This is a genomic window from Pseudomonas sp. KK18, assembly GCF_037094675.1.
Taxonomy (GTDB): Bacteria; Pseudomonadota; Gammaproteobacteria; order Pseudomonadales; family Pseudomonadaceae; genus Aquipseudomonas.
On sequence record NZ_CP146605.1, the window covers coordinates 5,990,287 to 6,047,957 of the forward strand.

The following is a 57,671-nucleotide window of genomic DNA, read 5'->3' on the forward strand; positions in this document are numbered from 1 at the left end:
GTGATGTTATATTGTAACGATAACTATCAAAGGGTATCGAATCCCTTACCGTTTTCAGCCTTCTCTTTTTGCCGTTTGCCAAGGAACGACCGATGTCCCTCTCTTCTCTCTGGCGCCTCACCCCGCTGGCCGCCGCCCTGTTGATCACCTCCCAGGTCAATGCCCTGGAACTGCAACCCCAAGTCATCACCGGCAACCCGCTGGGCAGCGAAACCCTCGCCTCGCCCACCACCGTGCTGGAAGGCGATGACCTGACCCTGCAACAAAAAGGCAGCCTGGGTGAAACCCTGAACAAGCAGCCCGGTGTGTCGTCGTCGTACTTCGGCCCGGGGGCCAGCCGGCCGATCATTCGTGGCCAGGATGGTGACCGCATTCGCCTCCTGCGCAACGGAGTCGGCGCGCTGGATGCCTCGTCGTTGTCCTATGACCACGCCGTGCCGCTGGACCCGGTCAACGTCGACCGCATCGAAATCGTGCGTGGCCCGGCCGCCCTGCTCTATGGCGGCAGCGCCATCGGCGGCGTGGTCAATACCTTCGACAACCGCATCCCCACCGAAGCCATCGAAGGCATTCACGGGGCCGGTGAATTGCGCTACGGCGGCGCCGACACCACCCGCAGCAGCGCCGGCAAACTGGAAGCCGGCAACGGCACCTTCGCCTTGCACCTGGACGCCAGCGCGCGGGAATTCAACGACCTGAAAATCCCCGGTTTTGCCCGCAGCCGTCATGCACCGCCAAGCGACGACGGTGAAGGCAAGAACGGTCGCCTCGGCAACAGCGACGGACGCCAGGACGGTGGTGCAGTCGGCGGTTCCTACACTTGGGACGACGGTTACGCCGGGCTGTCCTACAGCAACTACGACAGCAACTACGGCTCCCCGGCCGAGCAGGACGTGCGCATCCGCATGAAGCAGGATCACTACGCCTTTGCGTCCGAAATCCGCAACCTGCAAGGCCCGTTCACCTCGGTCAAACTCGACGCCGGCTATACCGACTACAAGCACATGGAAATCGAAGGCGGCGAGACCGGCACCACCTTCAAGAACAAGGGCTATGAAGCCCGGGTGGAAGCGCGACACTTGCCGATCGGGCCGTTCAACGGCGTGGTGGGCGCCCAAGTCAGTCGTAATGAATTCTCGGCCCTGGGTGAAGAAGCCTTCGTGCCGCAGACCGATACCAACGCCGGCGCGCTGTTTATCCTCGAAGAAATGCAGGCCACCGAGCGCCTCAAGCTGAGCCTCGGCGGGCGCCTGGAACACACCAACGTCGACCCGGACGGCAAAGGCAACGCACGCTTCGCCAATGCCGACAAATCCGCCGACTTCACCGCCGGCAGCCTGTCGTCCGGCGCGGTGTACACCCTCACGCCGATCTGGTCCCTGGCCGCCACCCTCGGCTACACCGAACGTGCCCCGACCTTCTACGAGCTGTATGCCAACGGCGCTCACGTCGCCACCGGCACCTATGAACTGGGCGACGCCAACCTGTCGAAAGAAAAAGCCGTGTCCAGCGACCTGGCGCTGCGCTTCGACAACGGCACCCACAAGGGCAGCTTCGGCGTGTTCTACAGCCACTTCTCCAACTACATCGGCCTGCTGGGCAGCGGTCGCACCTTGAATGACGAAGGCGAGGAAGACGCCGGCGGCATCCCTGAGTACAAATATTCCGGTGTGCGTGCGCGTTTCGCAGGCTTTGAAGCCCAGGATCACATCAAGCTGGGGGAAGGTGCCTACGGCAAGTTTGCGCTGGAACTGTCGGGCGACTACACCCGTGCAACCAACCTGGACACGGGTGAAGCGTTGCCCCGCATTGCGCCGTTGCGTTTGAACAGCGGCCTCTTGTGGGAACTGGATCGCTGGCAGGCGCGGATCGACGTTGAACACGCGGCGGGCCAGGGCCGGGTGCCGGATAACGAAAGCGGCACCGACGGCTACACCACCTTGGGCGCCAGCGCCGGCTACCGTTTCAACGTGGGCGGCAGCCAGTGGCTGGCGTTCGTCAACGGCGAGAACCTGACAAACCAGACCGTGCGCTATGCCAGCTCGATCCTGCGGGACATCGCCCCTGCGCCGGGGCGGAGTGTGCAGGTTGGGTTGCGCACCACCTTCTAACTGACTGCACTCGGTTAAAACTGTGGGAGCGGGCTTGCTCGCGAAAGCGCAGTGTCAGTCAATACATGGGTGACTGACTCACCGTCTTCGCGAGCAAGCCCGCTCCCACATTGACTGTGCCCACTTCGAATAGGTGGTGGGGTTAGTACCGCGCATCCACGGGCTTACCCCCCTTCGGCCAGTCCTTCACCTTGTCCGGGAAATCCGGACGAGGTTGTTGGGAGAAGTACGCTGCCACATCCACCGCCTCCTGATCCGACAACCCGCCCTGCCCCAACGGGAATTTCTCGTGGAAACCGATCGGCATGTTGCGTTTGACGAACGCCGCCACCGTGTACAGCCGCGCCATCCCCGCCCCGATATTGAACGACTGCTCGCCCCACAACGGCGGGTACACCAACTCGCCATCCGCCCGCGTCAACCCTTGGCCATTGTCGCCATGGCACACCGCGCACTGCTTGGCGTAGACCTGCCTGCCATTCTGCATATCCGGCTTGATCGCCGGGTCGACCTTGCCCACCCCGCGCCCGGCGACTTTATCTTCGGGCCTGGTGTTGTTTTTCATCCAGTCGAAGTACGCCACCATCGCCTGCATATCCGCCGATTCCGCTGGCAACGGCTTGCCATTCATCGAGCGACGGAAGCAGCCGTTGATCCGCTCTTCCAGGCTCACCACCTTGCCCGCACGCGGCGCATAGCTCGGGAAAAATGCCGAGACGCCCACAAACGGCGAACCATCCGCCACGGTGCCGGCGTTGAGATGGCAGCTGGTGCAGTTCAGCGAGTTGCCCACGTTATTGGGCAGCAGTTCCTTGGTCTGCAGGTGCAGGCGCATGCCGCGTACCACCTGATCGGCATTCGGCGCCGCCAACAATTCGGCCAGGCGTGGGGTTTCAAACGCTGACGAGTCGGTGGTGACCGGGTTGAGCTGGCCGCGCATTTTCTTCACTTGGGCAGCCGTGACAGGCGTACCTTCGTTGCCCCAACTGCTGCGCACGAAACTGAGGATTTCAGCGATTTCCTGATCCGCCAACCGCGCAAACCCAGGCATGGTGTAGACCCGTGGATGGGCTGCGGTCTCGGCGGTTTCCCAACCGGTGAGGGTGATGTGCAGCAGTGACGTCGGGTTGTTCGAGGCAACGCTCGGGTTGCCGGCCAACGGCGGGAACAGCCCTTTCACCCCGCCGCCATCGCTGCGGTGGCAGTCACTGCAAAACTGCATGTAACCCAGGCCACCACGGCTGGTGAACAACTCCTTGGGCGGTGCGGCGGGTTCGTGGGCCACGGCGGGCATCGGCAGGTCGTCCTTGCCCGGCGGCAGGGATTTGAGATACGTCGCGATGGCGGTCAAATCGGCATCGGTGAAGTGTTGGGTACTGTGATGAATCACATCCGCCATGTTGCCCGCGACCGTGGCAAAGCGGTTCTGCCCGGTCTTGAGCAATTGCACGGTGTCGTCCACCGTCCACAGGTTGCGCAGGCTCAAGGCGCGCCAGTGCTCGACAGTCTCACCGGCCAGGTAATGCCGGCCACTGCGGCCCGCGTCGCTCATGGCTTTTTCCTGGAAGGCGATGCCGCGCGGGGTGTGGCACGAGCCGCAGTGGCCCATGCCCTGGACGAGGTAGGCGCCACGGTTAAGCACGTCATCCTTCGCCGGGTCCGGCACGAATGGTTGCTTGTCGAGAAACGCCAAATTCCACAACGCCAGGCCCCAGCGCTGGTTGAACGGGAAGCCCATCTCGGCGTCCAGGTTGGGTTTGTTCACCGCCTCCACGCCCTGCATCAGGTAGGCGAACAAGGCGCGCATGTCGCCTTCGCTCATCTTCGCGTAGGACGGGTAAGGCATCGCCGGGTACAGGTTCTGCCCGGCCGGCGTCACGCCTTCACGCATCACCCGGTCGAACTGCTCGAAGGTGTACTGGCCGATGCCGGTGTCACGGTCCGGGGTGATGTTGCTCGAATAGATCGTGCCCATCGGCGTGCCCAGTTCCAGCCCGCCGGCCATCTGCGCGCCTTGCCTGGCGGTGTGGCAGGCGATGCAGTCGCCCAGTTGGGCAACGTATTTGCCCTGTTCGATCAGCGTGGGGTCGGCTTCGTTGGCGTGCAGGGGAAGGGACAGGCACAGCACCACCCCCACAAGGCCCAGACGTGACAGGGGAAAAATCATCGCACTATTCCTTTAATAACCCGGCCTGGGGCGGTCCCCTCGGCGCAGGTCTGCAATCGTTTTTATTGGGTCATCAGGCAGATAACCGGGGCATGGCCAGCCCCAGCTTCGTTGTAGCGGATTTTTTGCGCGCGGCCCTTGATGTGGATCAGGCGGCATGTTCTACAGTGGAACTGAAATTGACTAATTGACGCGGGCATCGATGTCGGCGAGGAGAGCAAGGATGCGTTATTCACCCTTTGTGGGGCGCATTGGCGGCGAATCCGTCAGTGCCTGGGATATTCACTACGCCGCCGCCGAAGCCCAACTGCGTGGCGAAGACGTGATTGTGCTCAGTGTCGGCGACCCGGATTTCGCCACACACAGCGCGATCTGTGAAACCGCCGTGGACGCCCTGCGCGCCGGCGACACCCACTACACCCCTGTGCTCGGCCGCCCGAAACTGCGGGAATCCATCGCGGCCCGCCAGAGCCTGCTGCAAGGGATTGCGGTGCACGCCGACAATATCGCCCTGGTCGCCGGCGCGCAGAATGGCCTGTTCGCGGCCTGCTTGTGCCTGTTCAGCCACGGCGATGAAGTGCTGGTGCCAGAGCCGATGTACCTGACCTACGAGGCCTGTGTCCAAGCCTCGGGGGCACGCATTAGAACCGTCGAACAACCGGCCGCCAACGGCTTTCGCCTGACCCGTACCGCGCTGCAAGCCGCGATTACCGACAAGACCCGGGGCATCGCCCTCGCTACACCGTGCAACCCCACCGGCAATGTCTACTGCCGCGAAGAGCTGGAAGCCGTCGCCGAAGTGGCACGCGCCCACGACCTGTGGGTGATTTGCGATGAAGTGTATGGGCAGCTCATCTATGACGATCAACACCTGAGCATCAGCGCGTTACCCGGCATGGCCGAGCGCACGGTGGTGCTCAACAGCCTGTCGAAAAGCCACGCCATGACCGGCTGGCGGGTTGGCTGGGTGGCCGGCCCGCCCACATTGATCAACCATCTGGAAAACTTGCTGCTGTGCATGATTTACGGCCTGCCAGGGTTTATCCAGGCGGCGGCGCTCAAGGCACTGGAACTGGATGAGGCCTTGGTCAGCGATGCCCGTGCGGTGTATCGGCGCCGGCGTGACCTGGTGGTGAACGCGTTGAGTGCGATCAGCGAGCTGGACTGCCGAGTCCCCCAGGCGGGCATGTTCATGCTGGTGGACGTACGCCGCACCGGGCTCAGCGGCCGGGAATTCGCCTGGCAACTGTATCGCCAGACCGGCGTATCGGTGCTTGACGCCCAGGCGTTTGGCCCCAGCGCCGAAGGGTTTGTGCGGGTTTCGTTTACCGTCGCCGATGACACCCTCAGGGAGGCTTGCCAGCGCATTGCCGGCTTCGTCGAAGGGCTTGGGGCCGACGCCGCGCCTTTACGTGATCGCCGATAACGGGCATAAAACGCCCTTTGCCCCGTTCGAAGGACTGCCATGTCTCAAGGATTGACCTATCGCCAGGCGCACCTGGATGACCTGCACACCCTGTGCGTGCTGGGCCAGCCGCTGAACCGCCTGCACCACCAGGAACGGCCCGATATCTACCGTGACGCCACCGACCAGGTGGAGCGCGACCAGTCCCATTGGCGGCCCTGCCTGACCAGCCGGGTTCAGGCGGTGTTTCTTGCCGAGCAGCACGGCGTTGGTGTTGGATTTATCACCGCGCAAATCATCGAGACCGCCAGCCCGTTGTTGCAGCCGCTGCGTGTTGCCAGGATCGGCTCGATCTGCGTGCTGGAGGCACACCGCGGCCAGGGCATTGGCCGTGAACTGATGGCGCTCGCCGAACGCTGGGCCATCCGCCAGGGCGCCCGGGATTTGCGCCTGACCGTCTGGGCCTTCAACGAACCGGCGCAGCGGCTGTACGAGGAATTGGGCTACGAAAAACGCGCCTTCGAAATGGGCAAGCGCCTCGGTTAAATCAATGGACAGACCACGCGCAGCCCGGCGAATATCGACGCCCAACTTCATCAGGCACGGACGCTGACCATGGTCGACATTCTTCAGGGCACGCCCCTTTGGGTGTACGCCGTTTATCTGTGGATCTGCTGGTACGGGATCAAAGCCACCCGCGGCAGCCGCGAAAACCACCGGTCACTGGTTATCCTGCCGGTGGTGCTGGTGATCTGGTCGCTGTTGTCCATTGAGCATTCAACGCTGTCGATCGGTTGCTGGCTGGGCGGTGCCGCCGTGGGTTGCCTGGTGGCGATGGCGATGTTCACCGCCAAGGGTGCAAGCCTCGATGGCCACACGCTGGTGCTGCCCGGCACCTGGAAAATCCTGCTGATCTCCCAACTGTTCTTCGCCGTGAAGTATTACCTCGGTTACCAGCACGCCGTGCACCCGTTGCTGTCGAGCACCGCGCCAATGCTGGCCCTGGCGGGCGGGGCTTCGGGTTTTACCGTTGGGCTGTTTTGCGGGCGGGCGATCAAGCTGCAGCGGGCGTTGGCATCATTCAACCGGGATGAGGGCATTGTGCTGCCTTGACCTGATCCCCCTCCCCGCTGAAAATGCGCGACGCTTTTCCCGTCTCCCCGTTTACTGAAGTAGTGAAATTTCAATGTCTGATTCCCGCACCGAAGAATCCGTAGTCGCCTTGCAATCCAAAGCTGAATACGAAAACGCCATCAATCTTTCACAGCACGTGCCGGCGGCCAAGACCATCAGTGAAATGGTGCTGGACGCGTTCCACACCTCCAAGGAAAGCGACCAGATCCGCGAGCTGCGCGTGGCCATCCGCCAGGCCCACGACGCTTTCGACGACGACAAGGCCTACGACCTGATGGGCGAGCTCAAGCAGCTCAAGGACGCCGAAGCCGCCGACAACGCCGCCCTCGAAGACCTGAACAGCAAGTTCTCCATCAGCCGCATCCTGTCCAGCTTCAAGGACGACCCGGAGTTCCAGGAGCTGGTCTACGGCCTGGCCCTCAAGGTGCTGAACCAGACCCACCAGGCCATCAGCAACCCGAGCGCCGGCAAAGGCAAGGCTTCCCGCCCGAAGAAGGAAGTGGAAGTGTTCGCCATCAGCAAGGACGGCATCAGCGTCACCCTGCCGCTGCGTTCACCGCGCTCCAAGCCGAACGTGGACCGTGAGGCGTTTGAATTCCTCGGCTTTACCTTTGTCGGTGAAGGTGACGAGGCGGAACTGGAAGTTGAAACCTTTGTGGATAACTCGGGCGCCGAGCAACCACTGACGCGTAAAAGCATCATCACCGCGCTGCAGCAGCAGACGGCGTTTGAGGGCTACAGCATCGCCCAGCAGTAACTCGATCTAAATGTGGGAGCGGGCTTGCTCGCGAAGACGGTGGGTCAGTCACGTATGCATTGACTGACACTCCGCTTTCGCGAGCAAGCCCGCTCCCACATTTGACCTGCGTCGCAGCGAATTCAGCCTACGACTTGAGCCGCAAACACCTCGCGAAACCGCTGCATCTCATCAGCGTTGCCCACGGTGACCCGCACCCACTGCGGCCAGTTTTGCCACACGCGCCCAATCTTCACGCCCTGCTCGCCCAGCCGCTCGATGACCTGTTCCGCCGGACGGCGCACATCAATCATGAAGCAGTTGCTGTGAGACGCCGTGCAGGTGAATCCGCGGCTTTTTAGCCAGGCCACCGTCTCATCCCGCAACCGGGTATTGAGCGCCTTGCGCGCCGGCACCAGTTGCGTATCCGCAAGGCTGGCGCGGGCGGCCAGCAGGCTGGCGGCCGCCGGCACGTTGTCCCCGCCAAACACCGCCAGTTGTTCCAGCAGCTGCGGATGACCGATCGCAAGCCCCAGGCGTGCGCCGGCCAGGCCATAGATTTTCGAGAACGTGCGCAGCACCAGCAAGTCATCATGGTCCTTGACCCACGCCACACAACTGGGTGCGTCACTGAAGTCGATGTAGGCCTCGTCCACCAGCAAAATGCTGCCCTGGGGTTTGCGCGCCAGTGCCTGTTCGATGGCCTTGGCGGGTGTGAGGGTGCCGGTGGGATTGTTCGGGTTGCAGAGGTAGATCAGGCCGGGCTGGCGGTCAACGGTGAGCATGGCGGGAAGGTCATGGGCGTGATCGGCGGTGAGGTCCACTTCATGCACCCTGGCCTTGCACGACTCGGCTGCCTGGCGCGGAACTTCGTAGGAAGGCGTGGCCATCACCAGGCTGCGGGTTTCGCTGGTAAACGCCAGCACCGCGTAGCGCAACGCAGCCATGGAGCCGGCGAACACCGCCACCTGCTCCTCCAAAATGCCCTGCTGCCGGGCAAATTGTTCAACCAGCGCGTACATGTCCGGGTACGGGTAGCGCCCCGAAACGGCAATACCGCGCTGCATGGCCTGCCGCGCAGCCGGCGAGGGCCCGTAGGGGCTTTCGTTGTAGTTGAGCAGCACCTCGGGCGCCGCCACGGCGGGGCTTGCCTCAGCCCAGTCCAGGCGACCCAGCAACGGCAAGGCCGCGCCCAGTGCGATCAGGGAACGACGACTCACGTTGACCATGAAGACCTCTCCTTGTCGGCTCGCAGCTTCAGGTGCGGGATTCGCCCCCGTTCCTGCAATTGGGTATGACGAGGAAAACAGCCGGTGATTTACCCAACCAACAAAAAGCCCCGCACTTCATACCGAAGGCGGGGCTTTTGCGTTTCCGGCTAGTTGGAATGAAAACGCCGGTTCAACGCGATCCGCTTGGCCTCCACTGCCCGCAGGTGTTGGTGGTGACGGCGCCACAGCAACAGCACGATGATCAGCACCAGCACCACCAGGCCACCGCCCCACAGCAGGTACGGCATGGCCGTGATCAACAACGGCGCATCCCCACCGCGACGCAGGCTGGTGACTTCTTCGGAACTGACGCTCAGCGCCGGGTTGCCGAAGGTGTGCAGGCTGTAGTTGGCGATGGCGGCGATTTGCGCGTCGTTCAGGTCACCGCCCAGGGCCGGCATGCTCACGGCGCCGTCGGCACCTTTGCGGTCGATGCCCGCGATGATCGCCATCACCAGGTTGTTGGCCTGGTTGCCGTTGAGCGCGGTGTTGAGGCTCAGGGACGGGTAGAACTTGTCAGCCGAGCCCTGGCCATCGCGGCCGTGGCAGCTGGAGCAGGCCGAGTTGTAGAGGCGTGCGCCATCCAGTCCGGTGGCGTCGGCCAGTGAGGCTTGATCGCCCTGGCCGGTTTCCAGGGTGCTCATGTCCACCGGCTTGACGTCACGCACCACCCGCTCGGTTTGCCCGGGATCGCGGATCGGCGGCACGCTGTGCAGGTAGGCGGCCATGGCATGCAGGTCGCTGTCGCTGAGGTAGCGGAAGCTGTTTTCCACGGCTTCGGCCATGCCGCCCGCCGCTTGGGCCTTGTCGGCGAGGTGACCGTTTTTCAGGAAATTGACCAGGTCATCTTCGCTCCAGTCCCCCAGCCCGCTGACCTTGTCGGAGGTGAGGTTGGGCGCGACCCAGCCACCCAGTTTCGCACCGGCCAGGTACTGGCTGTTGTCCTCGGCCATCAAGGCATTACGTGGGGTGTGGCAGGCGCCGCAGTGGGCGAGGTTGTCCACCAGGTACTGGCCACGGCTGGTCTGTTCGGTGGCGCCAGGCTTGGGCACGAAACCCTGGCTGTCGAGGAACACCAGGTTCCAGCCGAACATCAGTTGGCGGATGTTGAACGGGAACGCCAGGTGCGTTTCCGGCACCGGCTGGTCCACGGCTTTGACGCCCTGTTGCAGGTACACATACAAGGCGTGGATGTCGTCATCGCTCATGCCCTGGTAAGAGGTGTAGGGCATCGCCGGGTACAGGTGCTGGCCTTTGGCGTTAATGCCTTTGCGCAAGGCGTCCGCCAGTTGTTGCTCGGTGTAGTCGCCGATGCCGTAGGCCTTGGACGGGGTGATGTTGCTGGAGATGATCTTGCCCATGGGCGAGTCGATCACATACCCGCCGGCCAGCGGCGCGCCGCCATTCTCGGCGGTACGGTGGCAGGCTTCGCAATCGCCGGCACGGGCGACATAGGCGCCCTTCTCGATCAGCGCGGCGGTGTCTTCAGCGGCAAACACCGGCAACGCGGTGAGCAGCAAGGCCAGCAATGGAAATTTAAGCAATCCCATCACCTAGACCTCCCGCGCAATGATGTCGGCCATACGGATACTCAGCGCCACGCCGGCCAGGGTCGGGTTGATGGTGCCGGAGGCCGGTATCACCCCGGTGGTGGCGAGAAACAGGTTGGCGTGGTCGTGGGTGCGGCACTCGTGGTTGACCACCGAATCCTTGGGGTTGGCGCCCATGATCACGGTGCCCATCAGGTGGTCGCGGTTCTGGTAACCGGTGTTGTCTTCCACCACCGTACCGCCCATCAGTTGCACGAAGTGCGCATAGTCTTCAGTGACGCCGGCCTTGGCCGCCTTCACGTAGTCGCCCACCTCGTAGTTGACCACCAGCATCGGAATACCCAGGGCGTCCTTGCGGGTGCGGCTCGGGCGCACAGTGTTGGTCTGCAATGGCAGGGTTTCATACACGGTAGAGACGTCGACCCAACGCGCCGCATCGTGGCGGATGCGTTCGTCCAGCTCCTTGCCGTACACGCCCTGGGCGATCAGCCGCTTGGCCACGGCAATGTTCGGCACGTTGTTGGAGATCGAGTGTTTGACCGAGGCCCGCTCCTTGCGGAACTCGCCGTCGCGACGGTTGAAAATCCCGCCCTGCTGCACCGCGCCGCGTCCCGGCCACAACGGCTCGTCGGCGATAAATTGCAGGCCCTGGCCGGTGTGGTCCATCAGGTTGCGACCGACCTGGTCGGAGGAGTTGGCCACCTCGGAAATCAGCAGCAGCTTGGGGGTTTCCAGGCCGTGGGCGGCAACGATGAAGTACTTGGCAGTGAGCCGCACATCAGCGCCGGTGGAGCTGCGGTAATGGATGGCGACGATCTTGTCGTCCGCGCCTTTTTCCAGCTTGTAGGCGGTGGCGTCGGTGATCAGCTTGGCGCCGGCCTGTTCCGCATGGCGGGCGTGCACGTCGCCGCTGTACATCGCGCCAATGGGGCAGACCGGCATGCAGTTGTTGTTGCCGCTGCACGCCGGGCGCCCGTCGTAGGGTTCAGTGGCACGGCCATTGGGCTCATGGATAAAGTGATACCCCGCCGGTGCCATGCGTTCGCGCAGGCGCTGGAACAGGTAGGTATCACCTTCCGGCGCCATCGGGTACGGGCTTGAGCGTGGCGGGAAAGCGCCGCCGCCCTGCCCGCTCTGGTCCTGGGTGTCACTGCCGCATACGCCCAGGGCAATTTCCGCACGCACGTAATAGGGTTCCAGCTCGCTGTATTCCAGCGGCCAGTCGCGACCTACGCCGTAGAGCGTCTTGAGTTTCATATCGTTGGGCAAGTAACGCCAGCACGCTGCCGCCCAGTGCCAGGTGGTACCGCCCACCAGTTTCAACATGCCGGGGCGGAACTCGAAAGAACCGGTGTTCTCGATGTATTGCTCATCATAAGAATGATGGGCCCACGGCTCATTCGGATAGGGTGAGTTGTAATTGCCCTTGTTCGACGAATTACGGAAGTTCTCGACTATCTTCCAGCGGGGAATATGTTCACCGGCTTCCAGAATAATCACTGACTTGCCGAGTTTGGCCAATTCAAAGGCTGCGTTACTGCCTAATGCGCCGGAGCCAACCACAATGACATCGGCGTCAAAATCCTGATTCATAAAAGTGCCTTGTCTTAGTCTTAGTCGTTGGCCAGCGTGGCCGGAGGATTGACCCAGTAATTGGTTTTTCCCCGGGAGTACGTCGGGATCACCGTGGCGTCCGCGGTCGGCGCATAGGCCAGGGCGCCGGTGAAGGTGACCAGGCGCGTGCCGTCGGTGGCGCGCAGGGACACCGGCGTGCCGGTGTAGCCCAGGTACCAGGCGGAGACGATTTTCTGCGTCGTGTCCTTGATCACCGGGTCGGCGTAGAACGGGCTGCCGGACAACTGGCCGACGTTGCGCAAGTGATGCTGGCCAACCTTGCTCCACAAGGCTTTGATCTTCTCGGGGAATGCAGGGTCGTTCCGGGTGCACTGGGCCAGGATGCGCAAGGACAAGGCGGCATCCAGGTTCGAGCGTTCGAGGAGGAACATCGACAGTTGGCGGAAGGATTCAATGTCGTCGCTGGCGGCGCTGCTGACTTCCTGCGCCAGCGCGGCACCTGCCCACAGCGGGGCAAACAGGCCAGCACCGGTCAAGGCTGCGCCTGAATACAGGAGTTTTCTTCGGGTTATCACGGGATATCTCCTCATGAGTCGAACAACTATCGGCGCACGGGCCTAGTTCGACTTCACTGCAAAAGGCTGAGTACTTCGTTCACGGAGGTTGAACGGACTTTAAGAGCCCTTTTTATAACTGCCAGGAGAACGCCAAGCTGTCGTGCAGCTTGTTAATGATGAGAATGAGCAACAACGCGACCGTCTATAACAGCCGCTTAAACACCGTACAGCAATTTATCCTGCAATAACATGAAACATCCATTTGGATGTTTGCTCAGTTGTGCAGGTAATCCGCGAGGGGATACTTCGCGCACAAGGCTTGAGCCTGCAAGCGCAGGGATTCCTGTGCATTCGGATCCAGGGTGAACTTGTGCTCGTTGAGGGGCGTGACCGCATCGAGTACCCGGCACACCAGTTCGACGACCTGCCGACATCCATCGGCGTCGAGCTGGCGTTGCGCCAGGGAGCCGGTGCCGATACACAACCCGCCAGCGACGAATGATGGTCGCGTCTCTCCCGGTGCGCGATGCTTGTCCACGATGATGCCGCACTGCTCCAGCGCCGCCTGGGCGATGGCGCCGGTGATGCCGCCACGCAAGCGAATCAGCACCGAGTGGTTTTCACTGCGCCCGCCCACCACCTCGTAGTCACAGGCCTGGAACGCGTTGGCCAGTTCGTCGGCCGTGGTGCGAATACGCGCCATCCAGGCGTCGAAATCCGTGGACATGGCGTAGCCGAACGCCGCCGCCTTTGCCGCGATCATGTTGAAGGCCGGTGCGCCCTGCATTCGTGGGAACACGGCTTGATCGAGGAGCCGGCTGAAGCTGGTCTTAAGGCCCGGCACCTTGGTTTCGGCGTCGCGACCGGAAAGGATCAGGCCGCCACGCGGGCCGCCCAGTTGTTTATGGGTGCACAGCGTAGTGACGTGGGCTGCGTCGATCGGGCTCGGATGGCGCCCGGTGGCGACCAGGCCGGCGATGGTCGAAATGTCCGCCAGCAGGATCGACCCGGCTTCGTCGGCAATCCCACGCAAGCGCGCGAAATCAATGGTGTGCGAGTAGGCCGTCGCCCCGCAGATGATCACGCGCGGGCGATGGGCCAGCGCCAGTGTGCGCACCTGGTCGTAATCGATAACACCCTTGGAGGTAGTGCCGTACCGGAGCGCCTTGTAGTTCGCGCCGGTGAACGCGACGGGGCTGGCGTGGCTCAGATGCCCGCCGTGATCGGGGGCCATGCCGAGCACGGTGTCTCCCGGCTCCAGCAAGGCCGCCAGTACCTGATAGTTGGCAGTCGACCCCGAGTGTGATTGCACGCCGGCGTATTGCGCACCGAACAGCTCACGCGCTCGGCGCACAGCCAGGGCTTCGACCCGGTCGGCATTCTCGCAGCCGGCGTGATGACGCCAGCCGGGCGTGCCCTCGGCGGTCACGTTGACCAGCAGCGAGGCGGACGCCGCCAGGATATTCGGCCTCACTGCGCAGGACGAAGCGGCCAGCGACAGCGTCTGGTGTTGGCGCGTGACTTCCGCATCCAGCAACCCTGCCAGCTCCGCGTCTTCTGCCCGTAGATCCGCCAGCCCTCGTTGCAGCAGGTCGGCCTGGTGGGTAAGTGATTGCGTGTCGACTGCCATTGTCCTGTGTTCCTTCCCTGAAAATCCCGTGCGCCTTTCCGTTGGGCGCAGGGCAATTAAGCAGAAAAATGAACATTTTCCAAATTAAATGATTCTTTTTGGCCGCACACAGGGGGACAAGACGCGGTTTTTCCTGGCTGGATGATGGCCAATCGCCAAAAAACTGATCACGGTCTTTATTCTTGTGGCAGGCGCATGCAACACTTCGCGCCGCGGCGAAGCACGCACCCCAGCGCAACATGGACGCTCTGTGTAGAACATAAGGAAGTGGTGGGCATTTGATTCACAGAAAAGAACGCACCGAGTATTTGAAGAGCAATATCAAATACCTGATCAAAAGCCGCGGAGAGACGCAGCTGTCGTTGTGCAACGCGGCCGGCCTGACCAGAACCACGATCTACAACATTCTGGAAGGCAAGGTCGTTAACGTACAGCAGTCCACCATCCGCAAGATCTCGGATTTCTTCGGCGTTTCCTATGAAGAAATCGAGACCCTCGACTTCGAAGAAAAAGAGATCATCGACAGCAGTATTTCCCCCCAGGGCAACATGAACCCTGCTGCCGTGCCGATCATCAAGCAAAGCCAGGTCATGGCGAGCATGGACAAGCGCATTGGCGAACTCGCCACGCTGTACCCGCTGACCTACTACTTCGGCACTTCCTACAACTTGATAGCCGTGCTGCTGGAACATGCGATTGCCGGCGTCAACGAGCCGGGCGATTTGTTGATCGTGCAGAAAGGGACGTCGAGCGACGACAAGGAAAAGTTGGTGTACGACAGGCTCAGCAAAAAACTATTTATCACGGATCAAGCGTGTGTCAGCTCGGATCGTATCTGTGTGGTGGGAGATATCATCGAGGAGCGCTTCAATGACAACGTATGAGCACGAAGTCGAGAACAGCAAATACAAGTTGCTGGGGTTCGAGAATGACAAGAGCCTGGCGGTGATCATGGTGATCGCCACGGGCAAGATCATTCGGATAAAGCTGAGCGAAGTGCTGAACAGCGAAATCATGGACAATTTAAACAAAATGGAAGTGAAGAACATGTACAAGAAGTTCTACTCACAGGGCGGAGCGCTGACCGCGTACGACCTCAACGACCGCAACGAGAACTCATGGATGATTTACATCATCCTGAACCTGCTGCTCTTTACGTTCTATATCTTCACCAGCATCGCCGCGACCAAACCTATTTACCTGGAGTCGCTGGGCATTATCGTCACGCCCGGCACGTTCCTTTACCCGCTGACGTTTCTGATCGTGGACTTGCTCAACGAACAGTTCGGCCTGCGGCTGGCGAGACGGGCCATCCTGTTTGCGTTTGCCAGTAACGCGATGATCATCATCCTGCTCTACGGCTCGACCTTCCTCCCCGGCTTGCCAGGCTGGAAGCTCGACGGGCCTTACAACGACGTGATCATCCAGGTGTCGTCGGTGCTCATCGCCTCTTCGGTTTCGTTCCTGGTGTCGGAGAACATCAACTCGTACCTGCTGTGCAAGATCAAGGAGCTGACCAATTCCAGGTACCTGTTCCTGCGGATTTTCCTGAGTACGTTCTTCGCGGTGATCATCGACAGTTTCCTGTTCTGCTTCATCGCGTTCTACGGTGCCATGCAGACCAGCGACATCCTGAACATGATCTACGTGCAGATCGCGATCAAGGTTTGCTTTGCCTTCTTCAACATCCTGCCGGCCTATGGCGCCCGCTCGCTGTTCAAGCGCTACATCACGGGCGATACCCAGGCCCAACCGCACGCCAACTGATGATCGTTCCCACGCTCTGCGTGGGAATGCCGCCTTGGACGCTCCGCGTCCGCCTTTGTGACGCGGAGCGTCACGGGATGCGTTCCCACGCGGAGCGTGGGAACGATCGACATCACGCCAGTTTGCTTTTCAGGCTCTGCATGACGGCTGCCTTGTTTTCGAGGTAGTCGTTCAGGCCACGTGCGCGAAGGTTGCACGCGTCGCAGTTGCCACAACCCGTGCCGATAATGCCGTTGTAGCAGGTCAGGGTCTGGTTGCGGATCAGGTCCATCTGCTGGTGATCGTCCGCCAGGGCCCAGGTCTCTGCCTTGTTCAGCCACATCAACGGCGTTTCCAGGCGCACGTCGTATTCCATGCCCAGTTGCAGCGCTTTGTTCAGCGCCTTGACGAACTCGTCCCGGCAATCGGGATAGCCGGAGAAGTCGGTTTCACACACCCCGGTGATCACCGTTTCCGCCTTGACCTGGTAGGCGTAGATCGCCGCGAGGGTCAAAAACAGAATGTTCCTGCCTGGCACGAAGGTGCTCGGCAAACTCTCGCCCGAGCTGTTCACCGTGGGTACCGGAATGTTGTCGCGGGTCAGGCTGCTGATGGCCAGCTCGTTCAACAGCGACACATCCATCACTTTGTGAACGGTGGCGCCCAGCTGTTTGGCGAGTTTCTGTGCGACTTCGATTTCCGCCACATGGCGCTGGCCATAATCGAAGGTAATGCAGTGCACCTCGTCATACAGCGCCAGTGCCTGGATCAGGCAGGTGGTCGAATCCTGCCCACCACTGAATACGATAACGGCTTTTTTACTCATCACGCTGCTTCCTGCATTTGTAAGATTTGGCATAGTTTAAAGGCCCCTCAATAAAAAACCCCGCGCTTCTTTCGAAGGCGGGGTTTTTTACTGCTCGATCACTCAGTGAGCGTACGTCAGCAGCAACTCTTTCGGCACCTGGAAATCCAGGGACATCATCACGCTCAAGGCGGTGATGGTGAAGATCGAGAAGACGAACAGCTTGCGTGCCCAGACGGTGTCATCCACCGCCTTGTAGCCGGTCCAGGCCATGTACAACCAGTACATGCCCATGGCGGCGGCAACGGCGAGGTAGCTCATGCCGGCGTAGCCACTGAAGGTCAACATCAAGGTCGCCACGAGGAAGGCCAGGATGTAGAGCAGGATGTGTTTCTTGGCGACCTTGATGCCACGCTTGACCGGAAGAACCGGAATCGAGGCAGCCAGGTAGTCGTTGAAGCGGAAGATCGCGATGGCATAGGAGTGCGGCATCTGCCACAGGCTGAACATCACCAGTAGCACCAACGCGGCCATGTCGAAGCTATTGGTCACAGCCACATAACCAATCACCGGCGGCATCGCCCCCGACAGACTGCCCACCAGCGTGCCGTGAACCGACTTGCGCTTGAGGTACAGGCTGTAGAAGCCGACGTAGATGACGAAGCCGATCACGGCAAACAGCGCCGCCAGCGGGTTGGCCACCTTGTACAGCAACACCACGCCGGCGATACCCAGGATGGTCGCGAAGATCAGTGCCAGTTTCAGGGAGATAAGGCCCTGGACCAGCACACGATTCTTGGTGCGTTCCATCTTGATGTCGATATCGCGGTCGATGCAGTTGTTGAATACACAACCGGAAGCTACCACCAGGGACGTGCCGATCATCGCAGCCAGGAAAATGGCCAGATCGACATGCCCCTTGGAGGCCAGGAAGAAACCGCCTGCCACAGAAAGCACGTTACCGAAAATGATCCCCGGTTTGGTGATTTGGATAAAGTGCTTAAGCGACATCGGGTCTTACCTCACTTCGCCATCATGAACGTATGGATGCTGAACATGATCCATACCGACAGGCCAACCAGCAGGAGGATCACCAAACCTGCGAACACGAACGCAATCACGTTATCGCGCTGAGCCTTCGAGCGGTCCAGGTGCAGGAAGTACACCAGGTGAACCAGGACCTGGATCACCGCGAACGCCAGGACGATCATCAAGGTGATCGACTTCGGCAAGGTTGGGTACATCACCAGGCCGAACGGGATCAGCGTCAGGATGACCGACAGGATGAAGCCAATGGCGTACGACTTGACGCTGCCGTGGCTGTCATCATGGCTGTCATGGGAATGTGCATTAGCCATTACAGAGTCCCCATCAGGTAGACAACGGTGAAGACGCAGATCCAGACCACGTCCAGGAAGTGCCAGAACAGGCTCAGGCAGCTCAGGCGAGTCTTGTTGGTGTTGGTCAGGCCATGTTTGTTGACCTGATACATCATGGTCGCCATCCAGATCAGACCGGCAGTCACGTGCAGACCGTGGGTGCCTACCAGCGTGAAGAACGCCGACAGGAAGCCGCTACGGTGCGGGCCGTAACCTTCGGAGATCAGCAGGTGGAACTCGTTGACCTCCATGCCGATGAAGCCCAGGCCGAACAGGAAGGTCAGTGCCAACCAGCTCAGGACGCCTTTCTTGCTGCCCTTGTAGAAGGCCAGCATGGCGAAGCCGTAGGTGATCGAGCTGAACAACAGCAAGGCGGTTTCGCCGAGCACGTAAGGCAGTTCGAAGATGTCGTGGCCCGACGGGCCACCCGCTACGTTGTTTACCAGTACCGCGTACACCGCGAAGATCGACGCAAACAAGATGCAGTCGGTCATCAGGTAGAGCCAGAAACCGAATACGGTCATTGGCCCCGAGTCGTGGTGATGGTCATCGTGCCCATGGTCATCGACATGGGCGTGTCCAGCATTGGTCACTAAGTTCGACATGGTTTAAGCCTGTTCCAACGAGGTTTCAACACGGTTGGCCGGGATCTTCTTCTCGGCAACCAGGCGAGCGTGTTGCTCGGCTTCGATGCGTTCGATCACGTCGACCGGCACCATGTAGCCTTGGTCATCACGGGCAGCGTGAACGATGAAGTAGCCGATGGTGCCCACCAGGCTCACGATGGCCAGCCACCAGATGTGCCAGATCATCGCGAAACCGAACACGGTCAACAGCGCGCCCATCACAACGCCGGTAGCGGTGTTGTTAGGCATGTGGATCGGTTCGTAACGCGCAGGCTTCTGGTACGCAGTACCGTCTTCCTTGGCTTCGGTGAACGGATCGATGCTGTCAGCCTTCGGCAGTACGGCAAAGTTGTAGAACGGCGGTGGCGACGAAGTCGACCATTCCAGGGTGTGTGCATTCCATGGGTCGCCGGATTCGCACATGTTCTGCTTGCGATCACGCACGCTGACATACAGCTGGATCAGCTGGCAGGCGATACCCACAGCGATCATCAGTGCACCCACCATGGCAACGTACAGGTACGGTACCCACTCAGGGTTGGTCGTGGCGTTCAGACGACGGGTCATGCCCATGAAGCCCAGAGCGTAGAGCGGCATGAACGCGACGAAGAAGCCCGAGATCCAGAACCAGAATGCAGCCTTGCCCCAGCCTTCGTGCAGCTTGAAGCCGAACGCTTTCGGGAAGTAGAAGCTGAAACCTGCGATGTAGCCGAATACTGCGCCGCCGATGATCACGTTATGGAAGTGAGCAATGACGAACAGGCTGTTGTGCAGTACGAAGTCAGCACCCGGGATGGCCAGCAGTACGCCGGTCATGCCGCCGATCGCGAAGGTCACCATGAAGCCCAGGGTCCACAGAACCTGGCTGGTGATACGCAGACGACCGTGATAGATGGTGAATAGCCAGTTAAATAGCTTCACCCCCGTCGGGATGGAAATCAGCATCGTCGCCAGTCCGAAGAACGCGTTGACGCTGGCCCCCGAACCCATGGTGAAGAAGTGGTGCAGCCAAACCATGAAGCCCAGTACCGAGATCGCGCCCGAGGCGTAGATCATCGAGTGGTGACCGAACAGACGCTTGCCCGAGAAGGTCGAGATCACTTCAGAGAAGATACCGAACGCTGGCAGGATCAGGATGTACACCTCAGGGTGACCCCATGCCCAGAACAGGTTCACGTACATCATTGGATTGCCACCAAGTTCATTGGTGAAAATGTGGAAATCCAGGTAACGGTCAAGCGACAGCAACGCCATGGTTGCAGCCAGGATCGGGAACGATGCAACGATCAGTACGTTGGCCCAGGTGCAGGTCCAGGTGAAGATCGGCATGTCCATCAGCTTCATGCCAGGGGCGCGCATTTTCAAGACGGTGGCCAGGAAGTTGACCCCCGTCAGTGTCGTCCCGAGTCCTGATAACTGTAGCGCCCAGATGTAGTAATCCACACCCACGCCCGGACTGTAGGCCAGGCCCGACAATGGCGGATACGCAACCCAACCGGTCTTGGCGAATTCGCCGACGCCCAGGGACAGGTTGATCAGCACTACGCCGGATACCAGCAGCCAGAAGCTCAGGGAGTTCAGGAACGGGAACGCAACGTCACGCGCACCGATCTGCAGCGGCAAGGCAAGGTTCATCAGGCCGGTGAAGAAAGGCATCGCCATGAAGATGATCATGATCACACCGTGGGCGGTGAAGATCTGGTCATAGTGTTCAGGAGGCAGGTAGCCAGGCGAACCCTCGGTGGCCATGGCCAACTGGGTACGCATCATGATGGCGTCGGCAAAACCACGCAGCAGCATGACCATGGCAACGATGACGTACATGACGCCGATTTTCTTGTGGTCGACCGAAGTCAGCCACTCGGTCCACAGGTAGGTCCACTTCTTGAAGTAAGTGATACCTGCAAACAGTGCCAGACCACCCAGCGCGATCATGGCGATGGTCACCATCACGATCGGCTCGTGGAACGGGACCGCATCCCAACTTAATTTACCAAACATCGTTTACTCCTCTGCCCCAGCAGTTGAATGCGAGCCCGTGTCAGAACCTTCAACCGCGGCCACTTCTTTCTTCTCGTGCTCGATCGGCTTGCCTGGCTTCATACCTTCGTACTTGTCGACGATTTTCTGAAACAGGTCCGGCTCGTACGTGGAGTACAGGGCGACTGGGTTGTTCTGGCTTGGTTTGGCAAGGGCGTCGTATTCAGCTTGATCAAGCTGTTTAGGTGCGGCCTTGACTTCGGCTACCCAGGCGTTGAAATCTTCCTGGCTCGTCGAGATCGCTTTGAATTTCATGCCGGTGAAGCCAGCACCGCTGTAGTTGGCGGAGATGCCTTCCATTTCAGCTTTCTCGTTCGCGATCAGGTGCAGACGGGTCTGCATGCCTGCCATCGCGTAGATCTGGCCACCCAGTGCAGGGATGAAGAACGAGTTCATCACGGCGTCGGAGGTGATCCGGAAGTTAAGCGGGGTGTTCTCCGGGAACCGGATCTGGTTCACAGTGGCGATACCCAGGTCCGGGTAGATGAACAGCCACTTCCAGTCCAGCGCGACCACTTCGATGTTGATCGGCTTGACGTCGGAGTCCAGCGGACGGTACGGGTCCAGCTCATGGGTCGACTTATAGGTGATGTAACCCAGGGCGATGATGATGAGGATCGGCACCAGCCACACCGCGATTTCAATCTTGGTGGAGTGCGACCACTTCGGCGCGTAGGTGGCGCTGGTGTTCGACGCGCGGTATTTCCAGGCGAACGCGAACGTCATGATGATCACGGGCACCACGACCAACAGCATCAGCAGGGTGGCGGTGATGATCAGGTTGCGTTGATCCAGACCGACCTGACCTTTAGGGTCGAGCAAGGTCCACTTGCAGCCTCCCAGCATTAACATCATGCCAAGCAGCGGCAAAAAGCCTAGTAATCGGGGGTACCTGTTTTTACTCATCTCACGACCTCTAAAGCAGCTTGCGCAATGCAGTTGGGTTTTGATCGCCAACACTTCACCCTGCCAAGGGTTGGCATTTCTCTTCGATTGAATAAGGGCCTGCCCGTCGCACCTTGCGCGAATCGACACGTCCCGGGCTAGCGGTGAGTTCTTATTCGAATTCGTTGGTCAAAGGCCTTGTTACAGACCAATTCCATTTGGTGCGGATAGTTGAAAGGCTGCCGGCACCTGGGGTCGCATGAAACGTTACATCCGCTTCTCGACCGCCCTAGTTTGCTCAGGGGTGAGCAGCACCGGACATTCAGTGCGGGCGATTGTAGTTAGCTAGCGATGTATAAACCATGTCTTATCCAGAAATAATTTTTATCGTTTCCAGCAATAATCCTTCACCATTATTGCAAAGGTCCGCGATCGTATCGCGTTTGATTCTCGACAAAAACCACAAAAAATGCCGTGTTATTGGGCAATCTGCCACATCCCTTACAGCCTGTAAGGGCATCGAAAACGGATCCAAGTCCCCTAAAAACAAGGCATTCGGACATCGGGCAATGTCGCCGACCGCACGCCACTCGCGGCGTCGGCCAGACGACGAACTGACAGCCATAAAACGCCGCTTCATGCAAATTTATGGCGCGTTTACGAGCGTCAGAAACGTCCTGCGACAGCTTCCGTGTGACAACATGTCGCACGCTGCGCACACCCAAACTTGCCCCGCGTCACGGCCTCTTCACAAATGCCTACAAACAAAAACGCCCCAGCCTTCTTTAGAGGAAGGCCGGGGCGTTGAGTTGTAACCGCTTAGGCTTTGCCCTGGCGATTACGGTGAATGCCCAGTGGCACCAGGATCACCGTCAGCACAAAGGCCACCAGCGCCCACTGGGCCAGGGACAGGCCGAGCACGGGCGGGTACGGCGTCTCACAGAAGCCGTCGACCTGGAACCCCAGGGGAAATACCGAGGCCAGCGGCAAGCCATCGACAATCGGTTGCAGCACGTCGATGCCGCAGCTGACCTTCGGAAAGAACTGGATGTACACGTGATAGCCGGCAGCGGCGACGCCCCCCAGGGCGCTGAGGGTCACCAGTGCTTCAAACACCGTGACACTGCGGGTGGTGCGCATGGCGGCACCGATGAAGGCGAAGATCGCGATCAGCAGCAAGGCATAACGTTGCAGGATGCACAGCGGGCAAGGGGCCTCGCCCAGCACCACCTGCATGTACAGCGCCCCACCGATCAGCGCCAGGCAGATGATGCCCAGCAGTACCAGAAAGCGTCGCTCCCTGCCCAAACGCAATTCGTCGATCATCCCCGTTTCCCTTTAGCCAATGATGGTTGTGCCAATGGCCGCAAGTTTACACGCGGACGGTGAAAGTTGAGCAGTTGGCGTGTGGAGGTTTAAACAGGAGGCATTAACAGGAGATTAATCAGGGAAAATGGAGATCAAAATGTGGGAGCGGGCTTGCTCGCGAAGGCGGTGTATCAGACACACATTCAGTGACTGACACTCCGCTTTCGCGAGCAAGCCCGCTCCCACATTTTTGACCGAGTAAGTTATTCCAGAGCCGACGCCGGCCCAAAGAACTCATACCGGCTCTGCGCTTCCGGCACACCCAGGACCTTCAAGTGACGCTTGATCGCCGCCATGAAGCCTTTAGGCCCCAGGAAGTACGCATCCACATCGCGCTCCTGGGGCAACCACGCCGCCAGTTGCTCCTGGCTCAGCATCCCGACCTTGTCCGCCGCCGGGCTCACGCCATCATCCTCGGCGTAGCAATAGAAGCGCTTGAGTTGCGGATGCTGCGCGGCCAGGCCATCCACCCATTCGCGGAACGCATGCACGCCGCCATTACGCGCGCAGTGGATAAAGTGAATCGGACGCTCGGTGGCCAGCGCCGCTTCGAGCATCGGCAATGTTGGCGTGATGCCCACGCCGCCGCTGATCAGCACCAATGGCTTGTCGCTGGCCGCCAGGGTGAACTCCCCCGAAGGCGGGAACAGATCGATGGTCGCACCCACCTGGAACTGGTCATGCAGGTAGTTCGACACCCGCCCACCGGCTTCGCGCTTGACGCTGATGCGGTACTGGCCCGAATCGCCACGCGCCGACAGGGAATAGTTGCGGCGCACTTCCTCGCCCTCCAGTACCAGCTTCATGCCGATGTACTGCCCAGGCTCGGCGGCCAGGATCGGGCCGTTATCCACAGGCGCGAAGTAAAACGAGATAATTTCCGCGCTCTCCTCCACACGCTTGACCAAGGTGAACGGCCGCGCGCCACGCCAGCCGCCCGGTGCTTGTTCCTTCTCTTTATAGATAGCCGCCTCGGCACCGATCAGGATGTCGGCCAATTGGCCATAGGCGGCGCCCCAGGCACTCATCACTTCAGGGGTGGCGATTTCGCTGCCCAGCACTTCGGAAATTGCCCGCAGCAGGCAGGTACCGACAATCGGGTAATGCTCCGGCAGGATCTGCAGGGCCACGTGCTTGTTGATGATCTTCGCCACCAGATCGCCCAACTGGTCGAGTTGGTCGATATGCCGGGCGTACATCAGCACGCCGTTGGCCAAGGCCCGGGGCTGGTCGCCGCTGGCCTGGTGGGCCTGGTTGAACAGCGGGCGTACTTCTGGGTATTCGGACAGCATCATCCGGTAGAAATGGGTGATCAAGGCTTCGCCGCCACTTTCCAGCAGGGGCACGGTGGATTTGACGATGGCACGGTCTTGGGCACTAAGCATGGCAGACTCCTGAGTCTTCTTACTGAATACCCTTTACTACTCAGTATTCATGCCAACTAATAAATCCTTATAAATCAAATACTTAATATTAATGTAGTCAGTATGACTTCCTACGCTATATAGTCACTATGACCACAAGGAGTCATTATGACTGCGAAGCCGCTGCTCACCACCCTGCTGCCCCTGGTCGCCGACCTGTCCCGCGAGTTGCCCGAAGGCGAGCGTTACCGGCGCCTGCTCCAGGCCATGCGCGCCCTGCTGCCCTGCGACGCGGCCGCCCTGCTGCGCCTCGACGGCGAATGGCTGGTGCCGCTGGCGGTGGATGGCTTGAGTACCGACACCCTCGGCCGGCGCTTCAAGGTCAGCGAACATCCGCGTTTCGCCGTGCTGCTCAGCAGCCCCGGCCCTACCCGCTTTGAAAGCGACAGCGAACTGCCCGACCCCTATGACGGCCTGGTGGATGGCCTGCACGGGCATCTGGAAGTCCACGACTGCATGGGCTGCCCGCTGTTTGTCGACGACCGGCCCTGGGGCCTGCTGACCCTCGACGCCCTGGATACCGAGCGCTTCGAACGGGTGGAACTGGACGCCCTGCAAGCCTTCGCCAGCCTCGCCGCCGCCACCGTCAATGTCGCTGAACGCATTGAACGCCTGGCCCTGCGTGCCGAAGACGAACACCAGCGCGCCGAAATCTACCGCCAGGCCAGCGGCCAGCAGCACAAGGAAATGATCGGCCAGAGCAAGAGCCACAAACGCCTGGTGGAAGAAATCAACCTGGTGGGTGGCAGTGACCTGACGGTATTGATCACCGGCGAGACCGGCGTGGGCAAGGAGCTGGTGGCCCAGGCGATCCATGCTGCATCAAACCGCGCCGAGAAACCGCTGATCAGCCTCAACTGCGCCGCCCTGCCGGAAACCCTGGTGGAAAGCGAACTGTTCGGCCACGTGCGCGGGGCGTTTACCGGCGCGCTCAACGAACGCCGGGGCAAGTTCGAGCTGGCGAATGGCGGCACGCTGTTTCTTGATGAAGTGGGCGAGTTGTCCCTCACCGTGCAGGCCAAGCTGCTGCGGGTGCTGCAAAGTGGCCAGTTGCAGCGCCTGGGGTCTGACAAGGAGCACCAGGTGGATGTGCGCCTGATCGCTGCCACTAACCGGGATCTGGCCGAAGAAGTACGCAGCGGCCGCTATCGTGCCGACTTCTATCACCGTTTAAGCGTGTATCCCCTGCAAGTGCCAGCCCTGCGTGAGCGCGGTCGCGATGTGCTGTTGCTGGCGGGCTTTTTCCTTGAACAGAACCGCTCACGCATGGGCCTGGGCAGCCTGCGCCTGACCAGCGATGCCCAGGCGGCACTGCTGGCTTATACCTGGCCGGGGAATGTGCGCGAACTGGAACACTTGATCGGCCGCAGCGCCTTGAAAGCCCTGGGTAACTGCCGGGAGCGCCCGAAGATTCTCAGCCTCAGCGCGGCGGATCTGGACTTGCCGAACGCCACCGCGCCACCGCTCGAAGCGCAGCCCGACCCCGTGCCGGACGTCACCGGCGACCTGCGCCTGGCCACCGAGAACTACCAGCGCCAGGTCATCAGCGCCTGCCTGGAACGCCACCAGCACAACTGGGCCAGTGCCGCCCGCGAGCTGGGCCTGGACCGGGCCAACCTGGGACGAATGGCCAAGCGCCTGGGCCTGAAGTAATGAACGGTGATTCTCAGGTAAAGGAGATCAAATGTGGGAGCTGTCGAGCCCCCACACTAAACCTGCTTCGCCTTGTAGATTGGATTGATCGGCGCGCCAGCCTTGGGCTTGCGAAACACCAACACATTCCCCAGCATCACCAGCACCAACCCCGCCAACGCCGGCGCCGTCCACTGATAGCCCTCGGCAAACGCCGAGACGTTCAACGCCACCACCGGGAACAGCACGGTGCAATACGCCGCCCGCTCCGGCCCCATGCGCCCGACCAGAGTCAGGTAGGCGGTAAAGCCAATCACCGAACCCGGGATCACCAGGTACAGCAGCGAACCGATGTACCGGCTGTTCCATTCCATGTCGAACGGAATGCCCTGCACCGCGCAGTACATCGCCAGCATCGACGCACCATAGGCCATGCCCCAGGCATTGGTGGTCAGTGGCTTGAGGCCCGCCTTCTGCTGCAGGCTCGACAGCATATTGCCCGCCGAGAAACACATGGTGCCGAGCAATGCCAAACCCAGGCCGAGCAAGGTTTGCGGGCTGGCGGTGTGCCCCACCAGTTCCGGCCAGAACAACAGCCCGAGGCCGAGCAAGCCAAGGCCGCCGCCCATCAACACATTGCGTGCGACCTTCTGCCCGAAGAACACCCGGGCGTTCAGCGCGTTCCACAAGGTGGCCGTCGAGAACACCACCGCCACCAGGCCGCTGGGAATCCACTGGCTGGCGGTCAGGAAGCACATGAAGTTGACGCAAAACAGGCACAGGCCCTGGGCCAGGCAGATCAGATGCCCGCGCCGGTTCATCACCTGCAGCTTGCGGCTGAGCAGCAGCATCACGAACAGCACCAGCGCCGCGAGGCCAAAGCGATAGACGATGGACACCGGAATCGCCACCACGCCCAGTTGCCACTTGAGGGCAATCCAGGTGGTGCCCCAGATCAATACGGTGAGTAAATACAGGAAAAGGTTCATGGCGGGCTCCGAGGGTTGAGCCACAGTTTCGCCCCTGGCGGCACCAGGTCTCTTGCACATTCTTGCGCTTTTGTCGGCTGCCGGGATCACAGCCGCCGCCGCTGGGAGTAGGATGCAAGCCGTCAGAGAGTACGAATATGCCGCCACTGGAAACCCTGCAAGTCTTTCAATCCCTCAACCGCTCGCCCAACGCTCGCCTCGAGCTGTGCGCCGAGCTCGGTGACGGCTTGTCTGCAGCCTTGTGGAGCAACCATCACGACGCCCAGGATTACGAAGCCCCCGAGCACCACACCTTGTCCTGCTACATCGGCGGTGGCACCGGCACCTTTCGCCGCGACCAGCCCGGCACCAAGGGCGGCCCGGACAAGCTGTGCATCCTGCCGGCCGAGCATCAGTCGGCCTGGGTGATCAACGGCGAAATCCGCCTGGCCCACGTGTATTTCAGCCCCGAGCAATTCGCCCTGGGCTGCGTCACCTTGCTGGACCGCGAACCCCGCGAGTTGCAACTGCGCGAGAGCACCTTCCTCGACGATGCGCGGCAGGCCCGGCGTTTTCACCAGTTGATCAGCCTGAACTGGAAAGAGCCCGGCGAACGCCTGCTGACCAGCAGCCTGGCCCATGAGATGCTCAGCCATACCTTGCTCAGCCAGGTGGGGATGCGCGAGGGTTTGCGTTTGAAAGGCGGGCTGGCCGCCCACCAGCGCCGGCAACTGGTGGAGCACATCGACCAGCAACTGGCGGAGCCGATCAGCCTGGGGCAGTTGGCAGGCTTGTGTGCGTTGTCGGAGTACCACTTTGCGCGGATGTTTCGCGAGAGTTTTGGACTGCCGCCCCATCAATACCTGCTGGCGCGGCGCCTGGCCCGCGCCCGGGAGTTGTTGCGGGGTGGGTCGTTGCCGCTGGGCGAGATTGCCCTGGCGTGCGGATTTTCCAGCGCGAGCCACTTTACCAACCGGTTCCGCCAGGCGATGGGCGCCACCCCTGGTGAATACCGGCAGGCGTTCCTGCCTTGAAATGCAATCTGCCTGACAGCACAGGTCCAATGTGGGAGCGGGCTTGCTCGCGAAAGCGGTGTGACAGTCAACACATGTACTGACTGAACCAGCGCATTCGCGAGCAAGCCCGCTCCCACCTTTGAACTTCAGTGCTCAATAGTCCGTGCTGTTGGCCAGTGCCGTGGCCAGGCGGTTTTCCAGCGCCTTGACCCGCGCGCCTGCGACCACGTAATTGTTGGTCACCATCGAAAACACCAGCTTGCGCCCATTGGCATCGGTGACATACCCGGTCAACGACGACACGCCGCTCATGGAGCCGGTCTTGCCGTGCAGGTTGTTTTCCGCAGCGGTGCCCCGCAGGCGGTAACGCAGGCTGCCGCCCACCAGTCGCTGCGGATTACCGGCAACCGGCAACGCGTTGTACCAGGCGTTGAACCAGGGCTGTTTGCTGGCGGCCAGCAGCACATCCGTGAGGTTCTGCGACGACACCAGGTTACGCCTGGACAACCCTGAACCGTCCACCTGGTTCAACGTCGCCGTATCAATCCCCTGACGCTTCAGGAACCCGGCCACCGCCGCCACACCGGCAGGCGCCGTACCGGCATTCACGGTCTTGCGCCCCATGCTCTTGAGCAAGGCTTCAGACATGTTGTTATTGGAAAGCTTGAGCAACGGCGTGATCAGTTCCTGCAACGGCGCCGACTCATGCAGCGCGAGCACCGTCGCCGTGGTCGGCGTCACCCCCCCGATCATCCGACGCCCCTGCACGACAATCCCCTGCTGCGCCAAGGCCTGTTCAAACAGGTTGGCCACCAGTTGCGTCGGCTCCCACACACTGACCAGTTGCGGGCTCTGCCTGCCCGGCGCCAGCGCGCCACTGAGGCGCAACAGGTTGGTGCCGTGCTGGCGATTGATTCCATAGCTGTTGCCTGTGCCGCTGACCGCACGGTTGCTGAGCTGCACGTAATCGGTAGCCGGGCTGATCTCCACCGTCACCGGGCGCCCTGCCACGACCGGCGCCCTGGCCGTGACCAGCAGGGAGCCCGCATCAAAGTCGTCATTGGGCGACACCGTCAGCGCCGAAATCTGCGCGCCGTAGTAGGTGCTTTCATCGTCCTGGGACCAGTCGGTGCCCAGGCGCTCGGCGTCGAAGAACGTGTCGTCGAACACCAGGTCGCCCCGCACCTGCCGGATGCCCTGCTGCGCCAGGTTGGCCGCCAGCGCCTGGTAGTCCGCCCACTGGATCGTCGGGTCGCCCAGGCCGCGCAGGTAGAGGTTACCGTCAAGCACCGCGCCCTGGCGGATGCCGTCGCTCAACAGTTGCGTGGAAAACCGATACTGCGGCCCCAGCACATCCATCGCCGCCGCAGTGGTCAACAGCTTGAGGCTCGAAGCCGGGCTCAGCCGCGTACGCGGGTTGTGCTGGTAGAGCGTGTTGCCACTGCGGGCATCGCGCACCATCAGCGACACGCTGGCGCCGTGCAGTGCCGGGTCGGCCAGCAACTGGTCGAGGCTGGCGCTGGTGGAAATTTTCGGCGCCGTGGCGCAACCGCCCAGCAACAAGCTCAAGCCCAGCAGCAGCCCGCCGGTGTGTATCCATCGCCCCAACTGCATCGCTATCGTGTTCCCGCAAAGTCATTAATGGCGGCCACGCTAGCAGCTCGACAACCGTATGGCGAGGCAGCCGGCTACCGCGCCATACGGTGTAGCCGAATTTAGAACGTCAGGGTGCTGGACACCGACACCTGCCGCGCATCGCCGATGGACACGAACTGGGTGTTCACGGCCGAGGTGTAATAGGTACGGTCAAACAGGTTCTTCACGTTGAGCTGGAACTTGACCTTCTGCCCCTCGATTTTAGTGTCATAGGTGGCGAACGCATCGGCCACGGTGTAGCTCGGCAGTTCGAAGCTGTTGGCCGCGTCCCCTGCACGCTCGCCGACATAACGTGCCCCGGCGCCGACCCGCAGTTGGTCGCCATCGAGAATGCTGCCGAAGTCATACACCGCCGACAGCGAGCCAGTGTTCTTCGCCACGTTTTGCAGGCGATTACCTTTGTATTCCGGGTCTTCGGTAACCTCTGCATCGGTGTAGGCATAGCTGCCGATCACGCTCCACTTATCCGTCAGTTGGCCGCTGGCATCCAGTTCCAGGCCTCGGGAGCGCACTTTGCCGGCGACGCTGTAGACCGAGGTCAGGCCATCGCCGACCTGCACCAGCACGTTGCGTTTTTCGATGTTGAACAGGGCGGCGCTGGCGGTGATGCGCCCCGGTATATCGAGCTTGGTCCCCAACTCCCAGGACTTCGACTGCTCCGGCTCAAGGCTGCCATCCAGCACACTTTTGTTCGCCAGCGGTGCGATGGTGGAGTTGGGCTTGAACGACTCGGTGTAGCTGCCATAGAACGACAGCTCGTCAGTGTAGCGGTACACCAAGCCCGCGCGTGGCACCCACTTCTGGCCATTGCCGTCGGTGTTGGCGGTGAACGGGACACCCTTGCCGGCGTATTGGTCGTACATCTGATAACGCGCGCCACCCACCAGGATCCACTGGTCGGTGAGGTGGATCGCATCCTGCAGGAACAGCGAGTCGCTGCGCAGCAGGTCCATCTGGTTGCTGTCCGGCGCGCTGACGGTGGTGCCCGCCACTTCATTGCCATAGACCGGATCGTTGTAGTTGAACGTGCCACGGGGCGCCTGGCGGATCAGGTCGGCCCGGTAGATCTTGCGGTACTCGTCATCCAGGCCGAAGGTCAGGTCGTGCTGCATGCCCGCGACGTTGACCTTGCCTTCAAGGCTGGCGGTGGCGAAGCGGTCGGTGGTCAGTGCGCCCTGGGTGCCGTCCATGCTGCGGGTCAGGGTGCCATTGGCGTTGACCTTGACCACACGCACCTGGCTGGCGTCGTAGGTCTCGCGGTTCCAGCTGTAGCCGAAGTGGGCTTTCCAGTCGTCATTCAAATCGTGGTCGGCCTCGAAGCGGTACAGGTCGGAGCGGCCTTCCATGTTGTTGAAGGGCTCGTCCAGGCGGCGAGTCGACGGGATGTTGAGCGGGTGGTTGGTCTTGGGGTCGATGGCGGTGCCCCGGTCGAACGGCGAGAGAAACTCCCGGTGCTCATAGGCAAACAACAGCTTGGTGTTGTCGCCGTACCAGGCCAGCGACGGTGCGATCAGGCTCTCGCGGTGAGTGCCGTAGTTGCGCCAGTAATCTTCGTCTTCGTGATCGACGATCAAGCGGTACGCCAACCCGCTGTCACCGATGGGCCCTGTGGTGTCGAGGTTGCCGCCGCTGCCGTTCTTGCCGTCGCCAAAGGTCGAGCCGCGCACGGTCAGCGAGGTGGATTGGATCAGCTCGGGTTTCTTGCTGACGATATTGACCACGCCGCCCGGATCCTGGATGCCATACAGCAACGACGACGGGCCCTTGAGCACTTCGACGCGCTCGGCGGTGGAATTCAGCGCGCGGCCCTGCACCAGCGGCATGCCGTCCTGCATGATCGAACCGTTTCGGTTGTCACCAAAACCCCGCAGCATCACCGCGTCCTGGGTGCTGCCCAAGGTGTTGGCCTGGGTGATGCCACTGATGTTGGTCAGGGCATCGTCGAGGTTGCGCGGCTGTTGATCGCGCATCACCTGGGCCGGTACAACGTTGACAGTCTGTGGGGTTTCCAGCAGCAGGCCGTGGGAACGCATCACCGAACTGGTAGGCGGCGGTTGATAGCTGGTGGTATCCGAGGCCAGGGCGGCACCGTTGATGGTGGTGGCGCCGAGGTTCAGCGCGCCGTCGGTGGGCAGCGGTTCCAGGGCCAGGGTGCGGGCGTCGATCTGGCGGAAGGTGAAGCCGGAATTACCCAGCAGGCGTTGCATGGCCTGGGCCGCACTCATCTGCCCGGTGATGGCCGGGGCCTTGATGGCGTACGGCGCTTCGTCGGTGTAGACCACGCTGATGCCGGTCACCCGGGTGAAGTCGCTCAAGGCCTGGGGCAGCGGCTTGGCGGCCAGGGCAAAGTTGAACAGCGTGCTCTGCTGCTGCGCCTCGGCCGCCTGCGCCACGCCCAGGGGCAACAGCGCCAGCCCCGAAACTGCCAATACCGAGGCTCCCAGCCAATGTTTAACCGAACCCGCCGACGTTGCCCTGGACTTCATGCTTGAGAACCCGTGTGTAAAAACGCTGTTAATGCGAATTAATCGCAGTTTCAAGCACTACACGGATGGCCGACAGGTTTACCTCACACCGATTTGAAAATAATTTCAGTCACGCCGGTTGGATCCGAAATCCGAAGCGCGGAACGTGCACATGCACGGTGCCGGCGCGGTCATCGGTGCGCCGCAGAATCAGCTCTTCGCGGCCGGCAAACAGCAACTCCCCGGCCACCGGATCGGTGCCGTAGTCGGTGGCGCTGATGGTCACTTGCTGGCCGGGCTTGAAGCCGTTCGGGTCTTCGAAGATTTCTTCCGGCAGGTTGGCCGGCGTGGCATTGCGCGCGACTTCCAGGGCTTGCTCGGCACTCATCTGGCTCGACGTGCCATGCCCGAAACCCAACACCCGGGCGAGCCAGGCGGCCACCGCAGGATAGGTTTCCACCAGCGGCGAGGTGACCGACGATCCCATGAGGAACCACAACGGGTGCGCCAGGGCGAAGTCGGCAATCGACGGCTCGCCGAACAGGAAGTCGCCCTGCTGGTGCTGCAACTGCTGATTGATACGACCGATGATCACCGGCCATTGATGCTTGGCCTGATCCAGTTGCACACGGGTGGCCGTGCCGCCACTGAACAATTTGCTGCGGTCGGCCACCAGCACCTGGAGCATTTCCGGCGGCACTTTGGCGAACTTGACCGCCAGGGATTCCGGCTGGAACACCAGGCTCACGGCATGAGAGAACACCGTCGAATCAGCCCAGGCGGCGAAGCTTTGGCTGACCAGTTCCAGGCCTTGGGGAAACAGCGCCGGCACGGACTTTTCCTGCTCCAGGCGGCGGGCGATCAGTGCGGTGTCGCAGTAGATATCGGCGCCCACCTGCAACACCGGGGTCTTGCGATAACCACCGGTGAGGGCCGTCAAGTCAGGCTTGGGCATCACCGGCGAGATGTGCACCGAACGCCAGGACAAGCCCTTGAAGCCCAGCAACAGGCGGGCCTTTTCGGCAAATGGGGATTGCGGGTAGTGGTGCAGGATCAACTCAGTCATGCCAGGCTCCGCTCAATGAGTGAGCGTCCAGCTTAGCCTGCAAACCCGGCAAAGGCGCGCATGGGAACCTATCAGTCAAACTGATGGGCCGATCGCCGCCAGGCACTCCTTGGCCCTTTTCTTGAGTTTCTTGATCAGCCGTTCCTGGCGCAGCGCCTCGGCCTTGCTGATGCATGCCTCGGTGTACACCAGCGCCACGGCGGGGCTTGAGAGGAAAAACCGTGCGCCCTTGCCACTCTGGTGCATGGCAAAGCGGCGCACCGGGTCATTGCTGATGCCGCAATAGAGCGAGCCATTGGCGGCGCGCACCAGGTAGACAAACCACGGTTTGGCTTCAGAAGGAGTCGTCACGGATCAATTCGGCAAACCAAAGGAACGCCAATCTTATCAACGACTGGCCTGGAACGCCTTCAACCCTTTCAGCGCCTGGGCCCGCACGGCGTTTTTCACCAGCGGCGTCCAGCCCAGCAACAGGCCTTTGGTGCCCAACGCCTGCCGCGACCAGCGCCACAGGTCAAAGTGGTCGTGGTGCTCGCAGATCTTGCCATCACGAAACACAAAGCGCGCCCGGATATCGTTGACTACGGTGTTGCCCGTCGCGCTGAACAGGTAGGTCGCCACCCAGTGGGCGCTGCCGGTGATTTCATCGCTGCGCACACCGTCGAAGGTCAGGGAAAAGTCCTTGGCCCGGGTGGTCAGCATGCGCCACATGTCGCCGGCATCACGGCCACGCAGTTCACCGAATGCCGGGTCGCTGAACACCACGTCGTCGCTGTAGCAGGCGCTCATGGCTTCGGCATCCAGGCGCTGGAATGCACTGTAGAACTCGGTGATCAAGGCGTTATGGGCGTCGCTCATGGGCAGGTTCCGCAAAAGAAGTTGGGATGGCCGGTACGATAATCCCCAAGGCCGGGGAACACTACTGGCATCAACGCCAGGAATACCTCATCCCGTCCCTTCAGGGCACCATTCCGCTGCTGCGAGCATAGTGGAACAAATCCACATCGGTGGAGATACACAGCCGGTTCATCGCGGTACTTTTCTGTTTGCTGATGGTGGAGATGCTGCGATTGACCCGCGCGGCAATCTGGCTGACGGTCATGCCGCTGGCCAGCATGCGCACCACTTCGCGTTCCTTGCCCGACAGTTGCGGCGGTTGTGATTGATCGCCCGTGCCGGCCTGCACCAACTGGGTCCGCAGGGACTCGCTGACGAAGGTCTTGCCCTCGCAGACTTCCTTGATGGCCGTGGGCAACTCCTTGGCCGATGCACTCTTGGCGACAATGCCTCGGGCGCCCTCGGCGAACGAGGCACGCAGGGTGGCGATATTGGCGAACATCGTCACCAGGATCACCGGCACCCCGGGGTATTGGCGTTGCAACAAGCCCAACAACACATAGCCGTCAGCCTGCTGCCCGCCCGGCATGGCGAAGTCCGTCACCAGCACATCGCAAGGGGTGCTGCCCAGTACCCGCAGCAACTCATCCGGGCCGTTGGCCTCACCGACCACCTTGCACTTGCCGTTGGCCTCGATCACCACCTTCTGCCCGATCCGAACAATGGGATGATCGTCAGCAATAATTACGCGAAGCATAGAAATCCATGAGTGATGGCAAATTGATTTGCGCAAAATAACCCTGTCCGTCCCGGGCAACAACCGCCCACCTGGGAGCGGTTTTCAATGGCGTCCCGTGTTCTTAAGCGGGTGATTTTTTACTTACAACAAAAAAGGAAACCACCTACAAACTAAGCCCACAGACAGAGGTAATACCCCCTACAGAATCGCTGAAAATGTCATAAATCTGTCAAATAGCGCAGATACACCAGCAGGTCCTGGTCGAACCGCTGCAATGCCCGCCTGTTGCACCGGATCCCATGCTTGCGCACCTGTTCGATCAACTCCCCCGCACAGCGATCCAGCTCCGTCTCGCCAAAAAACGCCAGGCTTCCCGCCAGGCGATGCAGGCAGTCGACCAATGCATGCGGGTCGACGATGCGGCAAGCCTGTACCAGGCCGGCGTAATCAGCCTCGGCCTCGCGCACCAGGGTGCGCAACATCTGGTTCACCACCTGTTCATCACCAAATGTCCTGATCAGTTCGGCACGAGTCGGCCAGTGCGCCGCGGCGCAGGCTGTGGCAGGCGGGTTCGTACTGGCGCCCGGCGGCTGTGGCAGCCACTGCTCCAGCACCCCGCGCAATTGTTCCAGGGTCAGCGGCTTGAGCAGCCAGGCATCCATGCCGGCCTCAAGGCAGCGGCGCGCATCGTCCGCAGAGAGTTTGGCGGTCAAGGCAATGATCGGCACACGCGGGCGGCTGTGTACGGCCTCTCGCCGCCTGATCTCACGAGCCATGCTATAGCCATCCAGCACCGGCATGCGGCAATCGCTGATCACCAGGTCGAAATGCCGCAGGGCGATGGCGGTCAACGCGGCCTGCCCGTTGCACACCAGTTCGTGATCGACTTCGAATTTTTGCAGGAACCAGCCCATCAAGGCGCGATAGGCCTGATGGTCCTCGACGATCAGCACGCTCAGGTGCTTCCAGTGAACAGGAGGACTGCGCCATGGCACCGTTTGCTGCCTGGGGGCGTCGTCAGCAAACACGCTTGGCATCATGGCCACCTCGATATCGGCGCCGACCTGCCAGGGCCATCAGACGGCCCAGGCATATCGTCTAGTGAGGGTGCGCTTGACGGTGATCCTTAACCCATCCGCCTGGCACCCATTACCGAATCAAGCTATCCACATGAATACCACTCTTGCGATACAAGAACTACGAAAAGACAGTTTTTCCTACAGCTCCGCCCACCTATTCCGACTTGACGCAGGCGAGCTAGAGGGATAGCGGATTGTCGTAATTCTTGTATTTCCCCTCCTCCCCCCCGGCGCTAAATTGCGCCCCACCCCAAGAGGGCAACCCGCCAACTCACCTGGCGGCCAACTATCCGAACTGACCCGACGCCCAACCGCGCCTCTTTCTGCGCTGCGGTGAGCTGCACCCGTCAGTTGATCCAACACCGAGACAATACAACCATGAACAAGCACCTGATCGCCGTCGCCAGCGCCCTGCTGATCACTGGCACCGCCCCCGCCTTCGCCGCCAGCACCGTGGACCTGACAGTCAAGGGCATCATCACCCCGAATGCCTGCACGCCGAGCCTGTCCAGTGGCGGGGTCATCGACCACGGCAAGATGTCGGCCAAGGACTTGAACGCCACCCAGATCACCCTGTTGCCGAAAGTCACGCTGCAAATGACCGTGACCTGCGATGCGCCGGTGATCTTCGCCCTCAAGGCGACCGACAACCGTATTGGCTCCGGCAGCGGCAGCGGCTTCGGGCTGGGATTTATCAACGGCACGCAAAAGCTGGGTTCCTATAGCTTGACCCTTGGCGCCACCGGTAGCCCGCCCCAGGCCGACGGCGAAACCGTGCAAGCCATCGGGTCTTTCGACAATGGCGTCACCTGGGAGCGTTGGAACAGCTTTGAAACCGGCACCTATCTCTCGGTCGCCACCCTGGCAGACGCCAGCACCCCGCGTGCCACCCAGCAACTGGTCACCCCCGTGGCCTACAGCGGCTACATCAACCGCACCGACGGCCTGGACCTGAGCAACGAAGTCAATATCGACGGCTCGGCCACCATTGAAGTGCTCTACCTGTAACCCACCTTCGCCCCTGACCTGCAACCAAAAGGTGCTGCTCGATGATGAATTCCTCACCCGCTGTCTTTCTCGCCACGTTGCTGCTGGCCCCCACCGTACTGGCCGCCAGCAGTACCGACTTCGCCGTCACGGGCACCATCACGCCGAATGCCTGTGAACCCATGCTCTCCGGCGGAGGCGTGGTGGATTACGGAAAAATGCCGGCCAAGGAACTCAACACCGACAGCCCGACCTCACTGCAGCCGCAGACCATGCAAATGGAAGTCCTGTGTGAGGCGCCAACGTTCATCGCGCTGAGCACGATCGATAACCGCGCCGGCACTTCGGCAATTAACGACTACTGGCATGGCCTGGGGCTGACGGACAGTGGCGAAAAACTTGGCGCCACCGCATTCGGCCTGCTCAACCCGGTCGCGGACGGCGTCACGGTCAAGACGATCAACTCGACCGATGGCGGGGTGACCTGGCTCCCGTCGATTTACCTGGGCCACTACACCCAAACCTCGGTCGCCACCAACGGCGGTGCGAACACCCCGATTGCGATACGGCAATTCAGTGCCGACCTGCGCGTGTACACGATGGTCGACGGCACCGACCGCCTGACCGTGCTCGACGAAGTGCCGCTGGACGGCCATGCCACCGTGCAACTGAAGTACCTGTAACCCTTTATTCAACCGGCCCCACTCGAAAGGAAACGTGTGCCCCATGAAACTTACGCTCAATGCCCTGGCCACCGCGCTGCTGCTCAGCACCAGCGCCTCTGCCCTGGCGGCGTCCACCGTCGACCTGACTGTCAAAGGGGTGATTACCCCCAACGCCTGCACACCTGGCCTGTCCGGCGGAGGGATGGTGGACTACGGCAAGATCTCCGCCAAAGACCTGAACCTCACGACCCCCAAACAACTGCCACGCACCACCTTGCAACTGACCATCACCTGCGACGGCGGCACCCTGTTTGCCGTCAAGGGCACCGACAACCGCGCCGGGTCCAACTCCAGCGGCGGCACCTACGGCCTGGGGTTGATCAACGGTACGCAGAAGCTGGGGGCCTACGACCTGATGCTGAATAACGCAGTCGCCGACTCTGTCGCCGTCACGGTGCTGGAATCCGGGGATAACGGCACGACCTGGGCAGAGTCGGCGGACGCGATCCTGCCACCCAGCGCATTGGCGGCTTTCGGCGATAGAACCTCGGGCACCTGGCTGCCGGTGCCGATCCAGCAAGTCGTCAGCGACCTGGTGGTGTACGCGCAGATCGCCCGGGCCGACAGCCTGGACCTGAGCGATGAACACCCGATCGACGGCTCGGCCACGCTGGAAGTGAAGTACCTGTGAACCCGCGGCCTCGTCGTTCGCGGCGAGGCGCCTTACCTGCACCGAACACATTGAAGACCGAATGATGAACAGAACCCTACGCCTGTGCACGGCGCTGTTATTGCTCAACACCGGCTCTAGCGTGTTTGCCAGCACCGCCACCGAGATGACCCTGTCGGGCCTGGTTACCCCCAGCTCCTGCACCATCGCGCTCTCCGGCAGCGGCATCATCGACCACGGCACCATCCCTGCCCATCTCCTCAACCAGGTGGCTCCCACCCCGTTGCCTACCCAATGGCTGGAGGTAGAGATCCACTGCAGCGGCCCCTTGTTGTTTGGCCTGATTGGCCTGGACAGCCGCGAAGATTCGTCCGCCGCACCGGACACTACCTACGGCCTGGGGAGAAACCCCATCGCGCCCGCGGAGCAGTTGGGTTACGTCGACCTGGCGTTCGAAGCGGCGCAAGGAGACGGCCAGGCCATGCAGTCACTTGTGTCAAACCCCGAAGGCGGCCTTTGGGCTCCCCAACCGGCCATCCACCCCAAGACACTCATGGGCTTCGCCCGTCCCGGCCGACCGTTTCCGGAACCCATCGTCACCCTGACCACCCGGATCCGCGCACAGACCACCATCCACCCGGCGAACCGTCTGACCCTCAGGCAAGACGTTCCCCTCGATGGCTCACTGGTCCTGGATTTGCGTTACCTCTAAGCCCTGTGATCATTTTAGGAACTGCGTCATGAAGACCTATCCAACCTTGCTGGCCCTGGGCTGGCTGCTGAGCACCCAGGCGTTTGCCGACGGCATGGTGCCCGACACCTCGGTGGTGATCGTCAACGAGGCCGACGGCGAAGCTTCGGTGTCGGTGACCAACACCGACGGCAAACTGGCCCTGCTGCACGTCACCCTGGAAGACATTCCGGAAGACACCGAATCGCTGCTGTTCGTCACCCCGCCCCTGTCCCGGGTCGAGGCCGATAAAAGCCAGTTGGTGCGCTTTATCCTGCGCAACCCCACGCCCCTGAAAACCCAACGCCTGAAGCGGGTGATCTTCGAAGGCATGCCCAAGGACCGTGACGCCGCCCAGGCTGGCCATGCGCGGGTGGGCGTGACCGTGCGCCAGAACCTGCCGGTGATCATTCATCCCAAGGGCCTGGCGCCGAACCGCACACCCTGGACCGGGCTGACCTGGTCGTTGAACGCCGGTCACCTGAACGTCGCCAACCCCACGCCTTACGTGGTGCGCCTGGCCCAGGAGCTGCAATTGCTGCCCGGCAAGCAGAGCCTGGTGCTGCCGCGCACTTATGTGTTGCCCGGCGAAACCCTGCGGCTCAGCACGCCCCACACCGCCACGGCCGTACGCCTGCAACCGGCCACCGTGTACGGCTTTGCCGTCGCCGCCTATGAGGCACCGATAACCGCCGCAAACGCTGAATAACGAAGTGACAGCCCTGTGACTGTCACCGGGAAGCCCGCCAACCGTTGCCGGCTTCCATAACCTGAGTGCCTTTACGTGAACACAGTAACCACTGACCCGGCTGGCGAAGCCGTGCCCGACTGTCCTTTACGCCCCGCCCGGATGCGGGCCGCGCTGCCACTGACCATGGCGTTGCTGTCGGCCGATGCCTGGGCCGATGCCTTCGACGCGCAAACCCTGCACCAGCGCGGTATCGACCCGGAGCTGGCCTACCTGCTGCTCGACGCACCGCGCTACACCAGCGGCCGCCATGCCGTGAGCCTGACGGTGAACGGCCAGCGCCGTGGCCGCCTCGATGTGCAGTTCGACAGCCAGGGCGCGCTGTGCTTCGACCGCCCGCTGCTGGACGCCGCCGACCTGGTGATACCGGCCCCGCTGGCCGACAGCCACTGCCATGACTTCCTCGGCGAATACCCGCAAACCGTGGTGGAGCAAGACCCCGCCAGCCTGAGCGTGAGCCTGATGGTGCCCACCGATGCCCTGCGCCCGCGCCAACGTGAGCTGTCCGGTTATGAAACCGGAGGGTTCGCCGGCTTGCTCAACTACGACCTCACCGGTTTGTACAACCGTTATGGCGACGACGCCAGCCGCTTCGGCTCGGCCAATACCGAGCTGGGCTTCAACGCGGGCGACTGGATCGTGCGCAGCCGCCAGGTCCAGACCTGGCAAGACTCCCGGTCCCGCAGTACCCACCTGGAAGCCTATGCCCAGCGCACCTTCGCCGAGCAGCAGGCGGTGTTGCAAGCCGGGCAGATCAACCTCTACAACCCGGTGCTGTCGTCCGCGCAGATCACCGGCATGCAGCTGTTTACCGAACAGGCCCTGCAGGACCAGGAACAGGGCTCGACCATCAGCGGCATCGCCAACAGCCCGGCCCAGGTGGAGGTGCGCCAGAACGGCGCGCTGATTCACTCCACCGTGGTGCCGGCCGGGCCGTTCTCCCTCACCGACGTACGGCGCCTGAACACACGCTCCGACGTTGAAGTGACGGTCAAGGAAAGCACCGGCGAAGAGCGGCGCTTCAGCGTGCCGGCGGCGATGCTCGGCATCGGCCTGCCAGCGCCGGGTTACTCGCTGGGAGCGGGCCGGGTGCGCAATATCGGCGATACGCGCGGCGACGATCCGTGGGTGATCAGTGGCGGCTGGAGCGGCGCCTTGAACCCGCGCCTGAGCCTGGGGGCCGGCGCGCTTGCCGCCGAAGACTACCGTGCCACGGGTGCCAGCCTCGGCCTGTTGCCGTGGCCAGACGGCCAGCTACAACTGTCGACCCAGATTGCCGATGCCCAACGCCTGGGTGAACGCGGCGTACAGACCGACCTGAGCCTGTCCCAGCGCCTGGGCCGGCAATGGTCGATCACCGCCGGCGCCTCCCACCGCACCATGGGCTACCGGGAGCTGGAAGACGCCGCCTACTACGACTCACGGGACGACGAAGGTCGCCTCACCCGCTATCGCGACCAGCAGAGCCTGGCCCTGGGCTGGGCCCATCCATGGCTGGGTGCCTTCAATGCCGGCCTGTCGCGCACCACCACGTTCAACGGCGAAAACAGCAGCCGTGCCCTGGCCTCATGGGGCACCAGCGTGCGCGGCGTGTCGCTGTCGGCCAGTGCCGAGTGGCAGGTCAGCGGCCGGCAGAATAACGAGAACGCGGTGTACCTGAACCTGAGCGTGCCACTGGGTGAGAACCGGCGTGGGCGCTCCTGGGTGCGCAACTCCGGTGGCGAGCATCGCATCGGCCTGGGGGTGAACGAGCAGGTCAACGATCAACTCAGTTACCGGGTCAGTGCCGAGCACGACAGCCGCGACCAACAAGTGGAATCCACCCTCGGCGTGTCCTATCTGCCGCGCTATGCACAACTGGACATGAACTACAGCCGCTCTGACGCCGAGCGCTCCAGCTACCAGGGCGGTGTGCGCGGTGCGGTGGTGGCCCACAGCGGTGGCGTGACCTTCTCGCCTTATCCGGTGCGCGACACCTTTGCGCTGGTGTCTGTCGGCGATATGGCCGGGGTCAAGCTCACCACGCCCAGCGGCCCGGTATGGACCGACTTCCAGGGCCAGGCCGTGGTACCGCAGGTATCCGCCTACGGGCGCAGCCCCGTGGAAGTGCAAACCCAGTCGCTGCCACGCAACGCCGATATCAGCAACGGCCTGGCCGTCATCAGCGCCGGGCGCGGCGCGGTGGATCGCGTGGAATTCGGCGTGGCCCTGACCCGTCGTGCCTTGCTCACGGTGGCAACCGACCACGGTACGCCACTGCCCCGTGGCGCCACGGTGAGTACCGCCGAGGGCGAGTTCGTGACCCTGGTGCAGGAAGGCAGCCAGGTGTTCCTGCCGAACGTGCTGGACCCACGCCCCCTGTGGGTCAAGGCACCGGGCATGAGCCGCTGTGAACTGCAGGTTGAACTCGCGGAAAAAGCCGACCCGCAGGTGTATTTCGAAACCGCCCCGGCCCGCTGTGTGACGCCATGAGGAAGACTGTGATGAAGCGATTGTTACTGCTGGGATTGGCCCTGGGCGCCATCGTCCAGGGCCGGGCGCACGCCGACGAATGCCAACTGACCCTAAGCCAGTCGCGCCTGGATTTCGGCGTGATGAACCGCGCCGTGCAGCGCAACCCCGGCGCAGAAATCCTGCTGGGAGAACGCCGCCTGAGCCTCAACCTGAACTGCCCGACGCCCACCGATATGCACGTGTTCTACCGAGCCCTGGCCGCGACCGCCGAGCGCTACCGCTTTACCGAGCGTGGCAGTTACCGCGTGCACATCAGCGATGCGGTACTCGACGGCCAGGCTGTTGAACTGGGGTTGACCAGCGGGCAAGGCCAGGCGCCCAGTGCCAGGGGCAGGACACTCGACTGGCGGCCCGACCAGGCCATCGTACCGTTGCGCGACGGTGCGCCGACCACCGGCAGCAGCTTCTCGGCGCAATTGCTGGTCAATGCCTGGGCGCAGGCCGACGCCCTGCAAGTGCGCGACGCGGTGACCTGGGAAGCCAGCGGCTTGATCGACGCCGTCGCCAGCGGCCGCGCACGGGAGTTGTCGCTGCAAGCCGGTTTCGCCCCGGCGGCCTGCGAGACCACGCTGTCCAACGGCGGCATCATCGACTTTGGCCGTATGTGGTCCAGGAGCCTTAACACCGACAAGGAAACCGGGCTGGTCTCCCGCAGCCTGCTGCTGAGTATCGGCTGCGACGGCCCGACTCATTTCGCCTTGCGCATGCATGACAACCGCAAAGGCTCGGCCACCGGCGGCATCGACGAAACCGCCTACGGCCTGGGAGTGGACGACAGCCGTAATAAAATCGGCCGGTACTTCCTCTATTTCGACCCCTTCGACCTGCGCGCCGACGCCCTGCCCCAGGTGTACCGCACCGACTCCACCACTGGCGGCGTGGCCTGGAGCAGTTCCAGCGCCTACCCCATTCCCATCGGCAGCAGCAGTTTGCTCGGCTTTACCGCTCTACCCGGCAGCAATGCCGGCCCCACCGCGATCCAGAACCTGAGTGGGCAGATCAGCGTGCGCGCCGTCCTGTCCCCCATGAACAGCCTGGACCTGCGTACGGAAGTACTGCTCGACGGTTCCGGCACGATTGAAATCATCTACCTCTGATCAAGGAGTATGGTCATGCACCTACGCCAGCGTTCTCTCGCAACACTTGCCCTGCTGACCCTCAGCAGCGGTGCCACGGCAGCCTCCAGTGTTGAACTCGGCATCACCGGCTTGCTCACTCCCAGCGCCTGTACACCGGCGCTGTCGAGCAACGGGCTGATCGACTACGGCAAGATTTCCCAACAGGAGTTGAACATTGATCGCGGCAAACGCCTGCCGGTGCGCTACCTGAGCGTGACCATCAACTGCGAGGCAGCGACTCGCTACGCCCTGCGCATGAGCGACAACCGCGACGGCACCGCCAACGTCAACAGCGAAATCTACTACGGGCTGGGCCTGGACCCGAGCGGCAACAAGATCGGGCTGTACTCCCTGACCTTCGACCCCAAACAGACGGTGATCGACAGCCTGCCTGAGGTTTACGGCACCGAGTCCACCAGCGGCGGGATCGCCTGGCGCACCGCCAACAGCAACCCGATCGACATCGGTTCGCGCAGCTTTCTCGGCTTTACCGACACCGTCGGCAGCACCAGCGGGCCGACGGCCTTCCAGACGCTGAGCAGCCTGGTCAGGGTCGATACGGTGATCGCTGCCAAGAACAATCTCGACCTCAGCAGCGACGTGCATATCGATGGTTCCAGCACTATGGAAGTGCTGTACCTCTAGACCTTTTCGCTGGTCACGCCGACATACCGCGCACGCCCGGCGCCCAACCCCGCGATGATCGCGCCCAGGCCGATCACCGCGAAAATCCAGCCGGTGGCGTTCCAGCCACCGGTCCAGTCATGCACCAGCCCGACCGCGAACGGCCCCATGGACGCCAGGGTGTAGCCGATGCCCTGGGCCATGCTCGACAGGTTGGCGGCTACATGGGCGTCCCGTGAACGCAGCACGATCAAGGTCAGCGCCAGGCTGAAAGTGCCACCCTGGCCCAGGCCCAGCAGAATCGCCCAGCCCCACAAGCCGTCCAACGGTGCATACAGGCAACCGAACAGGCCGCCCAGGGTCAGCACCATCACCACCACGATGGCCAGGCGCTGGTCCTTGCCGCGGGTGGCCAGCCAGGGCGCAGCCAGGGAACTGGCCAACTGCACAATCACCGAACCGGAAAGCACCAGGCCCGCCTGGGTGGCGCTCAGGCCACGGCCGATCAGGATCGACGGCAGCCAGCCAAACACAATGTACGCCAGGGAGGATTGCAGGCCCATGTACAGGGTCACCTGCCAGGCCAGCGGATCACGCAACAAGCCCTTCACGCGATAGGCCACCTGGTGCGCGCCGTGTTTCTGGCCGACCTGTGGCAACCAGAACAACGCCGCGACCAACGCCGGGAGAATCCAGAACCCCAGGCCGATGTTCCAGCTGTCGCCGAAGTAATGACTCAGGGGCACCGTGGATCCCGCCGCCAGCGCTGCACCCAGGCACAGGGCCATGGTGTACACGCCGGTCATGGTGCCGGCCTGTTTGGCGAAATCGCGCTTGACGATACCGGGCAACAGCACCCCGATGATGCCGATACTCGCGCCCGCCAGCAGGCTGCCGGCGAACAGCCCGGCCTCACCGAATGAACTGCGCAGGATGATGCCACCGGCCAGGGTCAGCAGAATGCCCAGCACCACCCGCTCGGCGCCAAAACGTCGGGCCAGGATCGGAGCCAGTGGCGCGAACAGGCCCAGGCACAAGACGGGCAGCGTCGTCAGCAACCCGGCCTTGGCCGCCGAGAGACCCAGGCTGTGGGAGACCTCAGCGAGCAGAGGCGCCATGCTCGACAACGCCGGGCGCAGGTTCAGCGCCACCAGGATCAGGCCCAACAGCAACAACCACGGACGGCTTACCACCGGCGGGCTGTGCTGGACCTCCTCGTCATCGGCTTCGGCGTCGATCAGCAGTTCATCAAGGGCACTTTCTGAACGGGGCATAGTGGTCTCGGGTTCAAGGTTCATTGATCAACTGCCGGGACAGGGCCTTGGCGCGTTCCGGGTCCTGTTGCTCCACGGCATCGAGCAAGGCGCCGTGCAGGTCGAATACCGCTTGCCGACGCGGCTGGATGTTCAGGGTCTGGCGCAGTTGCGCGCCGACAATGCTCGAGAAGTACTGATACAGCTCGCTCAAGGCCGGGTTGTGGGCCGCGTCCACCAGGCGTTTGTGGAACACCAGGTCGCAGCTGATGTAGTGCTCAAGATCACCGTGGTAATGGTCGCCGCTGGCGTTGAGGGCCGCGCGCAAAGCGACCAGGTCTTCATCGGTGCGGCGCAACGCGGCCAAGCCGACTGCCTCGACTTCAAGAATCTGCCGCGTCTCCTGCGCCTGAGCCAGGGTGCAGTGGGACAAGGCTTTCATCGCGCCCAGCGGGTCGGTCATGGAGCGCAAATAGCTGCCGTCGCCCTGGCGGATCTCGATCAACCCGGAGAATGCCAATACGCGCATGGCTTCACGCACGGTGTTGCGGCTGATCCCCAACTCGGCAGACAACTCGGGCTCGGTGGGCAGGCGTTCGCCGATGGCCCATACGCCTTGGGTGATGCGCTGGCGCAACTGTTCGAGGGCTTGATCGACGAGGGAGCGTTTGATCAGGGGGGCGATGTCTGTCATGGGTTTCGTCCTTTCATCCAATCATAGGATGAATTTTCCCACAGCCTATTCGGAGTTGCCTACAAAGGCAACGCACTAGGGTTCTTGGGCAGGCAAAGGAGCAGTATTTTCGATTGGTAAAATTACCCTCAGAGGGTAATTATTGGACTCAGGTGTCTTATGGAAAAGTACACACCTCATTACGATTTGGCGGTGATAAAGGCGGATGTCAGGCGGCTTGGAAAGCAAGCATTTACTCAAAGCGCACGCCGTTGCGGCGAGGATCTTGATTTAAGCATCGAACAAATGCAGGCGGTCATTTTCGAGTTGAAAAACACGATGCTGTACAAGTCGATGACCACTCATGACGACCATCGAGTTTGGCAAGATGTGTATCACATTCACTCACATGATCTGGAGATCTACATCAAGGTGACCTACCGCACGGATGGTAAACCTCCGGTGATCTCCTTCAAGGAGAAAAACCCATGAAAACAGAGCAATGCTTCAGCTGCGGCAGGCATGACGGAATGCATCACTTCTCAGGACGTAGCGAAACATCGGAAGTCAAAGGTTTGCATCGCCGTATAGACGATCTGTCTGGATGGGAGTGCCAGGCATGTGGAGAGGTGATCCTGGACCCCGAAGACGCGGAACGCTATTCAGACCACTGCGATGAAATCGTTCACAGTTTCAGGCAGATGGTCGGCACCGAGATGAAGCGCATACGCCGCAAACTGCACCTTTCACAAAAAGAAACGGTACAACTGCTATCGGGTGGCGGCCACAACGCCTTATCTCGTTACGAGCGCGGTGAGGTATTGCCCCCCAAATCCCTGGTAGTCCTGATGCGTTTGCTTGAGCGTCACCCCCACTTGCTGGTCGAAGCAAAAATCCTGAGTGAAGGCGCAGATCTTCGCAATTCCGTGCATACGGTACATAAAGAGCACGAGACCCTGACGACAACTTGATTGATGGCAAAAATAAACCCGGCACCAGGCCGGGTTTATTGTTTCAAGCATCACTCATCGATCAATGCAGAATCTGGCTCAAGAACAACTTGGTCCGATCATTCTGCGGGTTGTCGAAGAAGTCATTCGGCGCCGCCTGTTCAACGATCTCGCCCTTGTCCATGAAGATCACGCGGTTGGCCACGGTACGCGCAAAGCCCATTTCGTGGGTCACGCAGAGCATGGTCATGCCGTCTTCCGCCAGGCCGATCATGGTGTCCAGTACCTCTTTCACCATTTCCGGATCGAGCGCCGAGGTCGGCTCATCGAACAGCATGATTTTCGGCTTCATGCACAGCGCACGGGCAATCGCCACGCGCTGTTGCTGGCCGCCGGACAACTGCCCCGGAAACTTGTGGGCCTGCTCCGGAATACGCACGCGCTCAAGGTAGTGCATGGCAATTTCTTCAGCCTTGCGCTTGGGCATCTTGCGTACCCACATCGGGGCCAGCGTGCAGTTCTGCAGGATGGTCAGGTGCGGGAACAGGTTGAAGTGCTGGAACACCATGCCGACTTCGCGGCGGATCGCTTCGATCTGCTTGAGGTCGTTGGTCAGTTCCACGCCATCGACCACGATGCGGCCCTGCTGGTGCTCTTCCAGGCGGTTGAGGCAGCGGATGGTGGTGGACTTGCCGGAACCCGACGGGCCGCACAGCACGATACGCTCGCCCTGCTTGACGTTCAGGTTGATGTCTTTCAACACATGGAACTGGCCGTACCACTTGTTGACGCCCTGCATCTGAATAATGCCTTCAGGGCTCACAGGCTGTTTGATCGCTTCACTCATCACAACACTCCTAACGCTTGTGGCCTGTGTCCAGCTTGTGTTCCAAATGAATGGAATAGCGGGACATACCAAAACAGAAAATCCAGAACACCAGGGCGGCGAACACGTAGCCTTCAGTGGCCATGCCCAACCATTTCGGGTCGGCGGCGGCTTGCTTGACGCTGTTGAGCAGGTCGAACAGGCCGATGATGATCACCAGGCTAGTGTCCTTGAACAACGCGATAAACGTGTTGACGATGCCCGGGATCACCATCTTCAGTGCCTGGGGCAAAATCACCAGGCCCATGCTGCGCCAGTAACCCAGGCCCATCGCGGCCGCAGCCTCGTATTGGCCCTTGGGAATCGCCTGCAAGCCACCGCGCACCACTTCGGCTACATAGGCCGACTGGAACAGGATCACGCCGATCAAGGCCCGCAGCAATTTGTCGATGCCCATGCCTTCCGGCAGGAACAGCGGCAACATTACCGACGACATGAACAGCACCGTGATCAACGGCACGCCGCGCCAGAACTCGATGAAGGTCACGCAGACCACACGAATCGCCGGCATGTTCGAACGCCGACCCAACGCCAGCACAATGCCCAGCGGCAAGGCCCCGGCAATGCCGACGGTGGCGATCACCAGGGTCAGCATCAAGCCGCCCCACTGGCTGGTGGCCACGTTGGTCATGCCGAAGATCCCGCCGTGCAGCAGGAAGTAGGCAACGATCGGGTACACCACCAAAAAACTCAGGCCGTAGACCGCCTTGCGCGTGAAGCGCGAGATGAACAACGGCGCCACACCCACGATGGCCAGCCACACGGTCAGGTCGACGCGCCAGCGCAGGTCGCCGGGGTAGTAGCCGTACATGAACTGCCCGAAGCGCTGTTGGATAAACACCCAGCAGGCGCCCTCCTTGGTGCAGTCGGCGCGGGTGGTACCGACCCAGTTTGCATCGAGGATCGCCCAGTGCAGGATCGGCGGCACGACCAGGTAGATCAGGTAGAACGCCAGCAATGTCAGCAGGGTGTTGAGCCAGCTGGAAAACAGGTTGGCGCGCATCCATGCCATCGGCCCGAACACTTTGTTCGGTGGCGGCATATCAGGTTTGAAAGTATGCGTACTCATGCAGGTTTCCTCACCGCTCGATCAGCGCAATGCGCTTGTTGTACCAGTTCATCAGCAGGGAAATGCTGATGCTGATCGCCAGGTACACGCTCATGGTGATGGCAATAACCTCGATGGCCTGGCCGGTCTGGTTGAGCACCGTGCCGGCAAACAGCGAAACCATTTCCGGGTAACCGATACCGGCGGCCAGTGACGAGTTTTTCGCCAGGTTCAGGTATTGACTGGTCAGCGGCGGAATGATCACGCGCAGGGCTTGCGGGATGATCACCTTGCGCAGGGTCGGACCGTTGCGCAGCCCGAGGGAACGCGCCGCTTCGGTCTGGCCGTGGCTGACGGACTTGATGCCTGAACGCACGATCTCGGCGATAAACGCCGCGGTATACACGGTCAGGGCCAGGGTCAGCGCCAGCAACTCGGGAATCAGTACCCAGCCGCCGACGAAGTTGAAGCCTTGCAGCTTGGGCATTTCCCAGTGCAGCGGCGCGCCGAACACCAAAGCGCACAGCGCAGGGATCACCACCAACAGCGCCAGGCCGGCCCAGAACTTGTGGAACGGAACACCGGTGGCTTCAAAGCGTTTATTTGCCCAACGGGCCATCAGCACAATGGCGATGATTGCCACCACGACGCTGATCACAAACGGCCAGAAACCCTCCGCCATCAACGCGGCGGGCATGTTCAGGCCACGGCTGCTGACAAAGAACGTGTCGCCGAAGTTGTGGCTGTTGCGCGGCCCCGGCATCGTCAGGAATACCGCGAAGTACCAGAACAGGATTTGCAGCAGCGGCGGAATGTTGCGGAACACTTCCACATACACCGTGGCCAGCTTGTTGATCATCCAGTTGGGCGACAAGCGCGCCACACCGATGATGAACCCGAGGATGGTCGCCAGGACCACACCGATCACCGTCACCAGCAGGGTGTTGAGCAGACCGATCACAAAGACCCGGGCATAGCTGTCCGATTCGGTGTAGTCGATCAGGTGCTGAGCGATGCCGAAGCCGGCACTGCGCTCAAGAAAGTCGAAACCCGAGGTAATGCCCCGGTGTTGAAGGTTGGTTTGCGTGTTGTTGAACAGGTACCAGCCCAACGAGACCACCGCCACAATCGTGATGATCTGGAATAGCCACGCACGCACTTTTGGATCACTGAAGCTGAGCTTCTGTTTTGGTGCGCCGATTTGATTTTGCATTAAGTGCCCCAGGAATAATGGAACAGAACATCACCCGGCGGTTGGCCCACCGGGTGATAGAACCATCAGCGATCAGCGCACAGGTGGTGCGTATTGAATGCCACCGTTGGTCCACAGAGCGTTCAGGCCACGATCGATTTCCAGAGGCGTGCTCTTGCCGAGGTTTTTCTCGAACACTTCGCCGTAGTTACCGACCTGCTTGACGATCTGTACGACCCAGTCTTTCTTCACTTTCAGGTCTTTGCCGTATTCGCCGTCAGCACCCAGCAGACGGGCAACGTCCGGGTTCTTGGTGGACTTGGCTTCAGCTTCGACGTTTTTGGAGGTGATACCGGCTTCTTCAGCGTTGAGCATGGCGTAGCCAACCCAGCGCACGATGGCCAGCCACTCGTCGTCGCCGTTACGCACGACAGGGCCCAGTGGTTCTTTGGAAATGGTTTCCGGCAGTACCACGTAGTCTTTCGGCGAAGCCAGCTTGCTGCGCTGTGCGTAGAGCTGGGACTTGTCGGAGGTCAGTACGTCGCAACGACCGGATTCCAGCGACTTGGCGCTTTCATCGGAGGTGTCGAACGTGATCGGGGTGTACTTCAGGTTGTTGGCGCGGAAGTAGTCGGAAACGTTCAGCTCAGTGGTGGTACCGGCCTGGATGCAGATGGTTGCACCGTCCAGTTCCTTGGCACTTTTCACGCCCAGCTTGTTGTTCACCAGGAAACCAACACCGTCGTAGTAGGTGATGAAACCCGGGAATTTCAGGCCCATGCCGGCATCGCGGGAGCTGGTCATGGTGGTGTTGCGCGACAGGATGTCGACTTCGCCAGACTGAAGCGCGGTGAAACGCTCCTTGGCATTCAACTGGCTGAATTTGACCTTGGTTGCGTCGCCGAATACGGCAGCGGCAACAGCACGGCACACGTCAGCGTCGATCCCGAGGATCTTGCCGCTGGCGTCCGGCACCGAGAAGCCCGGCAGACCGTCGCTCACGCCACACTGCACAAAGCCTTTCTTCTGCACGGCATCCAGAGTGGCGCCAGCCTGGGCGAAACCACTGACACCCAGTACGGTAGCCGCGGTCACGATGGCCAGGGTGGATTTCAATACCTTCATTCAAACCTCCAGTTTTGCTCTTGTTGTGTCGGAGCTCGAACCCCACCGCACCCTTATGAGGCGACATCGACCCGTGTTGGCTTTTTTTGGGGTCAAACAGCATGAGGTTTTTGCTTTAAGTCCAGTTGCTATCCCACAGGCGCCAGTCACTGATAGTGTTACCGCCTGGGGTGAGCCTTGACATCGGGTTTCACATAGCAAGCCCCGTACCAGACTGATGGCTGAGTCGTTTCAGCCCATGGTCAAGAGCAAAAGATTCAACCTTGCGACATTCTCTTAACAGATCAACCCGTCGCGCACCGTTCCGACGCACTCAATCGGAGCGCACGCACATATATGGAGCAGACATGACCGAACCCTTGATTCTTCAGCCCGCCAAGCCCGCAGACGCCTGCGTAATCTGGTTGCATGGCCTGGGTGCCGATCGCTACGACTTCCTGCCCGTGGCCGAAGCCCTGCAGGAAAAACTCCTGTCGACGCGCTTTGTCCTGCCCCAGGCGCCGACACGCCCGGTGACCATCAATGGCGGCTACGAGATGCCGAGCTGGTACGACATCAAGGCCATGAGCCCGGCGCGTTCCATCAGTGTTGAAGAGCTGGAAGCCTCGGCAAAAATGGTTACCGACCTGATCAAGGAACAAAAAAGCAGCGGGATAGACGCCTCGCGGATTTTCCTTGCCGGTTTTTCCCAGGGTGGCGCCGTGGTGTTCCACACCGCGTTCCTGAAATGGCAGGGTGCTTTGGGTGGCGTGATTGCCCTTTCCACCTACGCGCCCACTTTCGGTGACGAACTCGAATTGTCGGCCAGCCAGCAACGGATTCCGGCGCTGTGCCTGCACGGCCAATACGACGACGTGGTGCAGAACGCCATGGGTCGCAGCGCCTATGAGCATTTGAAGTCGCGCGGTGTCACCGTTGCATGGCAGGAATACCCAATGGGCCACGAAGTGTTACCCCAGGAGATACACGATATCGGTGACTGGTTGGCCGCCCGCCTGGTCTGAAAACCACCCATTGTGTAGCCGCATGACCAACGCACTACGCCGCGCCCGATTCTTGCATTACACTGGCCGGCGTACATTCCTTAACCAATTGATGAGATGACCGTGCTCAAAGCACTCAAGAAGATGTTCGGTAAAAGCGAGGCTGAGCAGCTCGCGCCAGGTTCCAGTGCCCCCGCCCACGTTCAAGGCAGCCGCAATGACGGCCAGCAGCCTGGCCGGACCGCACCTGTAGCCTCGCCAAAAAAAGAGCCGGTGACCACACCCGCCACGGTTAACGTCGCTGAAGAGCCAGCCGCCGACCAACCACGCCAGGAGCCACGCCAGGAGAAGCCGCGCCGTGAACGCGCGCCCAAACCTGTGGTTATTCCCTGGAAACTGGAAGACTTCGTTGTCGAACCCCAGGAAGGCAAAACCCGCTTTCATGATTTCAAGCTCGCCCCAGAACTGATGCACGCCATCCAGGACCTGGGTTTCCCGTACTGCACGCCGATCCAGGCGCAAGTGCTGGGCTTCACCCTCGCCGGCAAAGACGCCATCGGTCGCGCCCAGACCGGTACCGGCAAGACCGCTGCGTTCCTGATCTCGATCATTACGCAGTTGTTGCAGACCCCACCGCCAAAAGAGCGCTACATGGGTGAACCCCGCGCACTGATCATCGCCCCGACCCGGGAGCTGGTGGTACAGATCGCCAAGGACGCCGCCGACCTGACCAAGTACACCGGCCTCAACGTGATGACGTTTGTTGGCGGGATGGACTTCGACAAGCAGCTCAAGCACCTGGAAGCGCGCCACTGCGACATCCTGGTGGCCACGCCGGGGCGCTTGCTGGACTTCAACCAGCGCGGCGACGTGCACCTGGACATGGTCGAAGTGATGGTGCTGGACGAAGCCGACCGCATGCTCGACATGGGCTTCATCCCGCAAGTGCGTCAGATCATTCGCCAGACCCCGCCGAAAAACGAGCGCCAGACCCTGCTGTTCTCCGCGACCTTCACCGAAGACGTGATGAACCTCGCCAAGCAGTGGACCACCGACCCGTCCATCGTCGAGATCGAGGCACTCAACGTCGCCAGCGAGAACGTCGAACAGCATATCTATGCCGTGGCCGGTGCCGACAAATACAAGCTGCTCTACAACCTGGTCAACGACAACGGTTGGGAGCGGGTCATGGTGTTTGCCAACCGCAAGGACGAAGTGCGCCGCATCGAAGAACGCCTGGTGCGTGATGGCGTGAATGCCGCGCAACTGTCCGGCGACGTGCCGCAGCACAAGCGCATCAAGACCCTGGAAGGTTTCCGCGAAGGCAAGATTCGCGTGCTGGTGGCCACCGACGTGGCCGGACGCGGGATTCACATCGATGGCATCAGCCACGTGATCAACTTCACCCTGCCGGAAGTGCCGGACGACTACGTGCACCGGATTGGCCGTACCGGCCGCGCGGGCGCGGCGGGCGTGTCCATCAGCTTTGCCGGTGAAGACGACTCGTATCAGTTGCCGTCGATCGAAACCTTGCTGGGCCGCAAGATCAGCTGCGAAACGCCACCGACGCATTTGTTGCGTCCGGTGGAGCGCAAACGCCCTTAAGCTGGAAGACCTCAGGCCGAATTCCATTCGGCCAGGATGGGTTGGCGAACACGCGAGGCCTCCTGCGAAAAGGCCTCATGGAAAGTGAAGCTGCTGCCCGACATATCGACAAGGCGATGGGCCTGAGGCTGGGGTTGCGGCTGCCCCAGTGGCTGCTGCAAGTTCTCGGCATCGCCCCCGATAGGCGCTGCCGGCTGGCGCTTTCTGATCCGACCGTCGACCGAGCGGTACAGATTGACCACGCGCAAGCCAAAACGCGTCACCCCCCAGGCTTGGCTTGGCAGCGTAATGTCATTGAAGAACTTGTAAGAAGCACCGGTCAGCAACTTGCCAGCGGCCTGCAATCCGGCCCTTGCTTGGGAACTCAATAGACTGAAGCTTCGGACCGCCGGGCTTGCGGCGACTTCAACCGCCCGGGAAGCGCCCGTCGCCGCTATGCCTGCGCCCCCTAAACTGGCCGCGACACCCACCGCTGCAAAGGTCAGCGATGCCCAGTTCAGGACGTTGATTTGACTGGAGCGATCCCAGCCCATCTGATTGTCGACCGCCTCAACGCTCAGTGCGGCAATCCCCAACGTCCCACCTACCGAGGCCGCGCCTGAGGCCGCCAACAGCGCACTCTTGCCGGCAATGGTCAGTACAGCGGCTTGAGCGCTGATGGCAGCGAGCAAGCCCGCAGTTGCAAGCCCAGCGGTGACCACCGACATGCCCAGTGCAACACCGGTCAGTGCCCACCGGGCCCATGTTGGAAAACTGAAGAGGCCGCTGGGGTCCGACCAATTCACCGGGTCACCGCCACAATAGGCGTAGCTGTTGATCCCGCCCTCGTCAAAAGGACTGAGGGGATCAGGAGAGAGAAACACCATGAGTTCGGGATCATAGGCACGGCGCCCATTACCCAGGTGATAGAGGTTGACCGGTACGTCCAGCCGTTCGCCGTTGTATGCGGGCAGTTGCAGATGGACCATCGAAGGAGGCGTGCCATCTGCCAAGGCGATCCTGGCGTCACCGTAGGGCGCGTACTGCCGGCGCACCTGCTCCATGCCCGGCGCCACCACACCGCGGACACTGCCAGCGCCGTCATTGACCAGTAGTTGCTCGCGATTACCGTGATCACGGTAGGCCAGCACCTGGTCGCCGTCGCGCACGTAACGCACCCGTTTACTGCCCTCCACCAGCGTGTCGAGCCGATCCCCGGCATAGGCCAGCATCACGGGGGCTTCGTTGCCTCGCGCAGCAAGCACCTGGCGTGCTTCGCCGTCGTATTGATAGCTGTACCTGAGGGCGTCGACCTGCACACCAGTGAGCTGGTCAAAACCGTTGTACGCAAAGCTGCGGCTGGAGGTGCCCTGCTGCAAATTACCGGAGGCGTCATAGCTCAGGGTCAGGTTTTGCACCGGGTTAGTGTGGGTTACGCGCGTCAGGCAAGCAGGATCTTGACCCTGGAAAAAACGCTCGCTACGGTCGCTATCGCCATCGGTAAATGTCGTCTGCACTTCGGTCATATTATCGAGACCGTCGTAACTGAAATGCTGCTGCTTGATCGCCCGACCCAATCGATCCATGGGGAATTGCGTGCCGTCGCACACATAGGATTTGAGCCGCGAATAACCATCGTAAGTGAACGTCTCGCCCGTGACCACGGCGTCATTCGCATCTTTCAACGTGCGAGTGGCCAGCAGGCCATCGTCGTAATAGGTGCTGACGATGTTCTGCAGTAGCGCACCGAACTGATCCAGCTTACGTTCTGACTCACGCCCCCATGCGTCATAGACCACCGAGTCGGTAAGACGCATGAATTGGTAACTGAGGGTTCGCGCCGATGGGCGCCCCAGGCTGTCGTAAGCCTGGATCGTGCCGATAAAACCGGTGGTTGTCTGTTGGAGGCGTCCGAACAGGTCATATTTCAGGTCACTGCGCTGCCCATCCGCCGAGGTATGCCGCAACAGCCGCCCACCCGGTGAGTAGCTGGTCAGGCTAGTCAATGCCTGACTGCCCAGCGTCTGAACTTCCTTGGCGAGATAGCCGTTCTCGTCGTAACTCATCTCATGCTTGAGCCCGGCTGTAAGGGATTGTCGCATCGCGCCACTGATGGGGTCGTACTCAAGGTCTATCGGCGCATGCCCTGCCATCTGGACGCCCGTCAATGTTTCCAGCTCGAGGTCATACCGGTACTCCTGGCGGTCACCGCGCGGCGAAGTCACCGCCACTGGCGCAACCTGGTTGGGCTTGTACTCCCAGGTCGTGGCTGTTGCGTTGCCACGCGCTTGGGAAATGACGCGGCCCAGGCTGTCGTATTCACGCGTGCCAAGCAGCTTGCTGTCTACGGTGAGGGTGCGCACCATTGGCTCGCTGGTGCCAAGCGCATACGTCGTCAACCGCTCACGGGGCGGCGTTCCGTCGGATGGGGTTTCCAGGCTGCGCACCACACGATCAAAAATGTCATAGGCGTATTCAGTCTTGGTCTTCCTGGCATCGATGCGCTCCGTGCAGCGGCCCAGCCCGTCATAAGTACGGGTTTCCACCACAATGCGCGCACCGCCAACGCTCACCCGCTCAACCCGTGCCGGTTGATTGTGTTCGTTGAACCAGGTTTCCAGTTGCGCGTCACCTTGCACCCCCGTCACCCGGCGGTTGAGGAGCGGGTCATATTCATCGATCAATACCCGACCATCGGGTTGAGTTACCGTCCACGGGTTGCCCCAAATGTTATAGGCGTGGCTGGTTTTCAATGTACGCGGCCCATCACCCAGATAATCCAGACGGGTTTGCTTCACGAGCCGCCCGAGTGCGTCGTACGCCCAGGAACCCAGAAGCCTGTCATTGTCCGCGATGCCATCAAGCGATTGCGCAGCAGAGAGCTGGCGTCCCATGCCATCGAAATACGTGAAGAGCACGGTGCCTTGTGCATCCGTGGTGACCAAATGGGCCATCTTGGCCCCGGCCGAAAAGTGATAGGCATAACGACGTCGGGCCATCTGGAGCGTGCCTGGCGCGGCGGTTTCCGATGTCAGCCGCCCACTGACATCGTACGTCATCGCCAGGCTGCCGACGGCATCACGTGTCATGTCGAGCAGACGCTGATTGGTCAGTGACCACGTGCGCGCGGACTCGAGCCATTGACCAGGCTCACGCCCCTTCAAGCTCCGGACTTCGGTGATCGAGTCGCCATTGAAGGTGCAGGTGAAATCGGAGACCAGAGAGAGTTTGTCGATCGTCGTCGTGGAGCTTTTCAAGCGACCATGCAGGGCGGTGTTGGCGGCCACAGAATGATAGGTATAAGACGTATGGGTGCCCCCTTCAAGGTTGATGGCAAGCGGCATGACGAAGTAGCCGCCCCCCGTTATCGAGACGTCGGTGTGGGAATGTTCAGTGGTCCGAGCCGCAGTGGTCGATCTGGCCGGGAAAAGCTTTTCCAGCTTCAGGTAACGTTGAAAGAGTCCATGGGGGTCGGCAGGGCATCTTCGGGGCTCGCCGGTCACCGGGTAATAAGTGTATTCGGTGCGTACGCCGGAGGCCTCGGTGCGGCTTAGTTCGTTGCCGAAGTCATCGGTGGTGATACTGACCACTTCCGCCCTTGGGGGTTTGCCACCCTGGGGATACAGCTCAAAGGTCTTGGTGATGCGGCTCGGAAGTTGGAGATTGGCGGGCTGATTTGGAAACTGGATGCCCCGAACTTCATTGTAGACAGTCTCGGTTTTGACCTCGCTGCCATTGGCTAGCATTAATTCCTCAGTCAACAGGTGAAAACGATTATAAGTGGCACGGGTAGACCGCAGGGGCTTGCCATTATTATCAACGTAAGTTTCTTCCGCCCAATAAGCGTACTCGCTATCCACCCGATACAAATTATCCTGGCCCTGGCGAAATCCGCCATTAAGAGGATATCCCGTGAAGTTACGGTTGGGACTGTAGTTATAAGAGCGGACGACAGAGGGCTGCCCGCGTCCGGGGTTTTGCTCCCAGTAGGTGACGACCGGAATATACAAACGGGCATCGTATTGATGCCCATTTGAGTTATACCGAATTATCT

General features: G+C 61.2%; 50 protein-coding genes and 1 pseudogene (1 of these 51 running past the window's edge). 22 read left to right on the forward strand and 29 right to left on the reverse strand.

Annotation, left to right across the window (positions count from 1 at the left end):
- Positions 1-92 precede the first annotated feature (92 nt).
- Complete coding sequence (locus V6607_RS27170) at positions 93-2,111, forward strand: TonB-dependent receptor (RefSeq protein WP_134327279.1); 2,019 nt, start codon at positions 93-95, stop codon at positions 2,109-2,111.
- Between the two features lie 142 nt (positions 2,112-2,253).
- On the opposite strand, the gene V6607_RS27175 is transcribed toward V6607_RS27170, so the two are convergent.
- On the reverse strand, positions 2,254-4,278 hold the full coding sequence (locus V6607_RS27175) for a c-type cytochrome (protein ID WP_134327280.1): 2,025 nt from the start codon (positions 4,276-4,278) through the stop codon (positions 2,254-2,256).
- A 223-nt stretch (positions 4,279-4,501) separates the two neighbouring features.
- Between V6607_RS27175 and V6607_RS27180 the strand changes: the two genes are divergently transcribed.
- The 4 genes from V6607_RS27180 (at position 4,502) to V6607_RS27195 (ending at position 7,574) form a co-directional block, all read left to right on the forward strand.
- Positions 4,502-5,704, forward strand: a complete 1,203-nt coding sequence (locus V6607_RS27180) for an aminotransferase class I/II-fold pyridoxal phosphate-dependent enzyme (RefSeq protein ID WP_134327281.1) — start codon at positions 4,502-4,504, stop codon at positions 5,702-5,704.
- A 39-nt stretch (positions 5,705-5,743) separates the two neighbouring features.
- A complete protein-coding gene (locus V6607_RS27185) occupies positions 5,744-6,229 on the forward strand; it encodes a GNAT family N-acetyltransferase (RefSeq protein WP_008435578.1) in 486 nt (161 codons plus the stop codon).
- Positions 6,230-6,298: 69 nt separating this feature from the next.
- Complete coding sequence (locus V6607_RS27190; RefSeq protein WP_134327282.1) at positions 6,299-6,796, forward strand: hypothetical protein; 498 nt, start codon at positions 6,299-6,301, stop codon at positions 6,794-6,796.
- Between the two features lie 73 nt (positions 6,797-6,869).
- A complete protein-coding gene (locus V6607_RS27195) occupies positions 6,870-7,574 on the forward strand; it encodes a hypothetical protein (protein WP_003216395.1) in 705 nt (234 codons plus the stop codon).
- A 122-nt stretch (positions 7,575-7,696) separates the two neighbouring features.
- Here the strand turns inward: V6607_RS27195 and V6607_RS27200 are convergent, their stop codons facing one another.
- From V6607_RS27200 to V6607_RS27220, 5 genes are all read right to left on the reverse strand, one after another.
- Entirely contained in the window at positions 7,697-8,782 is a 1,086-nt protein-coding gene (locus tag V6607_RS27200) for a pyridoxal phosphate-dependent aminotransferase (protein ID WP_134327283.1), read from the reverse strand.
- Positions 8,783-8,931: 149 nt separating this feature from the next.
- The gene (locus V6607_RS27205; protein ID WP_134327284.1) at positions 8,932-10,374 is read right to left on the reverse strand and encodes a c-type cytochrome; all 1,443 of its coding nucleotides are present in this window, start codon (positions 10,372-10,374) and stop codon (positions 8,932-8,934) included.
- Between the two features lie 3 nt (positions 10,375-10,377).
- On the reverse strand, positions 10,378-11,967 hold the full coding sequence (locus tag V6607_RS27210; RefSeq protein WP_102369856.1) for a GMC family oxidoreductase: 1,590 nt from the start codon (positions 11,965-11,967) through the stop codon (positions 10,378-10,380).
- Positions 11,968-11,987: 20 nt separating this feature from the next.
- Positions 11,988-12,524, reverse strand: coding sequence for a sugar dehydrogenase complex small subunit (locus V6607_RS27215; protein WP_023659207.1), 537 nt, complete (start codon positions 12,522-12,524; stop codon positions 11,988-11,990).
- A 256-nt stretch (positions 12,525-12,780) separates the two neighbouring features.
- Positions 12,781-14,136 (reverse strand): serine hydroxymethyltransferase, encoded by a 1,356-nt coding sequence (locus V6607_RS27220; RefSeq protein ID WP_134327285.1) that lies wholly within the window; start codon positions 14,134-14,136, stop codon positions 12,781-12,783.
- 278 nt (positions 14,137-14,414) lie between these two features.
- On the opposite strand from V6607_RS27220, the gene V6607_RS27225 reads away from it, so the two are divergent.
- The gene (locus V6607_RS27225; RefSeq protein ID WP_003216382.1) at positions 14,415-15,020 is read left to right on the forward strand and encodes a helix-turn-helix transcriptional regulator; all 606 of its coding nucleotides are present in this window, start codon (positions 14,415-14,417) and stop codon (positions 15,018-15,020) included.
- Entirely contained in the window at positions 15,007-15,903 is an 897-nt protein-coding gene (locus V6607_RS27230; RefSeq protein ID WP_134327286.1) for a queuosine precursor transporter, read from the forward strand. Before V6607_RS27225 ends, V6607_RS27230 begins: the two co-directional genes overlap by 14 nt.
- 112 nt (positions 15,904-16,015) lie before the next feature.
- On the opposite strand, the gene queC is transcribed toward V6607_RS27230, so the two are convergent.
- The 6 genes from queC to cyoA all read right to left on the reverse strand — a co-directional run bounded on the left by queC (position 16,016) and on the right by cyoA (position 21,638).
- Entirely contained in the window at positions 16,016-16,708 is a 693-nt protein-coding gene (gene queC / locus V6607_RS27235) for a 7-cyano-7-deazaguanine synthase QueC (RefSeq protein WP_087692810.1), read from the reverse strand.
- Positions 16,709-16,810: 102 nt separating this feature from the next.
- On the reverse strand, positions 16,811-17,698 hold the full coding sequence (gene cyoE, locus V6607_RS27240; protein ID WP_003216376.1) for a heme o synthase: 888 nt from the start codon (positions 17,696-17,698) through the stop codon (positions 16,811-16,813).
- Positions 17,699-17,709: 11 nt separating this feature from the next.
- Positions 17,710-18,045, reverse strand: a complete 336-nt coding sequence (gene cyoD / locus V6607_RS27245; RefSeq protein ID WP_003216374.1) for a cytochrome o ubiquinol oxidase subunit IV — start codon at positions 18,043-18,045, stop codon at positions 17,710-17,712.
- Positions 18,045-18,671, reverse strand: a complete 627-nt coding sequence (locus V6607_RS27250; RefSeq protein WP_008435616.1) for a cytochrome o ubiquinol oxidase subunit III — start codon at positions 18,669-18,671, stop codon at positions 18,045-18,047. Before V6607_RS27250 ends, cyoD begins: the two co-directional genes overlap by 1 nt.
- Before the next feature lie 3 nt (positions 18,672-18,674).
- Positions 18,675-20,693, reverse strand: a complete 2,019-nt coding sequence (cyoB, locus tag V6607_RS27255) for a cytochrome o ubiquinol oxidase subunit I (RefSeq protein ID WP_003216371.1) — start codon at positions 20,691-20,693, stop codon at positions 18,675-18,677.
- A gap of 3 nt (positions 20,694-20,696) precedes the next feature.
- A complete protein-coding gene (gene cyoA / locus V6607_RS27260) occupies positions 20,697-21,638 on the reverse strand; it encodes a ubiquinol oxidase subunit II (RefSeq protein WP_008435619.1) in 942 nt (313 codons plus the stop codon).
- Between the two features lie 27 nt (positions 21,639-21,665).
- On the opposite strand from cyoA, the pseudogene V6607_RS27265 reads away from it, so the two are divergent.
- A pseudogene (locus tag V6607_RS27265) lies at positions 21,666-21,880 on the forward strand (hypothetical protein).
- 556 nt (positions 21,881-22,436) lie between these two features.
- Here V6607_RS27265 and V6607_RS27270 read toward each other — a convergent pair.
- Both V6607_RS27270 and hmpA read right to left on the reverse strand, forming a co-directional pair.
- Positions 22,437-22,943 carry a disulfide bond formation protein B gene (locus tag V6607_RS27270; protein ID WP_134327287.1) on the reverse strand — a complete coding sequence of 169 codons (507 nt, stop codon included), beginning with the start codon at positions 22,941-22,943 and terminating at the stop codon, positions 22,437-22,439.
- A gap of 245 nt (positions 22,944-23,188) precedes the next feature.
- A complete protein-coding gene (gene hmpA, locus V6607_RS27275; protein ID WP_134327288.1) occupies positions 23,189-24,370 on the reverse strand; it encodes an NO-inducible flavohemoprotein in 1,182 nt (393 codons plus the stop codon).
- Positions 24,371-24,517: 147 nt separating this feature from the next.
- On the opposite strand from hmpA, the gene norR reads away from it, so the two are divergent.
- Positions 24,518-26,062 (forward strand): nitric oxide reductase transcriptional regulator NorR, encoded by a 1,545-nt coding sequence (gene norR / locus V6607_RS27280; protein ID WP_134327289.1) that lies wholly within the window; start codon positions 24,518-24,520, stop codon positions 26,060-26,062.
- Positions 26,063-26,118: 56 nt separating this feature from the next.
- On the opposite strand, the gene V6607_RS27285 is transcribed toward norR, so the two are convergent.
- Positions 26,119-27,030: a DMT family transporter gene (locus V6607_RS27285; protein WP_008435625.1), complete on the reverse strand. Its 912-nt coding sequence runs from the start codon at positions 27,028-27,030 to the stop codon at positions 26,119-26,121.
- A gap of 137 nt (positions 27,031-27,167) precedes the next feature.
- On the opposite strand from V6607_RS27285, the gene V6607_RS27290 reads away from it, so the two are divergent.
- Complete coding sequence (locus V6607_RS27290; protein ID WP_134327290.1) at positions 27,168-28,043, forward strand: AraC family transcriptional regulator; 876 nt, start codon at positions 27,168-27,170, stop codon at positions 28,041-28,043.
- A 135-nt stretch (positions 28,044-28,178) separates the two neighbouring features.
- Here V6607_RS27290 and dacB read toward each other — a convergent pair whose 3' ends face one another.
- From dacB to V6607_RS27325, 7 genes are all read right to left on the reverse strand, one after another.
- Positions 28,179-29,639: a D-alanyl-D-alanine carboxypeptidase/D-alanyl-D-alanine-endopeptidase gene (dacB, locus tag V6607_RS27295; protein ID WP_134327291.1), complete on the reverse strand. Its 1,461-nt coding sequence runs from the start codon at positions 29,637-29,639 to the stop codon at positions 28,179-28,181.
- A gap of 101 nt (positions 29,640-29,740) precedes the next feature.
- The gene (locus V6607_RS27300) at positions 29,741-32,167 is read right to left on the reverse strand and encodes a TonB-dependent receptor (protein ID WP_134327292.1); all 2,427 of its coding nucleotides are present in this window, start codon (positions 32,165-32,167) and stop codon (positions 29,741-29,743) included.
- Positions 32,168-32,276: 109 nt separating this feature from the next.
- The gene (locus V6607_RS27305) at positions 32,277-33,212 is read right to left on the reverse strand and encodes a glutathione S-transferase family protein (protein WP_003216356.1); all 936 of its coding nucleotides are present in this window, start codon (positions 33,210-33,212) and stop codon (positions 32,277-32,279) included.
- Between the two features lie 75 nt (positions 33,213-33,287).
- A complete protein-coding gene (locus V6607_RS27310) occupies positions 33,288-33,563 on the reverse strand; it encodes a GIY-YIG nuclease family protein (protein ID WP_134327293.1) in 276 nt (91 codons plus the stop codon).
- Positions 33,564-33,599: 36 nt separating this feature from the next.
- On the reverse strand, positions 33,600-34,070 hold the full coding sequence (locus V6607_RS27315; protein ID WP_003216352.1) for a nuclear transport factor 2 family protein: 471 nt from the start codon (positions 34,068-34,070) through the stop codon (positions 33,600-33,602).
- Between the two features lie 100 nt (positions 34,071-34,170).
- A complete protein-coding gene (locus tag V6607_RS27320) occupies positions 34,171-34,806 on the reverse strand; it encodes a response regulator transcription factor (RefSeq protein WP_003216351.1) in 636 nt (211 codons plus the stop codon).
- Positions 34,807-35,006: 200 nt separating this feature from the next.
- Positions 35,007-35,741 carry a response regulator gene (locus V6607_RS27325; protein ID WP_008435633.1) on the reverse strand — a complete coding sequence of 245 codons (735 nt, stop codon included), beginning with the start codon at positions 35,739-35,741 and terminating at the stop codon, positions 35,007-35,009.
- 504 nt (positions 35,742-36,245) lie between these two features.
- Between V6607_RS27325 and V6607_RS27330 the strand changes: the two genes are divergently transcribed.
- From V6607_RS27330 to V6607_RS27365, 8 genes are all read left to right on the forward strand, one after another.
- Positions 36,246-36,875: a DUF1120 domain-containing protein gene (locus tag V6607_RS27330; protein WP_008435634.1), complete on the forward strand. Its 630-nt coding sequence runs from the start codon at positions 36,246-36,248 to the stop codon at positions 36,873-36,875.
- Positions 36,876-36,919: 44 nt separating this feature from the next.
- Entirely contained in the window at positions 36,920-37,537 is a 618-nt protein-coding gene (locus V6607_RS27335; RefSeq protein ID WP_166742204.1) for a DUF1120 domain-containing protein, read from the forward strand.
- Between the two features lie 43 nt (positions 37,538-37,580).
- On the forward strand, positions 37,581-38,210 hold the full coding sequence (locus V6607_RS27340; protein WP_008435636.1) for a DUF1120 domain-containing protein: 630 nt from the start codon (positions 37,581-37,583) through the stop codon (positions 38,208-38,210).
- A 61-nt stretch (positions 38,211-38,271) separates the two neighbouring features.
- On the forward strand, positions 38,272-38,901 hold the full coding sequence (locus V6607_RS27345) for a DUF1120 domain-containing protein (protein WP_087692820.1): 630 nt from the start codon (positions 38,272-38,274) through the stop codon (positions 38,899-38,901).
- Between the two features lie 28 nt (positions 38,902-38,929).
- Entirely contained in the window at positions 38,930-39,628 is a 699-nt protein-coding gene (locus tag V6607_RS27350) for a fimbria/pilus chaperone family protein (RefSeq protein WP_008435638.1), read from the forward strand.
- Positions 39,629-39,769: 141 nt separating this feature from the next.
- Positions 39,770-42,139, forward strand: coding sequence for a fimbria/pilus outer membrane usher protein (locus tag V6607_RS27355; RefSeq protein ID WP_134327700.1), 2,370 nt, complete (start codon positions 39,770-39,772; stop codon positions 42,137-42,139).
- 11 nt (positions 42,140-42,150) lie between these two features.
- Entirely contained in the window at positions 42,151-43,278 is a 1,128-nt protein-coding gene (locus tag V6607_RS27360; RefSeq protein WP_134327294.1) for a DUF1120 domain-containing protein, read from the forward strand.
- A 15-nt stretch (positions 43,279-43,293) separates the two neighbouring features.
- On the forward strand, positions 43,294-43,944 hold the full coding sequence (locus V6607_RS27365) for a DUF1120 domain-containing protein (protein WP_008435643.1): 651 nt from the start codon (positions 43,294-43,296) through the stop codon (positions 43,942-43,944).
- Here V6607_RS27365 and V6607_RS27370 read toward each other — a convergent pair.
- Positions 43,941-45,221: a CynX/NimT family MFS transporter gene (locus tag V6607_RS27370; RefSeq protein ID WP_032899428.1), complete on the reverse strand. Its 1,281-nt coding sequence runs from the start codon at positions 45,219-45,221 to the stop codon at positions 43,941-43,943. The genes V6607_RS27365 and V6607_RS27370 overlap by 4 nt on opposite strands.
- Positions 45,211-45,870, reverse strand: a complete 660-nt coding sequence (locus V6607_RS27375) for a FadR/GntR family transcriptional regulator (protein WP_003216331.1) — start codon at positions 45,868-45,870, stop codon at positions 45,211-45,213. The genes V6607_RS27370 and V6607_RS27375 overlap by 11 nt, the downstream gene beginning before the upstream one ends.
- Before the next feature lie 159 nt (positions 45,871-46,029).
- Here V6607_RS27375 and V6607_RS27380 point away from each other — a divergent pair, with 159 nt between their 5' ends.
- Positions 46,030-46,341, forward strand: a complete 312-nt coding sequence (locus V6607_RS27380) for a type II toxin-antitoxin system MqsR family toxin (protein WP_003216329.1) — start codon at positions 46,030-46,032, stop codon at positions 46,339-46,341.
- Entirely contained in the window at positions 46,338-46,820 is a 483-nt protein-coding gene (locus V6607_RS27385; protein WP_003216327.1) for a type II toxin-antitoxin system MqsA family antitoxin, read from the forward strand. The genes V6607_RS27380 and V6607_RS27385 overlap by 4 nt, the downstream gene beginning before the upstream one ends.
- A 61-nt stretch (positions 46,821-46,881) precedes the next feature.
- Here the strand turns inward: V6607_RS27385 and V6607_RS27390 are convergent, their stop codons facing one another.
- From V6607_RS27390 to V6607_RS27405, 4 genes are all read right to left on the reverse strand, one after another.
- Positions 46,882-47,646, reverse strand: coding sequence for an amino acid ABC transporter ATP-binding protein (locus tag V6607_RS27390; protein WP_003171943.1), 765 nt, complete (start codon positions 47,644-47,646; stop codon positions 46,882-46,884).
- Between the two features lie 10 nt (positions 47,647-47,656).
- Positions 47,657-48,754, reverse strand: coding sequence for an amino acid ABC transporter permease (locus V6607_RS27395; RefSeq protein ID WP_003216325.1), 1,098 nt, complete (start codon positions 48,752-48,754; stop codon positions 47,657-47,659).
- A 10-nt stretch (positions 48,755-48,764) separates the two neighbouring features.
- Complete coding sequence (locus V6607_RS27400) at positions 48,765-49,946, reverse strand: amino acid ABC transporter permease (RefSeq protein ID WP_003216323.1); 1,182 nt, start codon at positions 49,944-49,946, stop codon at positions 48,765-48,767.
- A gap of 72 nt (positions 49,947-50,018) precedes the next feature.
- On the reverse strand, positions 50,019-51,050 hold the full coding sequence (locus V6607_RS27405) for an amino acid ABC transporter substrate-binding protein (protein WP_003216321.1): 1,032 nt from the start codon (positions 51,048-51,050) through the stop codon (positions 50,019-50,021).
- 347 nt (positions 51,051-51,397) lie between these two features.
- On the opposite strand from V6607_RS27405, the gene V6607_RS27410 reads away from it, so the two are divergent.
- Together V6607_RS27410 and rhlB are read left to right on the forward strand one after the other, a co-directional pair.
- Entirely contained in the window at positions 51,398-52,054 is a 657-nt protein-coding gene (locus V6607_RS27410) for a carboxylesterase (RefSeq protein ID WP_102605025.1), read from the forward strand.
- Between the two features lie 96 nt (positions 52,055-52,150).
- Positions 52,151-53,638, forward strand: a complete 1,488-nt coding sequence (gene rhlB, locus V6607_RS27415; RefSeq protein ID WP_023659203.1) for an ATP-dependent RNA helicase RhlB — start codon at positions 52,151-52,153, stop codon at positions 53,636-53,638.
- A gap of 11 nt (positions 53,639-53,649) precedes the next feature.
- Here the strand turns inward: rhlB and V6607_RS27420 are convergent, their stop codons facing one another.
- Positions 53,650-57,671: the 3' portion of an RHS repeat-associated core domain-containing protein gene (locus tag V6607_RS27420; protein WP_134327295.1), read on the reverse strand. 754 nt of this gene lie beyond the right edge of the window; only the last 4,022 of its 4,776 coding nucleotides appear in the window; its start codon lies off the right edge, out of view — the gene reads right to left on this strand; its stop codon occupies positions 53,650-53,652.

What these genes read in the sequence shown, in the direction of transcription:
- V6607_RS27170 (WP_134327279.1), top strand. Translation starts at nt 93, where the DNA reads ATGTCCCTCTCTTCTCTCTGGCGCCTCACCCCGCTGGCCGCCGCCCTG.
- V6607_RS27175 (WP_134327280.1), bottom strand. Translation starts at nt 4,278, where the DNA reads ATGATTTTTCCCCTGTCACGTCTGGGCCTTGTGGGGGTGGTGCTGTGC.
- V6607_RS27180 (WP_134327281.1), top strand. Translation starts at nt 4,502, where the DNA reads ATGCGTTATTCACCCTTTGTGGGGCGCATTGGCGGCGAATCCGTCAGT.
- V6607_RS27185 (WP_008435578.1), top strand. Translation starts at nt 5,744, where the DNA reads ATGTCTCAAGGATTGACCTATCGCCAGGCGCACCTGGATGACCTGCAC.
- V6607_RS27190 (WP_134327282.1), top strand. Translation starts at nt 6,299, where the DNA reads ATGGTCGACATTCTTCAGGGCACGCCCCTTTGGGTGTACGCCGTTTAT.
- V6607_RS27195 (WP_003216395.1), top strand. Translation starts at nt 6,870, where the DNA reads ATGTCTGATTCCCGCACCGAAGAATCCGTAGTCGCCTTGCAATCCAAA.
- V6607_RS27200 (WP_134327283.1), bottom strand. Translation starts at nt 8,782, where the DNA reads ATGGTCAACGTGAGTCGTCGTTCCCTGATCGCACTGGGCGCGGCCTTG.
- V6607_RS27205 (WP_134327284.1), bottom strand. Translation starts at nt 10,374, where the DNA reads ATGGGATTGCTTAAATTTCCATTGCTGGCCTTGCTGCTCACCGCGTTG.
- V6607_RS27210 (WP_102369856.1), bottom strand. Translation starts at nt 11,967, where the DNA reads ATGAATCAGGATTTTGACGCCGATGTCATTGTGGTTGGCTCCGGCGCA.
- V6607_RS27220 (WP_134327285.1), bottom strand. Translation starts at nt 14,136, where the DNA reads ATGGCAGTCGACACGCAATCACTTACCCACCAGGCCGACCTGCTGCAA.
- V6607_RS27230 (WP_134327286.1), top strand. Translation starts at nt 15,007, where the DNA reads ATGACAACGTATGAGCACGAAGTCGAGAACAGCAAATACAAGTTGCTG.
- queC (WP_087692810.1), bottom strand. Translation starts at nt 16,708, where the DNA reads ATGAGTAAAAAAGCCGTTATCGTATTCAGTGGTGGGCAGGATTCGACC.
- cyoE (WP_003216376.1), bottom strand. Translation starts at nt 17,698, where the DNA reads ATGTCGCTTAAGCACTTTATCCAAATCACCAAACCGGGGATCATTTTC.
- cyoD (WP_003216374.1), bottom strand. Translation starts at nt 18,045, where the DNA reads ATGGCTAATGCACATTCCCATGACAGCCATGATGACAGCCACGGCAGC.
- V6607_RS27250 (WP_008435616.1), bottom strand. Translation starts at nt 18,671, where the DNA reads ATGTCGAACTTAGTGACCAATGCTGGACACGCCCATGTCGATGACCAT.
- cyoB (WP_003216371.1), bottom strand. Translation starts at nt 20,693, where the DNA reads ATGTTTGGTAAATTAAGTTGGGATGCGGTCCCGTTCCACGAGCCGATC.
- cyoA (WP_008435619.1), bottom strand. Translation starts at nt 21,638, where the DNA reads ATGAGTAAAAACAGGTACCCCCGATTACTAGGCTTTTTGCCGCTGCTT.
- V6607_RS27270 (WP_134327287.1), bottom strand. Translation starts at nt 22,943, where the DNA reads ATGATCGACGAATTGCGTTTGGGCAGGGAGCGACGCTTTCTGGTACTG.
- hmpA (WP_134327288.1), bottom strand. Translation starts at nt 24,370, where the DNA reads ATGCTTAGTGCCCAAGACCGTGCCATCGTCAAATCCACCGTGCCCCTG.
- norR (WP_134327289.1), top strand. Translation starts at nt 24,518, where the DNA reads ATGACTGCGAAGCCGCTGCTCACCACCCTGCTGCCCCTGGTCGCCGAC.
- V6607_RS27285 (WP_008435625.1), bottom strand. Translation starts at nt 27,030, where the DNA reads ATGAACCTTTTCCTGTATTTACTCACCGTATTGATCTGGGGCACCACC.
- V6607_RS27290 (WP_134327290.1), top strand. Translation starts at nt 27,168, where the DNA reads ATGCCGCCACTGGAAACCCTGCAAGTCTTTCAATCCCTCAACCGCTCG.
- dacB (WP_134327291.1), bottom strand. Translation starts at nt 29,639, where the DNA reads ATGCAGTTGGGGCGATGGATACACACCGGCGGGCTGCTGCTGGGCTTG.
- V6607_RS27300 (WP_134327292.1), bottom strand. Translation starts at nt 32,167, where the DNA reads ATGAAGTCCAGGGCAACGTCGGCGGGTTCGGTTAAACATTGGCTGGGA.
- V6607_RS27305 (WP_003216356.1), bottom strand. Translation starts at nt 33,212, where the DNA reads ATGACTGAGTTGATCCTGCACCACTACCCGCAATCCCCATTTGCCGAA.
- V6607_RS27315 (WP_003216352.1), bottom strand. Translation starts at nt 34,070, where the DNA reads ATGAGCGACGCCCATAACGCCTTGATCACCGAGTTCTACAGTGCATTC.
- V6607_RS27320 (WP_003216351.1), bottom strand. Translation starts at nt 34,806, where the DNA reads ATGCTTCGCGTAATTATTGCTGACGATCATCCCATTGTTCGGATCGGG.
- V6607_RS27330 (WP_008435634.1), top strand. Translation starts at nt 36,246, where the DNA reads ATGAACAAGCACCTGATCGCCGTCGCCAGCGCCCTGCTGATCACTGGC.
- V6607_RS27335 (WP_166742204.1), top strand. Translation starts at nt 36,920, where the DNA reads ATGAATTCCTCACCCGCTGTCTTTCTCGCCACGTTGCTGCTGGCCCCC.
- V6607_RS27340 (WP_008435636.1), top strand. Translation starts at nt 37,581, where the DNA reads ATGAAACTTACGCTCAATGCCCTGGCCACCGCGCTGCTGCTCAGCACC.
- V6607_RS27345 (WP_087692820.1), top strand. Translation starts at nt 38,272, where the DNA reads ATGATGAACAGAACCCTACGCCTGTGCACGGCGCTGTTATTGCTCAAC.
- V6607_RS27350 (WP_008435638.1), top strand. Translation starts at nt 38,930, where the DNA reads ATGAAGACCTATCCAACCTTGCTGGCCCTGGGCTGGCTGCTGAGCACC.
- V6607_RS27355 (WP_134327700.1), top strand. Translation starts at nt 39,770, where the DNA reads ATGCGGGCCGCGCTGCCACTGACCATGGCGTTGCTGTCGGCCGATGCC.
- V6607_RS27360 (WP_134327294.1), top strand. Translation starts at nt 42,151, where the DNA reads ATGAAGCGATTGTTACTGCTGGGATTGGCCCTGGGCGCCATCGTCCAG.
- V6607_RS27365 (WP_008435643.1), top strand. Translation starts at nt 43,294, where the DNA reads ATGCACCTACGCCAGCGTTCTCTCGCAACACTTGCCCTGCTGACCCTC.
- V6607_RS27370 (WP_032899428.1), bottom strand. Translation starts at nt 45,221, where the DNA reads ATGAACCTTGAACCCGAGACCACTATGCCCCGTTCAGAAAGTGCCCTT.
- V6607_RS27375 (WP_003216331.1), bottom strand. Translation starts at nt 45,870, where the DNA reads ATGACAGACATCGCCCCCCTGATCAAACGCTCCCTCGTCGATCAAGCC.
- V6607_RS27380 (WP_003216329.1), top strand. Translation starts at nt 46,030, where the DNA reads ATGGAAAAGTACACACCTCATTACGATTTGGCGGTGATAAAGGCGGAT.
- V6607_RS27385 (WP_003216327.1), top strand. Translation starts at nt 46,338, where the DNA reads ATGAAAACAGAGCAATGCTTCAGCTGCGGCAGGCATGACGGAATGCAT.
- V6607_RS27390 (WP_003171943.1), bottom strand. Translation starts at nt 47,646, where the DNA reads ATGAGTGAAGCGATCAAACAGCCTGTGAGCCCTGAAGGCATTATTCAG.
- V6607_RS27395 (WP_003216325.1), bottom strand. Translation starts at nt 48,754, where the DNA reads ATGAGTACGCATACTTTCAAACCTGATATGCCGCCACCGAACAAAGTG.
- V6607_RS27400 (WP_003216323.1), bottom strand. Translation starts at nt 49,946, where the DNA reads ATGCAAAATCAAATCGGCGCACCAAAACAGAAGCTCAGCTTCAGTGAT.
- V6607_RS27405 (WP_003216321.1), bottom strand. Translation starts at nt 51,050, where the DNA reads ATGAAGGTATTGAAATCCACCCTGGCCATCGTGACCGCGGCTACCGTA.
- V6607_RS27410 (WP_102605025.1), top strand. Translation starts at nt 51,398, where the DNA reads ATGACCGAACCCTTGATTCTTCAGCCCGCCAAGCCCGCAGACGCCTGC.
- rhlB (WP_023659203.1), top strand. Translation starts at nt 52,151, where the DNA reads ATGACCGTGCTCAAAGCACTCAAGAAGATGTTCGGTAAAAGCGAGGCT.